This is a genomic window from Collimonas sp. GW821-FHT02H07, from assembly GCF_059421505.1.
The window spans coordinates 2,813-59,472 of sequence record NZ_JBWKVC010000004.1; the positions used below are offsets into that span (position 1 = coordinate 2,813).

Genomic DNA, 56,660 nt, shown 5'->3' on the forward strand with positions numbered 1-56,660 from the left:
TGAGCACCGCCAACAGCAGCGTGACCTCGCTGTCGACGTCGACCTCGACCGGCCTGAGCACCGCCAACAGCAGCGTGATCTCGTTGTCGACCTCGACTTCCACCGGCTTGAGCACCGCCAATAGCAGCGTGAGTTCCTTGTCGACCTCGACTTCTACCGGCTTGAGCACTGCCGACAGCAACGTAGACTCGCTGTCGACATCAACCTCGACCGGCTTGAGCACTGCCGACAGCAACGTAGACTCGCTGTCGACATCAACCTCGACCGGCCTGAGCACTGCCAACAGCAGTATCACCTCGCTGTCGACATCAACCTCGACCGGCCTGAGCACCGCCAACAGCAGCGTGACCTCGCTGTCGACGTCGACCTCGACCGGCCTGAGCACCGCCAACAGCAGCGTGACCTCGTTGTCGACCTCGACTTCCACTGGCTTGAGCACGGCCAATAGCAGCGTGAGTTCCTTGTCGACCTCGACTTCCACCGGCTTGAGCACTGCCAACAGCAGCGTGGCTTCGCTGTCGACCTCGACTTCCACCGGCCTGAGCACTGCCAACAGCAGCGTAACTTCGTTGTCGACCTCAACCTCGACCGGCCTGAGCACGACCAACAGCAACGTGAGTTCGCTGTCGACATCAACCTCGACAGGCTTGAGCACTGCCAACAGCAGCGTGACTTCGCTGTCGACCTCGACTTCCACCGGTTTGAGCACGGCCAACAGCAACGTGAATTCGCTGTCGACCTCGACTTCCACCGGCCTGAGCACCACCAACAGCAACGTGGCTTCGCTGTCGACCTCGACTTCCACCGGTTTGAGCACGGCCAACAGCAGCGTGGCCTCGTTGTCGACATCAACCTCGACCGGCCTGAGCACTGCCAACAGCAGTGTAGACTCGCTATCGACGTCGACTTCCACCGGTCTCAGCACCACCAATAGCAATGTGACTTCGCTGTCGACATCAACCTCGACCGGCCTGAGCACCACCAATAGCAATGTGAGTTCGCTGTCGACCTCGACTTCGACGAGCTTGAGCACGACCAATAGCAGCATCACATCACTGTCGACGTCGACTTCCACCGGTTTGAGCACGACCAACAGCAATGTGAATTCGCTGTCGACCTCGACTTCCACCGGCCTGAGCACAGCCAACAGCAGCATTGCATCGCTGTCGACCTCGACTTCCACTGGCCTGAGCACCGCCAACAGCAACGTAGACTCGCTGTCAACCTCGACTTCCACCGGCCTGAGCACGACCAACAGCAGTGTGACATCGCTGTCGACCTCGACGTCAACCGGCCTGAGCACGACCAACAGCAACATCTCATCCTTGTCGACGTCGACCTCAACCGGTTTGAGTACGACCAACAGCAGCGTGACCTCGCTGTCGACCTCGACTTCCACCGGTTTGAGCACGACCAACAGCAACGTGAGTTCGCTGTCGACCTCGACTTCGACCGGCCTGAGCACCACCGACAGCAGCATCACCTCGCTCTCGACCTCGACTTCGACCGGCCTGAGTACTGTGAGCAGCAGCGTAGACTCGCTCTCGACGTCGACCTCGACGGGCTTGAGTACTACTAATAGCAGCGTGACTTCGCTGTCGACCTCGACTTCCACCGGCCTGAGCACGACAAACAGTAACGTAAGCAGTTTGTCGAGTGGCTTAAGCACGACCAACAGCAGTGTGTCATCGCTGTCGACGTCAACCTCCACTGGCATCAGCAGCAACACCAGCAACATAGGTTCCTTGTCGACCGGGCTGAGCACGACGAATAGCAACGTGGCCTCGTTATCAAGCGGGGTTGCGAATGCCGTTCAATATGACAACCCGGGCCATACAAGCGTCACTTTGGGTGGCGTTGGGGCAACCACGCCGGTTATCCTCACGAACGTTGCTGCTGGCGTGAACCCAACTGACGCAGTGAATTTCAGCCAGCTATCATCGTTGTCGACTTCGACTTCGACCGGCCTGGGTTCGCTGTCGACGGGATTGAGTTCGACTAACAGCAACGTGAGCTCGTTGTCGACGTCGACCTCGACCGGTTTGTCGAGCAACACCAGCAGCATCAATTCACTGTCGACCGGCCTGTCGAGCAGCACCTCGAACGTCAATTCCCTGTCGACCGGTTTGTCGACGACGAGCAGCAATGTGGTCTCCCTGTCGGCGTCGACTTCCACCGGCATCGCCTCTTTGTCGACCGGGATCTCATCCTTGTCGACCGGCCTGAGCCAGGTATCGTCGCTGTCAAGCGGCTTGGTCAATATCGTCAATGGTGAGAATTCGCTGTCGACTTCTCTGACTTCGCTGGTGGATGCCTCGAAGAATGCAACGGCTAACGGCGCGACATTAGGCGGCACCACCATCGGCGGCGCCAATGGCGACGGTACGGTGCAGACGCGCGGCACCAGCGGCACCGCCATCAATAATGTGATGGCGGCGACCTGCACCAGCGTCAATGGCGTTGACGCCACCGGTTCCGGCTTGTGCGCGCAAGCGACCAAGGACGGCGCCACCGCGATCGGCTCCAATGCGCAGGCGACCGATACCAACACCACGGCGGTCGGCTTCCGCGCCCTGGCATCGCAAGCCGGTTCGGTGGCGATCGGCTATAACGCCCGTGCCACTGGCGATCCAACCGTGGCGATCGGCAATAACGCATTGGCTTCAGGGAATGATGCGGTGGCGCTGGGAGCTGAAGCGCAGGCGCTGGCCAACAACTCGGTCGCCCTGGGTGCCTATTCGGTCGCCAACCAGGCGAACACGGTTTCCGTGGGGTCCGCCGGCAATGAGCGTCGCCTGACCAATGTCGCGCCAGGCATCAACCTGACCGACGGCGTGAATGTCTCGCAGCTCACCAATTTGCAAAACCAGATCGGCGACGTCAAGCGTATTGCCTACTCAGGTATCGCGATGAGCATGGCGGCTACCGGCGCGGTGATGCCGACGTTGTATGGGGGCGAAAAGGGCGTCGGCATCGGTGTCGGCGCCTTCCAGGGATACGGCGCGCTGGCCTTGCAATTCAAGGCGGTCAGCAAAACCGGCAACAGCACCTGGGGCGTGGGCTTCACCTCCACCGGCAGGGATAGCGGCATCAATGTCGGTTTCGGCTACCGCTGGCAGTAAGCGGCCTGTCGTGACATCGCTGGTCATTCCGAGGCGATAGCGGCAGACGAAAAAAAGCCCGCGCTGCAACCACAGCGCGGGCTTTTGTCATTCGACGGCTGATTACCAGGCAGGGATTACCGAACTCTTGAACTGTGTTACGACGTACTGTTTGACTTCAGGGCTATGGTAGGCCTTCACCAGCTTGGCTACCCAAGGCTTGTCCTTGTCAGCAAGGCGCACAGCGATCACGTTGGCGTAAGGACCTTTGGCCGCTTCGATGGCGATGCCGTCCCGGGTCGGATCCAGTCCGGCCGATTCGGCGTAGTTGCCGTTGATTGCCGCTGCATCCAGGTCATCCAGCGAGCGTGGCAACTGGGCGGCGTCGATTTCGACGATCTTCAGCTTCTTCGGATTGTCGGCGATATCCAGCGGCGTCGCCTTCAGGCCGGCATCGGCCTTCAGCTTCAGCAAGCCTTGCGCCTGCAGCAGCAACAAGGCACGGCCGCCATTGGTCGGGTCGTTAGGGATGCCGATGCGGGCGCCGTTCTTCAGGTCCTTGAGGGATTTGACTTTCTTCGAGTACACGCCCATCGGGAAAGTGATGGTGTAGCCGACGTTCACCAGCTTGTAGCCGCGGTCCTTGATCTGCGCTTCCAGGTAGGGCAGGTGCTGGTAGCTGTTGGCATCCAGGTCGCCGGCCGCCAGCGCCGCGTTGGGCTGCACATAGTCGCTGAATTCGACGATCTGGATAGCCAGGCCATCCTTGGCTGCTACTTTCTTGACGACTTCGAGAATCTGCGCGTGCGGGCCGCCGGTAGCGCCGATCTTGATCGGCTTTTCCTGAGCGGAGGCGAGGACGGGAGCGCTCAGGCTGGCGACCACGCCCAGGCCGGCGAAGAATTGCACTAATTGACGACGGTTCATTTTCTTCCTTTCAAAAATCATGATGAATCCGCTGCCTTAAAACGGCAGCGGATGCGGGAGCGTTAGCGGTGGCTGAGGCGGCGCACCAGAATGTCGCCCAGCGTTTGCACCAGCTGTACGAAAACGATCAGGATCACCACCACCAGCAGCATCACTTCCGGCAGGAAGCGCTGGTAGCCATAGCGTATCCCCAGGTCGCCCAGGCCGCCGCCGCCGATGGCGCCCGCCATGGCCGAGTAGCCGACCAGGCTGACGAAAGTGATCGTCAGGCCGGCGACGATGCCGGCGAAGGCTTCCGGCACCAGTACCTTGTAGACGATTTGCCAGGTAGTGGCGCCCATGGCCTGCGCCGCTTCGATCAGGCCGCGGTCGACTTCGCGCAAGGCGGTTTCCACCAGCCGCGCAATGAACGGCGCCGAGGCGATCGTCAGCGGCACGATGGCGGCCGCGGTGCCGATGGAGGTGCCGACGAAAAAACGGGTAAAGGGAATCACCGCCACCAGCAGGATGATGAAGGGCGTTGAGCGCACGGCATTGACGATCAGTCCGGCGACGCGGTTGAAAATTGGTTGCGGCAGGACGCCTTCGCGGCCGGTCAGGTGCAGCGCGATACCCAGCGGCACGCCAAGCAGGGCGCCGAGTACGCCGGAGATGCCGACCATCATCAAGGTTTCGCCGAACGACGATAAAAACAGATCGAGCATTTCAGATGACATGGTTCAACTCCTCAACGGTGACGCCCTGGGCCGTCAGGTAAGCCATGGCGGCCTGGATGTTTTCAGTGGTGCCGTTGGCCAGGATCGCCAGCGAGCCGAACGCCTGCCCTTGTATTTCATCGATCTGGCCGTGCAGGATATTGAAATCCAGGTCGAACTTGCGCACCGCTTCCGACAGCAGCGGCTGATCGACGCCCGAACCGGTGAACGCGAAACGGAACAGATGGTCGGTGCCGCTGCCGGCATCGCTTTGTGCCAGGCGCGCACGCAGGCGCTGCAGGACGCCTTGCGGCAGTTCCTGAGCGATCACATCGCCGATCAGGGCGCGCGTGACTTCATGTCTGGGCGCGCGGAACAACTCCAGCACTTCGCCGTGCTCGATCACTTCGCCGGCCTCCATCACCGCCATGCGGTCGCAAATCATCTTGATCACTTCCATCTGGTGCGTGATCAGCACAATTGTCAGGCCCAGTTCGCGGTTGATCTTGCGCAGCAGTTCCAGGATGGAACGGGTAGTTTCAGGATCGAGCGCGGAGGTGGCTTCATCCGACAGCAGGACTTTCGGCTCATTGGCCAGCGCACGCGCGATGCCGACGCGCTGTTTCTGGCCACCGCTGATCTGCGCGGGATAACTGTCCTTGAGCGCGGTCAAGCCCACCAGCTCCAGCAGCGGCGTGACTTTGGCGGCAATGGCGCTTTTCGACAGGCCGGCCAGTTCCAGCGGCAGCGCGATATTGTCGTACACGGTGCGCGACGACAGCAGGTTGAAATGCTGGAAGATCATGCCGATTTCGCGCCGCGCACCGCGCAGCTGTTCGGCGTTCAGCGCCGTCATGTCCTTGCCGTCGACGACGATGTTGCCGGAAGTAGGGCGGTTCAGCAGGTTGAGGCAACGCACCAGGGTGCTTTTGCCGGCGCCGCTGCGGCCGATGATGCCGAAGATCTCGCCCTTGCGTATCGTCAGATTGACGTTACGGACCGCATCGACCGGGCCGCGCGCGCCGTTGAAGCGCTGGGTGACTGCTTTGATTTCTATCATTTCAGAATGAAAAAAGGCAGCTGATTGTCGCAATATCAACAATCTCGCCGCCATTATGTTTTTTTAGTAGGTGCTTATTTTATAAGCGTTTGTCAGGCAAGGGAAGGAACATTTAGGCATGGCTATATTACTGCCATGTCTATGCGCCCACTACTGCCAGTAGTAGTTCAATCAGGGTCAGAGTTTTTTTACGACGGCTTCATCGTCGTAAATTACTCTGACCCCGATTGAACGGGCCACGGAGTGCGGTGTGCGCGCCACAACCATTCGCTCTTCGATTGCCGTCAATAGGGGACAGAGCCGCACGGGAAGTGTAGCTCGCCGCGCTTCGGCGGCTTGCAAACTCTGTCCCCTATCGACTACTACAGGCAGCTGCATAAAAAAAAGCCCGCGACAGATAACCATCGCGGGCTTTTTGATGTTCCACAAGGGCCGGATAATTCCGGCCCTGCAAATTACATCATGCCGTCCATACCACCCATGCCGCCCATGCCACCCATGCCGCCTGGCATGCCGCCAGCCGACTTGTCTTCTGGCAGTTCAGCGATCATTGCATCGGTAGTCAGGATCAGGCCGGCAACCGAAGCAGCGTTTTGCAATGCCGAACGGGTAACCTTGGCTGGATCCAGAACGCCCAGTTCAACCAGGTCGCCGTAGGTGCCGTTGGCAGCGTTGTAACCGTAGTTGCCCTTGCCTGCCAGGACTGCGTTGATCACAACCGATGGCTCGTCGCCAGCGTTGAATACGATTTGACGCAGTGGCTCTTCGATCGCGCGCAGCACGATCTTGATGCCGGCTTCCTGGTCGGCGTTGTCGCCTTTCAGGTCCTTGACAGCAGCACGTGCGCGCAGGAATGCCACGCCGCCGCCTGGAACAACGCCTTCTTCCACTGCTGCACGGGTAGCGTGCAGAGCGTCTTCAACGCGTGCTTTCTTTTCTTTCATTTCAACTTCGGTTGCAGCACCAACGCGGATCAGGGCAACGCCGCCAGCCAGCTTGGCAACGCGCTCTTGCAGTTTTTCACGGTCGTAGTCCGAAGTCGCTTCTTCGATCTGCGCACGGATTTGCTTGACGCGTGCTTCGATAGTGATGGCTTCGCCGGCACCGTCGATGATGGTGGTGTTTTCCTTGCTGATTTCGATACGCTTGGCTTGGCCCAGTTCAGCCAGAGTGGCTTTTTCCAGGGTCAGGCCGACTTCTTCAGCGATCACCTGGCCGCCGGTCAGGATAGCGATGTCTTCCAGCATGGCTTTACGACGGTCGCCGAAACCAGGAGCCTTGACAGCTGCAGTCTTCAGGATGCCGCGGATGTTGTTCACAACCAGGGTAGCCAGCGCTTCGCCTTCGACATCTTCTGCGATGATCAGCAGAGGACGGCCGGACTTGGCGACTTGTTCCAGGATTGGCAGCAGGTCACGGATGTTCGATACTTTCTTGTCGAACAGCAGGACGAACGGGTTTTCCAGGGCAACAACTTGCTTCTCTTGGTTGTTGATGAAGTATGGCGACAGGTAGCCGCGGTCGAATTGCATGCCTTCGACGATGTCCAGTTCGTTTTCCAGCGACTTGCCATCTTCAACTGTGATCACGCCTTCTTTGCCGACTTTGTCCATTGCCTTGGCAATGATTTCACCGATGTCGGTGTCGGAGTTAGCGGAGATCGAACCAACTTGCGCGATTTCCTTGCTGGTTGTAGTCGGCTTCGACAGCGTCTTGATTTCAGCAACGATGGCGACAACAGCTTTGTCGATACCGCGCTTCAGGTCTGTCGGGTTGAAACCGGCGGCAACGTACTTGAAGCCTTCGCGAACGATAGCTTGTGCCAGCACGGTAGCGGTAGTGGTGCCGTCGCCAGCGTTGTCGGAAGTCTTGGAAGCAACTTCTTTCACGAGCTGCGCGCCCATGTTTTCCAGCTTGTCTTTCAGTTCGATTTCTTTAGCGACCGAAACACCGTCTTTAGTCACGGTAGGGGCGCCGAAGCTGCGTTCCAGAACCACGTTACGGCCCTTAGGACCCAGGGTGACCTTGACTGCGTTAGCCAGGATGTTGACGCCGTTGACGATCTTGGCGCGTGCTTCATCGCCGAAAATTACTTGTTTTGCTGCCATGTTTTATTCTCCTGAATACGTTGAATTCGATTGTGTCGTGTACGGATCTGATCGGAAGCGCCAGGCGCCGGCCAATCAGAGAATCCCGGACTGACCGGAATTACTTGCCTTCGACTACGGCAAACAGGTCTTCTTCGCGCATTACCAGCAGCTCATTGCCGTCGATCTTGACAGCCTGGCCCGAGTATTTGCCGAACAGAACGCGATCGCCAACCTTGACTGCCAGCGCACGGACGTTGCCGTTTTCCAGAATCTTGCCGTTACCGACGGCCAGCACTTCACCTTGATCCGGCTTTTCAGCAGCCGCTTCAGGCAACACGATACCGGATGCGGTCTTGGTTTCCTGGTCGAGACGCTTGACGATAACGCGATCGTGCAAAGGACGAAGATTCATATGTGACTCCTTAAGATTCAACAGGTTATTTGTATTTGCAGCAACATCGCAGCAAAGCACCACTGTTCTGCTTTGCTATATATATGCGCCGCACAGTGACTAGTGAGTTCGGGGAGATTGTTAGCACTCTCTCCTAACGAGTGCTAAGTATAGGGACGCTCTGTCCATTTTTCAAGCCCGCATCCCAGTTTGCCTTTATCTTGAATTGCATAATTCGCAATTATCGATATTCGTTTGTTGCTTAATGATCATGATTGGGATCGAAGGAAGCTCTTTTATTTCTGAAAGGAGTGCGCGCAGCTATTGGCGCTGGTGGGAAGGCCGTCGAATGGCATGGCCGGCACATTCTCCACTGCGTGGCAGGCGGTGCAGCGTATGCCCTGGAAGACCTTGGCGCCGCTGCTGACCTGTACCGGATCGACACGGTGTTCATCCAATGGCGCTACGCCCTTGGGGAAGCCGCTGGCCAGACTGCGCTGGGCCGGCACGCCCACCAGCGAAAGATAGTGGGAGATCGCTTGCAGATCGGACTCAGAGATGCCCTTTTGCACGCCGACGGACGCGCAGCCGGCAGGGTCAGTGTTGCAGGCGCGGTTGGGGTAGACCGGCGAGGTCACGGCCATGTCCAGCAGCAGCGCCGAAGCGGCCTGCTGGCGCAGCGTCGCCTTGGATGCCTTCCAGCCGAAGCGGCCCAGGCGCACGGCGCCCGTCTCGGGATCGAAGACGAAGTTAGGCAAGCCCTTGACGCCATCCTCATCCGGTGTGGCGCGAGCGCGCGCCAGGATGTCCGCTTCCGGCACGGCTTCCAGCAAGCCGGTGCCAATCATCGGCTGGGCGGCGCGCAGGGAGACGGCGTCCGGCACCGGCCCCTCGAAGGCAAGCGTCGGCTTGCGCAACTCGACTGCCGCGCCGTCGGCCAGCTTCACTGAACGGCTCTCGAAGCCGCCGACGCTGACGCCGTTGCCCCAGTTCTGCGAAGTTCCGCTTGCCGATGCGCCATTCATCTGCACGGCGGTGCCGTACTGCGGATGCGGCAGCTGCTGCCCGCTGGCGTCGATCATCGCAACCCGCACCGACATGCTGTCCAGCCGCTGGTTCAATGCGCCTGGCGCGATGCTGCGGCCGTTGTTGACGTGACAGGCGATACAGGCCGACTGATTAAAGCGTTGCCCCTGCAGCCCGACAGCCGGCGCATAGCGGTCATTGCCCGGCTCGTTGTGATCGCCGGTCGTGAAGTTGGTATGCACCAGCCGCCGGCCTTCGACGAAGCGCTGCATGTTCTGCATGCCGACATTGTTTTGCGGCTGCTGGAACATGAACAATCCATTGTTTGAGTAGTTATAGGATACCGAGCCCACGCCGCCCGACAAGGTGTCGGCCGGCAGCGGCACCGAGTTCAGGCGCGGCTGCACGCCGTACCACGGCCGCAGACCCGTGCCCACTACGTAGATCCATTCGGACGAGTAGTAGCGGATGCCGCCGTCGTCGCCTTTGGCGAGCATGGCGTCCTTGGTGGAGAAGAACGAGGGCGAGACTTCGATCGTATCGCCGACCACCAGAGGACGTCCGGGAACGTCTTTGCCATTGGGGAAGCCATCCGGGCCGAGGTCGCCGTGACCAGGGTAGCCGGTCACCGTCAGGCTGCAGCCGTTGTTGAGCAGGTTGGCGCTGGCCAGCTTGCCGTTCGGCGGGTACGGCACGGGAGGACAGATAGTGAGGCTGCGATCGGCCAGCTCGCCGGGGTTCATCCAGCCGTAGCCGGTGACGCCAGGCCGGTCGAAGGCGCGGAACCAGGCCACGCCGCCGGGCAGCTGGGCTTGCTGGAAGTACTCGTTGACTTTCAGCGTCGGCTTGGTCACACCCGCTACGCGGCTATTGTCGATGACCTCGAAGCCCCAGGTGCGGTTCTTGAAGTATTGCGGCACGAAGGTCAGGTAATTGCCCTGCTCTTTATCCACCGGCAAGCCGGTGACCGGGTCAACCGTATCGTTGGGGCCATAACCGATCTCGTTCCATTCCTCGCCGCGCTCGCGGCCGTGGCGGGCCAGGCCGCGTGCGCCGAAGCGGGTCACCAGCGTACCGTCCGCTAGCGTGAACTGCAGCGTTTCCAGCGGCTCGGCGGAGGTGGGCAATGGCATCATGCAGGCTCAAGGCGAAGACCAGTCCCTGCGTGGAAAAGCCGCGCACGGACTCCGGTGTTAACCGATGCCGATATGGCAGTTTGTTCATGATGTATACCTTTGCTTTTTTGTTGCTGCGTTCTAATCAAAAAATGAGCAGTTTGATCAACCGTCAAAACGTTTTCAGGTCTTGCTTGCAGATGAGGCGTTGGAACAGCGGACAGGTAGTCATGCGAAGCTTGCTTGCGGATTCGCCCGTGTCCGGGGTGTATACAGATCAGATAAATTTCACTTGCCGATGCGTGCGCCATGACACAGGTCAAGCGCCGCATTCCGCGAGCCGAGGTTCGCGCGAATTGATCCGCGGCGGGTCAACGCGTCCACGGTGCGGGCATTTGTGCAGGAGCAAATGCCGTACCAGCAATATTGCTGGCATTTCTTTGACATTTAGCGGCAGTAAAAAATTTATTGCCACTCCTTTGTCAATGACTGACATTTTTTGTCGTCGAGACTAATGCATGCGGCGAGCAGATGTTTTGTCTGTTTAGTGCGTCTTCGATTTGTTTAGCGCGTCTTTGATATTGGCATTGTTTTAGACGGGCGAACAGGATGCCGGGCGGCGCAGGAATACGTCGCGAATTTCAGCCGCCGCGCGCGATTTTGCTGAACGAATTCAATGCATCGTCCGATAGCCGGTAAAATATGAGTTGTTACTCGCTTTCTGCCAGGTGGCATCGTGACGACCAAAAAACGCCAGTCATTAAAGCCGCGCAAGATTCCCCAGCAATCGCGCGCCGGACAAACCGTTGCTGCGATCCTGGAGGCAGCGGCCCGCATCCTGGAGACCAAGGGAATCGAGGGGCTCAATACCAATATCGTCGCGCAGCGCGCTGGCGTCAGCATCGGCTCCCTGTATCAATATTTCCCAGGCAAGGATGCGCTCATCGTTGCCTTGTGCCAGCGTGAGCGAGCCGTGTTCTTCGCTGAGGCTGAAGGGGCGCTGAGCGAACCGAGCGGCCAGCAAGCATTGATGCGCCTGATTGCCGCCTCGGTCCATCAGCAGCTACGCCGGCCGACGCTCGCGCGGCTGCTCGATGTCGAGGAAAATCGCCCCCCCATCGCCAAGGAGCTGGCGCCATTCATTGTCGCCATGAGCGAATTGATCCGAGAGATTCTTGCGCATGAAGATATTCCGCCGCAGCCGAGCATCGAGATAGCCGCCGACGACATCATCGCCATCGTGCGCGCCATGGTGGATGCGGCGGGATACCGCGGCGAAACGGATCGCGCTGCTCTGGAGTTCCGTGTCAGCCGCGCCTTGTTCGGATACCTGGGGATCGTGGAGCGCCAGCCCGGATAGCCCTCGGACGGCTCATGAAATGTGAGCAATCGCCCGGGCCGTTGCCGCGCCTGGCGCGCAAATCCCCCGGGTTTCTATGGCCGCGCGCTTCAGGCAGGCGCCGGAGGCAATGCGAGTTTTAAAATCGAGCAATTACTCGCAAAATGGACGTTGTGGAGAGTCACACGACCGGCACAGCCGCATTGGGGGCCGATCGGCGACAACTCCCTCCATCGCGTATGCCAACCTTTTTGCGAGAGCTATCATGCAGATTCATATACAAGCAAAGCTGAACCATTTGAGTTTTCCCACTACCAATGTGGCCGAGACGGCCGCATTTTTCGAAAAATACCTGGGCTGCGAAATCGTTGCTTTCGGCGGCAGCTGCCTGCTCAAGCGGCACGATTTTGACATTGTCCTGGACCACGTCACGGAGGAGACGCCGGCCTGGCCAAAAAATTTCCACTTCGGCGTAGAGCTCGACAGCCTGGATGATGTCCATGCGCTTTATAAAGCATTCTTGGCAGACGGCGTCGATATGGAGACCGAGGTTTTCAACAACTCGCGCGGATCGCGTTTCTTTTGCCGTACGCCCGGCGGCGTCCTGCTGGAGGTCAACACCCGTGCGGATATGCAGCAACAGGAGCAATGGCAAAAGTTGTTTTCATAGCGGCTGCCAATACGCTCCAGCACAGACGCATCCTCAAGTCTTTTGGGGATACTGCGTGCATATCTCAAGGCATCCGAGGGAATCGCCACAATGACGGGTTGCCCTCAATCATTCTTGAAATAACCGCGCTGCATAAGCTGCATCACGCACGGATAGTCTTTACAGCCGATAACAATCATTGATCGCTTGAGCTGCAATCGTGGCTTCCAGCCGCCGGCGTGATTCCTTGCGCAATCTGCGCTTTCACCTGGGACATCTCGCTACGGGACAGGGGCCGCACTTCGACGCGGGCCGTGCCTTTGCCGGCGAAGCCCAGTTGCTTGGCCGCGCTGTAAGAGACATCCAGTATGCGTTTGCTGTGGAAAGGGCCGCGGTCGTTGACTTTCAGTATCGCCATCTTGCCGTTGCCGACGTTGCGCACCAGTACCCAGCTATGCAAGGGCAGGCTCGGATGCGCAGCGGTCATGGCGTGCATATTGAAACGCTCGCCGCTGGCCGACTTGCGGCCATGCAGCTTGGCGCCGTACCAGGAAGCCGTGCCGCGCTGGACTGGTTTCTTCGGCGCGTCCTCATCGGCGGCAGTCTTGCCGTCGGCAGGTGCAGCACATTCGCTCGATGGCGACGGCTTAGCCGACGGCGTAGTGATTCCATGCTGGGTAGCGGCCGCTGCAGCGTCGTCGACGGCAGCCGTCACCGTTTGCGCGGCATCGGCAGCCGGACTCGCCAGGGCAATCGGCAGCCACAGCATGCCGGCGCAAACGCCCGCGCGCAGGAACTGCGTGGAGGTACGGTGCGGCTGTCGGAGCCATTGTGGCGGCGTGCAAATCGTCATCTGGCCAAGTCTACATTTCAACTCGCATTGGTGGCCACTGATGTTGCAGAAATATACAAATTTCATGCGGCCTTGCATATTCTGTTCTTGCCGGCACCGGTCGCCCGACGCGCTTGCAGCATGATGGCAAGGCCTTCTTGATTTCATATAGAGGAATCAACAAAATAAGCGGGAAGCAGGCTATTATTGCCGCTCAGAAATTTCATCGTTCCTTTTAAGTCACTGAGAATAATTATTATTTCTGCAATTTCAATGCATATTTCATAAAACCTGGCCCGATTGCATTCCATCCCGCGTTTTAGTCGATTTATCCCATCAATTCTGCAGATTGTCGCAATCGCGTACTCAGTAGCAATTTTCCTCTTTACAGTGTCGCCACACCCTGTACATTGGAGAGCTGCACAGAATAATCAAAGATCTCGTTACACCTTGTCAGGCAGTACAAAAACAGCATAAACGATTAAAAAATCCCGCATTTGGGAGCCCCGCAAAAAAATTAAGTAAGGGAAAAAGGATGCGTTTACTAAAGATGCTCGGCAGCGTACCCCTGCTGTCCGTGATCGCCGGTTGCGTGGTCGGGCCTACCTATCAGGTACCCTCGCCAACGACATCATCACAAGCAGTACTGCCGCAATTTCAAAGCGTTTTGCCGAAGCCGTCGGCAACGGAAGGCGGCACAACGGACCTGACACGCTGGTGGTCGCAATTCGACGATCCGCTGGTGGCCGAACTGGTGGCTACCGCCGAGGCCAGCAATCCGAGCGTGGCGCAGGCGCTGGCGCGTATTGCGCAGGCGCGCGCCACGGCCGGTTCTGCCGGCAGCGCGCTCTATCCTTCGGTGGCCGCCGACGCCGGCAGCACGCGCAGCAAATCTCTCTCGGGCCTGACCTCCAACCTGGGCAGCGTCGCCACCGTCGCCACCAGCAGCACCGCGACCTTCGACGCCAGCTGGGAACTCGACCTGTTCGGCGGCAAGCGCAAGACTGCCGAAGCCGCCAAGGCGCGCGCGTTCGCCCGCAACGCCGACTGGTACGGCGCCAAGGTGTCGCTGGCAGCGGAAGTCGGCAGCACGCTGGTGAACTACCGCGCCTGCGTGGCTACCGCGGCGATGCTGGAGCAGGACCTGAAGTCGCGCGAGCAAACCGCCCAGTTGACCTCGCTCAAGGTCAAGGCGGGCTTTACCGCCCCGGCCGACGGCGCCCTGATCAACGGCTCGACCGCGGACGCAAGGCAAAAGCTGGTAGTGCAGCGCACCGAGTGCGATCTCGACGTCAAAGCGCTGGTGGCGCTGACGGATATTCCTGAACCTTCCTTGCGCGCCAAGCTCGCGCTGAACCAGCGTTTGCCGCAGCCGCGCGGTTTCGTGGTCGAGAGCGTGCCGGCGCAAGCCTTGTCGCAACGGCCAGACATCGCTGTCGCCGAGCGGGAACTGGCGGCCGCCAGCGCCGAGATCAATGTCGCCCAGGCCAACCGCTATCCCAGCATTTCGCTGCTGGGCAGCATCGGCATAGGCGGCTTGCGCTTCGATGGCGGCAGCTCCCGCTCCGACACCTGGTCGTTCGGTCCCTCGCTCAAGTTGCCGCTGTTCGATGCCGGGCTGCGCAAGTCGCAGGTCGACCTGGCGCGCGGCCGTTACGACGAGGCCTATGCGGGCTACCAGGCGCAGGTGCGCAGCGCGGCGCGCGAAATCGAAGAAGCCCTGGTGCGCCTGGATGCGGCGGCGCGGCGCGAAGACGATGCGGCGCTGGCGGCGCGCGAATACGAAAGCTATTTCCACGCCAACGACGACAAATTCAAGGCCGGCAGCGGCAGCCTGTTTGAGCTGGAGGATGCGCGCCGCACCTTCCTGGCTGCGCAGCAGAGCCAGATCAGCGTGCAGCGCGATCACGTGGCGGCCTGGATCGCTCTGTACAAGGCGTTGGGCGGCGGCTGGCGCAATCAGGCGGAACAGGCGGCCTTGCCGGCTGTATCGCCAATTGCAGCGCCAAACTCCGATCGTTCTTAATATAGACAAGTAAAGAAGAGAGTCATGAAAAAGCCATCTTTGAAACTGGTAGCAATTGCGGCGCTGGTCGTCGTTATCGGTTCCGCTGCGGTCTGGGCCACGACAGGCAAGAGCAGCAAACCCGCCGACAAGGAAGCCAGCAAGCCGAAAGCGTCCTTGACCGTCACCACCACCAAGGCGCAAAGCGCCAACTGGCCGCTGACATTGTCGGCCAACGGCAGCATCGCCGCCTGGCAGGAGGCGGTGGTCGGCAGTGAGCTGGGCGGCCTGCAGCTGGCCGAGGTGCGCGTCAACGTCGGCGATATCGTCAAGCGCGGCCAGGTGCTGGCGCGTTTCAGCAATGACAGCGTGGAGGCGCAAGTAGCGCAGCAAAAGGCTGCGGTAGAAGAAGCGAAGGCAGCGCTGTCGGAAGCGGACGCCAATGCCGAACGGGCGCGCACGCTGGTCAACAGCGGCGCCTTGAGCGGCCAGCAGACTACCCAGTATGAAGTCGCCGAGCGCAGCGCCAAGGCGCGCTTGCAGTCGGCCCAGGCCAGCCTGGAAATGCAGCAGATCCGGCTGCGCCAGACCCAGGTGCTGGCGCCCGACGACGGCGTGATTTCTTCACGCACGGCGACGGTCGGTTCGGTGGCGTCGCAAGGGCAGGAACTGTTCAAGCTGATCCGCCAGAATCGCCTCGAATGGCGGGCCGAGGTGAATGCCACCGACCTGCTGCAGATCAAGGTCGGGCAGGAGGTCAAGCTGCGCGTCACCAACGGCGTGGTGGTGGACGGCAAGGTGCGCATGGTGGCGCCGACCGTCGATCCGCTCACGCGCAACGGCCTAGTGTATGTCGATCTGCCGGCGCCCGGCAGCGCCCATGCCGGCATGTTCGGCACCGGCCAGTTTGCGCTGGGCCACGCCGAGGCGCTGACCCTGCCGCAGAGCGCGGTGGTGATGCGCGACGGCTATAGCTATGTCTATCAGCTGGGCAAGGACGACAAGGTGACCCAGACCAAGGTCACGCTGGGACGCCGCATCGGCGACCGCATCGAAGTCGCTGAGGGCCCGAACGGCATTACGATGGCGATGACGCTGGTGGAAAAGGGCGCAGGTTTCCTGGCCGACGGCGATACCGTGCGGGTAGCGCCGGCAGCGTCGGAATCGAAGCCGGCTGCACCGCTGGCAATGAAATAAGCGAGGCCCGGCCATGAATTTTTCCGCTCTCTCGATCAAGCATCCGGTTCCGGCCATCTTGCTGTTCATCCTGCTCACCATCATGGGCTTGATGAGTTTCAAGGACATGCTGGTGCAGGACCAGCCCGATATCGATTTTCCGTTCATTTCCATTTCCACCAGCCTGCCGGGCGCTTCTCCCTCGCAGCTGGAAACCGAAGTGGCGCGCAAGATTGAAAATTCGGTCGCTACCGTCACCGACATACGCCACATCTACACCACCATCAATGACGGCGTAGTGAATACCACCGTCGAGTTCCGCCTGGAAAAGGATATTTCGGAAGCGATGGACGATGTGCGCGATGCGGTCAACCGCATACGCAGCGATTTGCCTACCGACGTCCGCGATCCGGTCTACGGCAAGGCCAGCACTTCCGGCCAGCCTATCATCACCTATACCGTCAAGTCCGACCAGCTGGACGAAGAAGCCCTGTCCTGGTTCGTCGACAACGACGTTTCCAAGGCCTTGCTCTCGGTTGCCGGCGTCGGCAAGATCGCCCGCGTCGGCGGCGTCAACCGCGAAGTACTGGTGGAGCTGGATCCGGAGCGGATGGCGGCCCTGAACGTGTCGGCGGCGCAGATCTCGCGCCAGCTGCAGCGCGTGCAGCAGGAAGCGCCGGGCGGCAAGGCTGACATCAGCGGCGCGCGGCAATCGGTGCGCACCATCGGCACGGTCGGCAACGTGGCGGAAGTGGCTGCCTTGCAGATGGCTCTGCCGGACGGCCATGTGATCCGCCTGGACCAGGTCGCCAAGGTGACCGACGGCATCGGCGAGCGCACTGCGCTGACGCTGCTCGACGGCAAGCCTGTGGTCGGCTTCGAAATCACGCGCAGCAAGGGCGCCAGTGAAATCACCGTCTCCAAAGCAGTCAAGAAAGCGGTCGCCGAGCTGAACAAGAAAGCGACCCACGTCAAGATCGAGGAAGCCTTCAACAACGTCGATGTGGTCCAGGAAAACTACGAAGGTTCAATGTCCTTGCTGTATGAGGGCGCGATCCTGGCGGTGCTGGTGGTCTGGTTCTTCCTGCGCGACTGGCGCGCAACCCTGGTGGCTGCAGCGGCGCTGCCGCTGTCGATCATCCCGACTTTCATGGCGATGAAGTTCCTCGGCTTTTCGCTCAATGGCGTGACCTTGCTGTCGCTGGCGCTGGTGATCGGGATCCTGGTGGACGATGCGATCGTCGAAATCGAAAACATCGTGCGCCATCTGCGCATGGGCAAGACGCCGTACCAGGCGGCGCTGGAAGCGGCCGACGAAATCGGGCTGGCGGTGGTGGCGACCACGTTTACGCTGGTGGCGGTATTTTTGCCGACCGCGTTCATGAGCGGCATCGTCGGAAGATTCTTCAAGCAGTTCGGCTGGACCGCGGCGATCGCGGTGACCACGTCACTGGTCGTGGCGCGCTTGCTGACGCCGATGATGGCGGCCTATCTGCTCAAGCCTATCGTGCATGAGAAAAAAGAAAGCCGCCTGATGGCGAAGTACATGGCAGTCGCCTCCTGGTGCATGCACCACCGAGTCAAGACCATGGGCATGGCGGCGCTGTTCTTCATCTTGTCGCTGGCCATGATCCCGTTCCTGCCGACAGGCTTCATTCCGCCTAGCGACCGCGGCCAGACCCAGGTCACGCTGGAACTGCCGCCCGGCAGCGTCCTGGCGGAAACCCGCGCCAGCTCGGAACAGGCGCGCCGCTTGCTGATGACCAACAAGAATGTCGCTCAGGTCTACAGTGCGATCGGCGGCGACGAGACACGCCGCTCCACCTTGACGGTGTTGCTCAAGGATCCGCCTGAGCGCAAGGAAAAGCAGACCGAGGTGGACAGCGAATTGCGCAAGCTGCTGACGCAATTGCCGGGACTGCGGTTTACCGTGGGCGGCGGCGGCAACGGCGAAGAAATTCAGCTGCTGCTCTCGGGCGACGATCCGCAGGCGCTGAGCTCGGTGACGCGGGCCATCGAGCGCGAAATCCGCACGATTCCCGACCTCGGCAACATTACCTCCAGCATCAGCCTGGTGCGGCCGGAAATCATCGTCACGCCGAATTTTGCCAAAGCGGCCGACCTTGGCGTGACGTCTTCGGCCATCGGCGAAACCTTGCGTATCGCTACCTCCGGCGATTATGACCAGCTGGTCGCCAAGCTGAACCTGCCGGAGCGGCAGATCCCGATCCGGGTGCGCCTGCCGGAAGATGCGCGGCATGACCTGAGCGTGCTGGAACGTTTGTCGGTGCAGGGCAAGAGCGGCAACGTACCTTTGAGTTCGGTGGCGGACATCCGCTTTGACAGCGGTCCGGCGCGGATTGACCGCATCGACCGCAACCGCCGCGTGATCATCCACGTCGAGCTGAACGGCCATGAAATCGGCGAAGTGATGGCGAAGATCAATGAGCTGCCGAACGTGAAGAACCTGCCGCCTAACGTCAAGCGTGGCGAGTTGGGCGACGCCGAAATCATGAAGGAACTGTTCTCCGGCTTCGCGCTGGCGATGCTGACCGGCGTGCTGTGCGTGTACATGGTGCTGGTGCTGCTGTTCAAGGGTTTCCTGCAGCCGGTGACGATTCTGGCGGCATTGCCCTTGTCCATCGGCGGCGCCTTTGCGGCCTTGCTGATCACGCATAACTCGTTCTCGATGCCGTCGCTGATCGGCTTGCTGATGCTGATGGGGATCGCGGTCAAGAATTCGATCCTGCTGGTGGAGTACGCCATCGTGGCGCGCCGCGATCATGGCATGAGCCGTTTCGATGCGTTGATGGATGCCTGCCACAAGCGGGCCCAGCCTATCGTCATGACCACCATCGCGATGGGCGCCGGCATGCTGCCGATCGCCCTCGGGCTCGGCGCGGATTCCAGCTTCCGCGGACCGATGGCGATTGCCGTCATCGGCGGCCTGGTGACTTCGACTTTCCTGAGCCTGCTGGTGATTCCGGTGGTGTTCACCTATGTCGACGATCTGCTGCTCTGGGCCAGCCGCAAGTTCCGGCGCAAGCCGGGCGAAAGCGTGGCGCACATGGTGGCCAGCAAGTTGCACATGACCGAAACCTGATCGCAACATGATCCTGAAAACGCCCGCAAGGGCGTTTTTTATTGCCATGTATTTTTGATTGCTTGCTGCTCAGGCAGTTGCCGGTTTCATCCGGCGGCAGCCAGGCTGCCGGCGAGTTCGGCGAAAGCCTTGGCGGCAGCGCTTTGATAGCTGTCCTTGCGCCAAAGCAGCGAGACGGTGCGATGCGGCAGGGCAGGGCTCAGCTGGATTTCCTTCAGTCCCGGATGTTCGCGCGCAATCGCATCCGGCAGGATGGTGGCGACGCCGCCGCGGCGGACGATTTCCACGATCGCGCTGATGGTATTGGCTTCGATCGCGATCCTGGGCGAGATGCCCTGCTGCTGCAGATAGGCGTCGACAAAGGCGCGGGTGGCGAAATCGCTGCTGAGCAGCGCCAGCGATTGCTGTCCCAGCTCGCTGGCGGCCAGCGCCGTGGCGGCGGGGCGCTGCGCCAGCGGATGTGCCAGGCCGACCACCACGCACAGCTTTTCCACGAACAGGGGCCGGCTGCTGATTTCCAGGGAGCGCACCTGGCTGAAGGCGAGTCCCAGGTCGACCTGGTCCGCAGCCAGCGCCGCTTCGATCGCATCCAGCGTTTTTTCAATCACCTGCAGCGTGATGCCGGGATAGCTGGCGTTGAAGCGGGCGATCAGCGGTCCCGCCAGATAGGATGTCAGGCTGGGCGTCATGGCCAGCCGCAGCGTGCCGCGCGCCAGGTCGCGCACATCGTGGATCGCCCGCTGGCCGGCTTCCAGCTCGCGCAGCGCCCGCCGCGCGTAGGCGACATAGGCTTCGCCGGCATCGGTGGCGCGCACCACTCTGCCGCTGCGGTCCAGCAGCTGTACCCCCAGTGTTTCTTCCAGCTGGCGGATCTGCTGCGACAAGGTAGGCTGGGAAACGTATAAAGCTTCCGCCGCCCTGGTGAAGTTGCCCTGTTCGACGACGGCGAGCAGGTAGCGTATGTGGCGTAATAGCATGTTTGATAACTATAGGCGGTTCTTATGACGATGATTGTATATCGGTCTTAGACCTAATAGCTGAATGCCTTCATCATGGCGCCATTACTTCAACACCTACAAGGAGAAGCGCCATGAAGTCCATCGTCGATGGGGTCTTGAAATTCCAGAAACACACGTTCCCGGGCTTGTCCGGCCTGTTCAAGGAACTGGCCACTACCCAAAATCCGAGCGCATTGTTCATCACCTGTTCCGACAGCCGCGTCGTGCCGGAGCTGCTGACTCAGCAGGATCCGGGCGACATCTTCGTGATCCGCAATGCCGGCAATATCGTGCCTTCCTACAGTTCGGCGCCGGGCGGCGTCACCGCCACGGTCGAATACGCGGTCGCGGTGCTGGGCGTGAGCGACATCGTGGTCTGCGGGCATTCGGATTGCGGCGCCATGACGGCCATCTCCAGCTGCAAATGCCTGGATCATCTGCCCGCAGTGGCCGGCTGGCTGCGCCATGCCGACTCGGCCAAGGTAGTGAATGCGGCCCGTACCCATGCTTCGCCGGCGGCTCGGCTAAGCGCGATGGTGCGTGAAAACGTCATCGCCCAGCTGGTGAACATCAAGACCCATCCTTCCGTTGCGCTGGCGCTGGAACAAGGCAGCCTGAACCTGCATGGCTGGGTGTACGACATTGAAACCGGCACGATCGTGGCGCTGGATGGCGCCAGCAATCAGTTCGTCTCGCTCGCCGAATTTCCCCAAACCGTTGCTACGCAAGCCAAGCGTAGCGCCCTGGCCGCTTAAGGTTTAACCACAGTCAGTTCTTCACCCGTTCTTTCACTGAAAAGGAAACATCATGCAACAAGCAAACGTATATCAAGACAACCGCGTCGCCCTCACTTCCCGCGTCATCGCCGCCAAGGCGCTGAAGGACCTGTCCTGGAAACAGCTGGCCGACGGCACCGGCCTGAGCGTGGCCTATGTCACGGCCGCGCTGCTGGGACAGCATGCCCTGCCGAAGGCTGCCGCGGAAGTGGTTTGCCGGCGCCTCGGCTTCGAGCCGGAAGCGGCGGCAGAGCTGCAAATGATTCCTCTGCGCGGCAGCATCCCGGGCGGCATCCCTACCGATCCGACCATCTACCGCTTCTACGAAATGCTGCAAATCTATGGCACCACCTTGAAGATGCTGGTGCACGAAGAACTGGGCGACGGCATCATCAGCGCCATCAACTTCAAGCTGGACCTGAAGCGGGTGGAAGATCCGGATGGCGGTTCGCGCGCGGTGATTACCCTGGATGGCAAGTTCCTGCCGAACAAGCCTTACTAGGACCGGCGTTGCGGCCTGAATTGCATCGCGCCAGGCTGATCCTGGGCCGGTTGCGGCCAGGAATACCTCCCTTCAGCCGGCTCTGGTAAAGTGCGCTTATTTACAAGCCGAGCAAAGGAAGCAGCGTCATGTGGTTCAATAATCTGGTTTTTCGTACTCATCCGCGTCTGATCATCGGCATCGCGGTGGGTTTGATCGTCTGGGCCGTGGTGCCGCAGAATTCGGCGATTACCCGCGCCCTGATCGGCTGGAATGCCGGAGTCTGGACTTATCTGCTGACGCTGTGGTGGATGATGGCCCGCGCCAGTTGCGAGCTGGTCAGGAAAAGGGCGGAGATCGAGGATGAGAATGACACCATGATCCTGATCCTGATTTGCATCGCCGCCGTCTCCAGCATTGCCGCAGTGGTGTTCGGCCTGACGCAGGCCAAGGATTTCCTGCCGGGTCCGAAAGAGATCCGCTATCTGTTTACCGGCATGACGGTGCTGGGTTCGTGGTTCCTGGTCGGCACCATCTTTACCTTGCACTATGCGCGGCTGTTTTATGCGGCCGATGAGGAGACGCCGCCGCTGCGTTTCCCGGATGAGGAAAAGAATCCGAACTACTGGGATTTCCTGTATTTCTCGTTCACCATGGCGGTCGCGGTGCAAACCTCTGACGTCAGCGTCATGACGCGCTCCATGCGCAAGATCGTCTTGCTGCAATCGGTGCTGACCTTCCTGTTCAATTCGGCGATTCTCGGCTTGTCGATCAATATCGCGGCGGGGCTGGTGGGATAGCTCAACGGAGCACGGCGGCAGGCGGCGACGTTTGCCGCCGCCGAAAACAAAAAAGCCAATCGTTTCTGCGATTGGCTTTTTGTTTTGTGGATGGAGATGAATATTGTCGTCTCCATCCGCAGGACTGCGGCGGCTTTTTATTGCCAGCCGTAGCGCCTTGCGTACCAGCCCTTCATGGCCTGCGTCAGCACGGCATAAGCCACCAGGATAAGCACCAGCCACGGGAAGTAGGTCAGCGGCAGCGCCTGCAGCTTGAAGTAGTGGGCCAGCGGCGACATCGGCAGCAGGATGCCGACCAGCATGATGATGATGGTCATGCTCATCAGCGCCCAGGAAGCGCGGCTCTGGAAGAATGGAATCTTGCGGGTACGGATCATGTGCACGATCAGCGTCTGCGACAGCAAGCCTTCGATGAACCAGCCGGACTGGAACAGGGTCTGGTGCTCCGGCGTATTGGCGCCGAAGATGTACCACATCAGGGCAAAGGTGGTGATGTCGAAAATCGAGCTGATCGGGCCGAAGAACACCATGAAGCGGCCGATCTCGGCGGCATTCCAGCGCTGCGGCTTTTCCAGGAATTCCTTGTCGACGTTATCGAACGGGATAGTGATCTGCGAAATGTCGTACAGCAGGTTCTGCACCAGCAGGTGCAAAGGCAGCATCGGCAGGAACGGCAGGAAGGCGCTCGCCACTAGCACCGAGAACACGTTGCCGAAGTTGGAGCTGGCCGTCATCTTGATGTACTTCAGCATGTTGGCGAAGGTCTTGCGGCCTTCCAGCACGCCTTCTTCCAGCACCATCAGGCTCTTTTCCAGCAGGATGATGTCGGCTGCTTCCTTGGCGATATCGACTGCGGTGTCGACCGAGATGCCGATGTCGGCGGCGCGCAGGGCCGGCGCATCGTTGATGCCGTCGCCCATGAAACCGACCACGTGACCCTTGTCATGCAGGATGCGCACGATGCGCTCCTTGTGGGTCGGGCTGAGCTTGGCGAATACCGTGGTGGTGTCGACCGCGACCGCGAGTTCGGCATCGCTCATTTTCTCGACGTGGGAACCGAGCAGCATGCCATCCACGGCGAGGCCGACCTGGCGGCAGATCTTGGCGGTGACCAGTTCGTTGTCGCCGGTCAGGATCTTGACCGTGATGCCGTGTTCCTTGAGGGCGTCCAGCGCCGGCTTGGTTGATTCCTTCGGCGGGTCGAGGAAGGCGATATAGCCAATCAGCACCAGGTCGCATTCATCGGCCACGCCGTACACTTCCTTGGTCGGCGGCAGGTCTTTGGCGGCCACTGCCACCACGCGCAGGCCTTCGGCGTTCAGGCTCGAAGTGGTGTCGTAGATTTCCTGCAGCAGTTCCTTGGTGAACGGCACCACCTGGCCGTTATGGCGTGCGTGGGTACAGACGGAGACGATTTCTTCGACCGCGCCCTTGCAAATCAATTCGTGGTGATCGTCGCGTTCGCTGACCACCACCGACATGCGGCGGCGCTGGAAATCGAACGGGATTTCATCGACCTTGCGGTAGGCCGAGGCCAGCGCCATCTCGCGCTGCAGTTCGGCGTGTTCCAGCACGGCGACGTCCAGCAGGTTTTTCAGGCCGGTCTGGTAGTGGCTGTTGAGGTAGGCATATTCCAGCACCAGGTCGTCCTGTTCGCCGAGGATGTCGGTATGGCGCTCCAGGAAAATCTTGTCCTGGGTCAGGGTGCCGGTCTTGTCGGTGCACAGTACGTCCATGGCGCCGAAGTTCTGGATCGCATCCAGGCGCTTGACGATCACCTTCTTGCGCGATAGCGCAACCGCGCCCTTGGCCAGGGTCGAGGTAACGATCATCGGCAGCATTTCCGGCGTCAGGCCGACCGCGATCGACATGGCGAACAGGAAGGCTTCGACCCAGTCGCCCTTGGTGTAGCCGTTCAGCAGGAACACCACTGGTGTCATCACCATCATGAAACGGATCAGCAGCCAGCTGACCTTGTTGACGCCGGACTGGAACGCGGTCGGCGTGCGGTCGGAGGCGGTGACACGCTCGGCCAGGGCGCCGAAATAGGTACGGTTGCCTGTCGTGACGACAATGGCGGTGGCGGATCCGCTGACCACGTTGGTGCCCATGAAGCACAGGTTGTCCAGTTCCAGCGGATTGCTGGTGTCGAGGCCGCGATGGACCACGAATTTCTCTACCGGCAGCGACTCACCGGTCATGGCCGCCTGGCTGATAAACAAATCCTTGGCAGTCAGCAAGCGCAGGTCGGCCGGGATCATGTCGCCGGCGGACAGCTGGACGATATCGCCCGGCACCAGCTTCTTGATCGGCAGTTCGATGCGGCGCGCGCCCTTGGGGTGCAAGGTGACATCGAAGTAGCGCAAGGCTTCTTCCGCAATGTCTTCGGCCAGGTCATGGCGCAGTACCGTAGCAGTATTGCTGACCATCGCCTTGAGCTTGTCGGCTGCGGTGTTGGAGCGCGACTCCTGGATGAAGCGCATCAGGGTCGACAGCACTACCATCGAACCGATGACGATGGTGGCCTTCATGTCCTCAGTCAGATACGAAACGCCGGCCAGCACCGTCAGCAGCAGATTGAAGGGATTTTTGTAGCATTGCCACAAGTGGGACCATTTCGAGATCGGCTTTTCATGCTCGACTTCATTCGGACCGGCACTGACGCGGATGTCATCGGCTTCGGCGTCGGTCAAGCCATCGGCGCGGCTGTGCAGTTTCTGGAACAGTTCGCTGACGTCGATGCTGGCAGCGGTCGACAGCGCATCCGCCAGCGTAGGCGGCACTTCCTTGTTGACCGGGGTGCTGCGGAACATGTCCGGAGCCAGCCGGCGGAAATGGCGATCCATGCCATGCGTGCGGACAAAGCTAACGAATGTATCTTTGAGAATATTCAGATTCATGGAATTCTTCTTTTTTCATGCAGTGCGGTCGGCTGTCGTCGATCAGAGGAGGCTGGCTGGGCGCTTTTAGCTTTATCGCCTTTAACTTTGTCGCATTTAACCTTGTATTAACGACTTGCTATCCATATGGATGACAAGTTCTCTGCAAAAGGCAAAAAGCGCTCAGCGCGGCACAGACTGTAAATTCGATCGGTGACATCTTGATGACAATATCAAGAGCCCGGAGACGGACGCTACATTCGATTACCCGGCGCGCGGACGCGGAACACGGGATTAGCCAAGCATGCAGCCGCTATAAATCGGCTGCGTAACTTTGCATAACAAGATCAGGTGGTGGAATACTGCGTGCCGGAAAGATGCTCCGTGCACTGGGGATGCCATCATCCGCCGCTGGCGAGATGACGGCAGGGGAATCCTGCGTTATCTTGCCGAGGCGATGCCAGAACGGGTCTGGCAACAACTGTCACTCGAACAAGTGCCCATTAAAGGGGCTCCATAAAATTTAGACTGGTGGATAGTAGCCGCGCAGTTGATGGTGGTCAAGAAAATTGTGCAGGACAGCAGAGGCTTTGTTGTACTTATTTTTGTTGTCTTTTTTGAATATGTTGATCGTTGTCATTTTTTTATTCCTCCTTGCTTTCAGGCATGCAAAACCTATACTGAAATTACAAGTAAACCAAGGAGACGATCATGATCAGACTGATTATGGATAACCTGCTGTTCTTCGTGCCGATGGCAATTGCCGGGATCATCTTGTGCGGAGAAGTGCCGGTGGCGTCGAAACTTGCACGTGGCAGCCTGCGCGCCATCGGCGCCGTTTGCGGCGCCTTGCTGGCGCTGATCATCCTGGAAGCCATACCTGCACTGTTGTAAAAGCCAGGGGCATTGCTGCCGCAGCTGGCGAGACCCTGGCGTCTCGCGGTATTTCTTTTATTTTCAAATTTGCCACAACGCCAAGCTTTGCATCGCGTGAACGCGTGGGATAATCCCTCGCAATCTTTCTTTTTTCGCCGGTGCTCACTTGAAAAAAATCTTCGCGCTAAGTCTCCTGCTTTCTTCCTCTTTCCTGCTGGTCAATGTTCAGGCGCAAGAATCGTCCGTTCCCGCATCGTTTAGCAAAGCTTTGCAGCTGGCCGGCATTCCGGCCCAGAGCGTTGGCGTGTATGTGCAGGAAGTCGACGGCAGCGGCAAGGTGCTGGCTTCGTCGAATGCCGCCACGCCCTTCAATCCCGCCTCGACCATGAAACTGGTCACTACCGACGCCGCGCTGGAGCTGCTGGGGCCGGCCTATCGCTGGAAGACCCAGGCGTACGCTGACGGCAGCCAGGCAGGCAATGTATTGCAGGGCGATCTGATTTTCAAAGGCAATGGCGACCCCAAGCTGGTGCTGGAAAACTTCTGGCTGTTCCTGCGCCAGATCCGCGCCAAGGGTATCCGCGATATCCGCGGCAATATCGTGCTGGACCGCAGCACATTCGATGAGAATGCCTACGATCCTTCCGAGTTCGACGGCGATCCGATGAAGCCGTACAACGTCGGCCCGGATGCCTTGCTGCTGAACTACAAGACGCTGACCTTCCAGTTCGTGCCGGATGCCGACAAGCGCCTGGTCAATGTCGTGCTCGATCCGCCCATGAGCGGCTACCAGGTCAAGCCGCCGCGCCTGGGGCAGGGCAGCTGCGATGACTGGCAAGGCAAGCTGCAAGCGGCGGTCGACGCCGATGGCGCCAGCTTCAACGGCGTGCTGCCGGCCTCCTGCGGCGAAAAAACCTGGTACGTGAATCCCTACAAGATGAACGCCACGCAATACTTCGGCGTGGTGTTCCGGCAGATGTGGAGCGATCTCGGCGGCACTTTCAGCGGCAGCGTCAAGAACGGCGTCACGCCGCCCGACGCCCGCCTGGTCACGGAATGGAACTCGGTCACCTTGCCGGAAGTGATACGCGACATCAACAAGTACAGCAATAACGTCATGGCGCGGCAAGTGCTGCTGACGATCGCCTCGGATATCCTGAAAGTCCCGGCCACCCCCGAGCGCGGCGCCCGCGCCATCCAGAGCTGGCTGGCCGGCAAAGGCATAGACGCCAGCGGCCTGGTGATCGAAAACGGTTCCGGGCTGTCGCGCAACGAACGGATCTCCGCCAAGACCATGGGCCGCATGATGACCTCGGCATTCCAGTCGCCCACCATGCCGGAATTCGTCTCGTCGATGCCGCTGGCAGGCTACGACGGCACCATGCGCAAGCGCCTGAAAGACCAGAGCGTCGCCGGCCAGGCCCACGTCAAGACCGGCACCCTGAACGACGTCCGCGCAATCGCCGGCTATGTCCTGGCGACATCGGGGAAATACTATGCGGTGGTGTGCCTGATCAACCACCCCAACGCGCCCAGAGGGCAGGCAGCGCAAGACGGTTTGCTGCAGTGGGTATATGAAAATGGTTGAAATGCGCGGCTGAACATCGCCGGAGATAAATCGACTCTGACCCCAATTATTTAATTGGGGTCAGAGTCGATTTAATTGACGTAATTACAGGACGATCGGCTTGTCTGACAGCTCGTTCTTTTTCCGGCCCTGGTCCGGGAAATGCTGGGTCAGGTAGCCGTTCATTTGTTCCAGCGCCGCCAGGGTGCTGTCATGGAAGGCGCCGCTGGCGAACTCCTTGGTCATGGTCTTGCACACGGCTTGCCATTCCTCGCTCTTGATGGCGCGGCCTACCGCGCGGTCGACGATGATCTCGACCTTGTGGTCGGCCAGGTTCACGTACAGCAGGACGCCGACGTTTTCTTCGGTGTTCCAGATGCGATAGTGCGCGAACAGCTCATGCGCGCGATTGCGTGAGGTCATGCCGTTGAGCACGGCCGGCAGGCTGAGCGAGCCTTCCACGATCATTTTCACTTCCGCCCGGTGCGTGACTTCGCCTTCGGCGATCTTGTGCTGGATGGCTTTCAGCGTTGCCGCGGGAAAGGCGCGCCGCGCGCTGCCTTGCGTGGTCGTCAGGTGACGCCAGAGTCGTTGTAGAGTTCCCATTACCAATCCCCCGAGGCGCCGCCGCCGTCAAAGCCGCCACCGCCGCCGGAAAAGCCGCCGCCACCGCCACCGAACCCCCCGCCACCGCCGCCGCGTCCACCCTGGCTCAGGATGCTGCCGATGATGACGCCGGCGGCGTTGCCCCAGACATTGCTGTTGAGCGCGCGGCCGGAACCGGCGCTGCCGCCGCGGGAGCGGGAAATGATGGTGATCAGGATGATGAAGCCGAAGAACAGCAGCGGCGCCAGGGCGCCCAGCAGGTCAGAGGAGGGCTCTTGCGCCTGTGTGGGCTTACGGCTCGGAGGCGCAAAGTTTTCCTGGTCCAGCAGCGGCATGATGGCTGAGATGCCTGCCGTCAGGCCGCCATAGAAATCGCCCTTGGAAAAATACGGTGCGATGATTTCCTGCAGCACGCGCTTGGACTGGGCGTCGGTCAGGGTGCCCTGGACGCCGCGTCCGGTGAGTATCATCATGCGCCGCAAAGCCTTGGGATTGTCCTTGGCCACCAGCAGGATGACGCCGTCGTCGATACCCTTGCGGCCAAGCTTCCAGGCGTCGGCGACGCGCACTGCATAGTCTTCTATGCCTTCCGGCTCGGTCTTGCTGAGCAACAGGATGGCAATCTGGCTACCGGTGCGGGTTTCGTATTCGCTCAGGGTATTGTCGAGCGTGGCGCGCTGGTCCGGCTGCAGCATGCCGACCAGGTCGGTGACATGCGACTGCAGCGGCGGCACCGCCACCTGCGTCGCCATGGTCTGCGCGGCTGCAGGCAGCGCCAGCATCGCCAGCAGGCTCAGCAGCGCCAGCCATGCCGCCGGTGCGCGGGTTACGCTACGCGACATTATTTTTTGCCGCCGAAATCGACATCGGGCGAAGTCGAAATCGCTTTTTCGTTATCCACCGTGAAAGATGGCTTGACCTTGTAGCTCATCGCCATGGCAGTCAGGTTGGTCGGGAAGCTGCGCGCCAGCACGTTGTAATCCTGCACGGCGACGATGTAGCGGTTGCGCGCTACCTTGATGCGGTTCTCGATGCCTTCCAGCTGTGATTGCGCATCGCGGTACAGGCCGTCGGCCTTCAGCTGCGGATAATTTTCAGAGACTGCCATCAAGCGCGACAAGGCCGACGACAGCTGACCCTGTACTTGCTGGAATTTCTCGAACGCGGCCGGATCGTTCAGCACTTCCGGCGTGATCTGGAAGCTGGTCGCCGCGGAGCGGGCTTTGGTCACGGCCTCAAAGGTGGCTTCTTCATGGGTGGCGTAGGCTTTCACGATCTGTGCGATCTTCGGCACCAGGTCGGCGCGGCCCTGATACTGGTTGACGACTTCGCCCCAGGCGGCTTTCACGGCTTCATCCTTGGTTTGGAAATCGTTATAGCCGCAAGCGCTGAGGAAGGAGGCGAAGACGGCAATTGCCAGCCATTTGAAGAAAGTTTTCATTGGATATCCCTGATAAAAGAAACAATGGAATGCACGTTAGCAAACTATCGCAGGCTGCTCAAGTGTTAAATAGCGGAGAAAGACAGCAATTTGCTTGCATATCGGCTTGTTTGCCAGTTAATCCCGGGGTTTTTGGATTTACAATGCGGGGTTAGCATTATTGAGGCCTGATCGTGACTTTTATAGAAAAACTATCCGCCGCCTGGCGCACCAACAATTCCTTGCTGTGCGTAGGCCTGGACCCCGATATTGCCAAATTCCCCGCACATTTGCAGCATCAGCCGGACGCGATCTACACTTTCTGCAAGGAAATTATAGACGCTACCGCCGCTACCGCCTGCGCTTTCAAGCCGCAAATCGCCTATTTCTCGGCCATGCGCGCCGAAGACCAGCTGGAAGCGATCTGCGCCTACTTGCGTGAAAACCATCCCGATATCCCGATCGTGATGGACGCCAAGCGCGGCGACATCGGCGCTACCGCAGAGCAATATGCGCGTGAAGCCTTCGAGCGCTACGGCGCCGATGCCGTGACGGTCAGCCCATACATGGGCTTCGATTCGGTCGCGCCCTACCTGGAATGGAAAGACCGCGGCGCCATCGTGCTGTGCCGCACTTCCAACGCCGGCGGTTCCGACCTGCAGTTCCTGACGGTGGACGGCGTGCCGCTGTACCAGCACGTTGCCCGCCTAGTGGCGGAGAAGTGGAACACCAACGGCCAGTGCGGCCTGGTGGTGGGAGCGACCTTCCCGCAGGAGCTGGCGCAGGTGCGCAGCATCATCGGCGACATGCCGCTGCTGGTGCCGGGCGTCGGCGCCCAGGGCGGCGATATCCAGGCGACCGTGCATGCCGGCAAGACGGCGAACGGCATGGGCATGATGATCAATTCATCGCGCGCCATCCTGTACGCCAAGCCAGACCTGGCGGCGGGCGAGGATTTCGCGCAGGCAGCCAAGCGCGTAGCGCTGGAAACCCGCGACGCCATCAATCAGTATCGCGCCTGAGGCGCCTTGGAATTATTTCAGGAAGCGCAGCAAGCCCTGCAGTGCATGGATCACGGTCTGTTCACGCACTGCGCGGCGATCGCCCGCAAACACCAGCCGTTCGGTGTGAGTGTGATGACCCACTGACCAGCCGAAGCAGACCGTGCCGACCGGCTTGCCCGGAACCGCGCCGCCGGGGCCGGCGATGCCGGTGGTGGAGACAGTGACATCGGCATTGCTGTTGGCCAGCGCGCCTTCAGCCATGGCGGCGGCGATTTCCTCGCTCACCGTGCCGTGCTGGGCGATCTCGGCTTCCGGGATATCCAGCAATTCCGTCTTGGAGGCGTTCGAGTAGGTCACGAAGCCGCAATCAAACCATTCCGAAGAACCGGCGATTTCCGTGATCGCCTGCGACACGCCGCCGCCGGTACAGGATTCCGCGGTGGACAGGAACCAGCCCTTGGCTTGCAGGGCGCGGCCGACTTGTGCTGCCAGATCAATGATTTGTTCGGTGCTGTCTTCGAGTGCGGTGTTCATGTTGCAACTCCTGTATTCTGCCTGGTCGGTGCTCACATACTGCCACTTGTTGCAGGCAGATGCAATCCGTCCGGAGCATGCCGCCCACTTAAATCCGGCGCTAGATCAGGTGCTAAATCAAACGCTAAATCAAGCGCCATACCGCCAGCAACAGCAGGGTGTAGAAGGCTGCCACGATGTCATCCCACATGACGCCGAAGCCGCCCTTGAAATGGCGGTCGAAATAGGCGATCGGCGGCGGCTTGACCATGTCGAAAAAACGGAACACGACGAAGGCGCCGAACTGCGCCGACAGGCTGGCCGGCGTCACCAGCACCAGCACCAGCCAGAACGCGATGATCTCGTCCCACACCATGCTGCCGTGATCCGGCGCATGCAGATGGCGGCCGGTGGTCTGGCAAGTCCAGACGCCGACCACGAAGCCGGCGGCGATAATCACCAGCCAGTTGAGCGGCGTGAAAATTTCCGGCCAGCGCGTGGTCATCACCACATACGAGAGCCAGGCAAACAAGGTGCCGAAGGTGCCGGGCATGACGGGCGACAGTCCGCTGCCGAAACCTTGGGCGATGAAGTGGGCGGGATGCGACAACATGAAACGCGGGCCTGGCCGGATCGGTTGCTGTGAAGGGTTGCTGTCCGCTGTTGTCATGTGGTCTGAAAGTGGTCGAAAGAGCTGAGTTGCAGGTTGAGTGGCGCCAGGCTGGCGTCTTGCAGGCGCAGGCCCGGGGCGGCATCGATGCAGCCGATGCGCGTCACCGCAGTGGCGCTGGCCTGGGCCGCGGCCAGTACGGCATCGCGCTGGCTGGCGGCGGCGGTAAAGCACAGTTCATAATCGTCGCCGCCGGCCAGCGTGAAATGGCGGCGGATGGTTTGCGCCTGCTGGTTCAGTATGGGACCGGCCGGCAGGCTGTCGACCGCCAGGGTGGCGCCGACGCCGGAGCGCTTGAGGATGTGTCCGAGATCGCCGGCCAGGCCATCGGAAATGTCGATGGCGGCATGGGCGATCCCGCGCAAGGCCAGCCCCAGCGCAACGCGCGGGCTGGGCTGATGCATGCGGGCGGCGGCCAGCAGGAAATTCTCGCTGCCGAGTTGCAGGTCAGGATTCAACTGGCCGGCCAGTTCCTGGCGGTAGACCGCTAGCGCCAGCCGCGCATCGCCCAGCGTGCCGGAGACCCAGATGTCATCGCCCGCCTGCGCGGCATCGCGGCGCAAAGCCTGGCCCGGCAAGGTTTCGCCGAAGACGGTGATGCAGATATTCAGTGGCCCCTTGGTGGTGTCGCCGCCGATCAATTCGCAATGATGGGCATCGGCCAGCGCCAGCAGGCCGCTGGAAAACGGCGCCAGCCATTCCTCGCGCGCAGCGGGCAGCGCCAGCGCCAGCGTAAACGCCAGCGGCCGCGCGCCCATCGCCGCCAGGTCGGACAGGTTCACCGCCAGGCATTTATGGCCCAGCGCGAAAGCATCTGCATCAGGGAAAAAATGCCGTCCTTCCACCAGCATGTCGGTGGAAATGGCCAGCTGCATGCCGGCCGTAGGGGTCAGCAAGGCGCAGTCGTCGCCGACGCCAAGGGCAATATGCTCGATATTGCTGCGCGCGGTGCGAGTAAAGTAGCGGGAGATCAGGTCGAATTCGGACAACATAGGCAGATTGTACCGAATGGCGGGCTGCTACATGGGCATTTTGCCAAAATTGGGTATCGGCACTGGCCGGCTTGCTTCAAAACCCCGCGCCGCAGGAGGTGGTGCGCGAAATGGCGCCCTTTTGCATGATGTCTTCGCCCTTGGTGTTGCCCACCGAGATTTGCGTGACGCAGTAGGTGCCGTTCGGTCCGGTCACCTTGGTGACCCGCTGGCCGTTCGGCAGCGTGATGTCTTCCATGGTGGTTTCTTTCGGCGAGCGAGGTTCCGGCGGGGCCGCAGGCGCAAGGCCCATTTCCAGTTTCTGCTGCATGGTCGGCGTTGCGGCCGCGGCTGCCTTTTCCTTGGGCGGCGCATCCTTGCGCAGCTCACGGTCTATCTTGCCGGCATCGCGTTTCGCGGCCTCGACCATGCCTTCGGCTGACGGCCTGCTGGATGCTGTCGGCAATTGCGTCGCCGCGCCGGGAGAGGCGGGCTGATAGCGGGTGTCTTCAACCGTCACGGTTCCAGGCGGCAGCGGTGCTGCTTGCTCTCCTGCCTGCGCCGGAGAGAGATGAGACAAGGCAAGCAGCGACGCGGAGGCAGCAAGCCTGGCGAGCCGGTTGTCGATACGGGGGAAAAATCGGATCATCAGCATACTGCGGCTTCCTCTAACAATTCAGCTCAAACGCGCGTGAACACCAGGTCCCAGACGCCATGCCCAAGCCGCAAGCCGCGATTCTCGAACTTGGTCACAGGCCGATATTCCGGCCGTTCCGCATAAGTCTCCGCGGTATTCTTCAGCAGCGGCTCGGCGCTCAATACTTCCAGCATCTGTTCAGCATACTCCTGCCAGTCGGTGGCGCAATGCAGATAGCCGCCCGGCGCAATGCGAGATGCCAGCAAGCTCACCAGCGGCCCCTGGATCAGGCGCCGCTTGTTGTGCCGCGCCTTGTGCCAGGGATCCGGGAAGAACACATGCGCACCGGCCAGCGAGCCAGGCGCAATCATGTTGGTCAGCACTTCCACCGCATCGTGCTGGATCAGGCGCAGGTTGTTCAGCTGCTGCTCGCCGATCAGCTTCAGCAAGCTGCCGACGCCCGGCGTATGCACCTCGACGCCGACGAAATTCTTTTCCGGCATGCCGGCCGCAATCTTGGCCGAGGTCTCGCCCATGCCGAAACCGATCTCCAGGATAGTCGGCGCAGTGCGCCCGAAAACCTGCGCCAGATCGACTTCAGCCTTGTTATATGAGACACAGAATTGCGGCCCCAGTTCCTCGATGGCACGCGCCTGCGCCGTCGACAAGCGCCCGGCGCGCGTAACGAAACTGCGGATCCGGTGTTCGGTCGGATCATAGAAGAGGGGTTTGCCGGATTTGTTTTCTGACATGCTAATTAGACTTTAGGTGGAGCGAAGCAAGCGCTGGATTGCCCTTGCGGACAGGGCCATTGTAACGCCAGACAAATACCTGCCTCAAAAATACAAATGGCACCCTGAAATAGCGGGTGCCAACGCTGGTCTGGAGCGGGTAGAGGGGATCGAACCCTCGTCTAAAGCTTGGGAAGCTTTCGTTCTACCATTGAACTACACCCGCGATAGGCGCATTTTACGCGGGATTTGGCGGGGTTTGCAAACTTGAAAGATGTTTGAGGGGGTGGGGAATGTGATGGCTGATTTATCCGGAGTGTGATCGCATGGTCGCCATTTACCCCCACTTCTGCCATTCAATCGTCGGGCCCGAGAGAAAAACCACCGCATTGAAAGGTCACGCCTCCAGTAACTACAAAAGGCATTTGACGACCTCAAATGAGGATTAATATTTTAATAAAGCAATATTGTATTGTTCTGCTCAACAGGTACAATCGATTCGCATCATGCATTTTATCTAATTAACTATAAAACGAAAATATAAAATGAGCGATCAAAATTCAGGCCTCCCTTTCAGATTTCGTAGGAATGACACTGTAGGCACTGCCGATGCCGAATCGGATGATAACTATTTGTCAGATTGCTTCGTTGAGACGGGGGATCTCGAAGTTTTAAGGGACTGCGGAAATCCGAAGAGAATAATAGTTGGGCGGACTGGGGCAGGGAAAAGTGCATTGGTCCGAAAGCTTAAAGAAGTTGAAGAACACGTAATTGAGCTTCCTCCCCAGAACTTATCGCTCGGCTACATTGCTAACTCGGATATTCTAAATTTCTTTGAATCTGCTGGAGTAAATTTAGATCTGTTTTATCAGTTGCTATGGAAACATGTGCTTGCCGTTGAACTATTAAAATATAAATTCAAAATCCACAACGAAGATCAAAAGCAATCGTTCCTTGCTAGTCTTTTTTCGACCGTAAAACGAGATCACTCTAAAGAGCAGGCGATAAAATATCTTCGAGAATGGGGGGAGAAATTTTGGGACGAAACTGAATATCGTGTCAAAGAGTTAACGACTAAAGTTGAAACCGACTTAAAGGCATCTGTTGGTGCCGGCTTTAACGGCGTTAAATTCGATGCTGCTGGCGGGAAAAAATTGACGGAGGAGCAGAAACAAGAAGTTGTTCAGCGGGGCAGAAAGGTCGTCAATCAAATTCAAATTAAAGAACTCGCCGATGTGGTTCGTCTTCTATCCGAAGATATCTTCAATGATCCACAACAGAATTACTACATAACTATTGATGGCCTGGACGAGCACTGGGTTGAAGAATCTTTACGATATAAGTTGATTCGAGCGTTGATTGAAACAGTAAGATCGTTTCAGAAAATAAAGTACGTCAAGATTGTTATTTCCATTCGTCTAGACCTGTTGAATCGCGTAATTTCCGCAACACGAGATGCAGGCTTTCAGGAGGAAAAATATGAATCACTTTATTTGAAGCTGCGTTGGTCCAGGCAGCAGATCGAAGAACTATTGGATCGCCGCATCGGCAAGTTGGTCAGTGAACGTTACACAACGCGTCAAATCAAATTAAAGGAACTTTTTCCTCGACAAATTGGAAAAATCACATTCATCGATTATTTGGTCGAGCGAACGTTTCTTCGTCCACGAGATGCCATTTTGTTTGTGAATGCTTGTCTAGATCACTCTGAAGACCGAAACGCTGTTACATCACAGATTGTTTCGGTTTCGGAAGGTGAGTACTCAAGTAAACGTCTAATATCTCTTCAGGAGGAATGGGGCGTGGCGTATCCAAACCTTACTCGATATTCAAAATTACTTTTGCAAAAGCCACGTACGTTTAAACTGGGAGCTGTGTCAAAAGACCTAGTAGAGGAATTATTTTATAGTGATTTTTGCCATAATTTAGATGGCAGCGATCCTGTATTTGAGGCGGCAAGTGATTTCGTTTTGAATGGAAAAGGGACGCTCCATTCATTTGTGCAAATGGTGTTCAATATTTTTTATATCGTTGGTTTAGTAGGAATAAAGCCAGATGCAACCAGTGGCACCTTCTGGTCTTTTCATAGTAATGATGCACCGAGTATTGGGTCAATAAAGCCAAACTCTATCGCTTACGTGCACCCTACCTTCTGGAGAACTCTAGGTATCAAGTCTGTAGATTGAGTTGGCAATGAAAAATAAACGACGTGAATGAAAATATTGAATTCACGCTGAACTGCAACGCGGTTATTGGCGGTTTTGCTTGTCCCCTTGAAATCACTAACCAACGCCTAGTTTGTTGTGTAACGATAGGCAGGAAATTTCGTGCGTCCCTTGAACTGAGGCCCTGCATTCACGCCTGATTTGACGGTCCGTAAGATCAACTCACTTCAGCATTTCGGACATGTATTGTTGTTGGTCTTCTCTGCCACGATCTCTTTTACATGCCGGACCTGCTCGTGATTTGTTTTAAACGATGCAGGCTTTCTGCCGGTCTGAATACGTTCGATAGCGTCTGCCACCGGATTGGCATCCAGAACCTGCTGATTCATCGATTTTATGTACCCGATTGAAGTCCATCTTCACAGACTCACTACCGTTCGCGGGTAGTGAGTATGAAGGGATGCATTAGAACGTAAACGCCAGTAGCACAGCAGCGGTTGATGCTATGAAAGCGTAGATACAGTTCTTTCTGAACGAGGCAAGTTGGTTATTCTTTGCCAGCCACATGACTCCAAAAATGACAGCAGAAACTAAAGCCTGAATAACCAACACCTCCAGCAACCAAAGAAAACTAAATCCCCAATCAGGCCGTCTGTGTGTGGCAAGCACGTAGACCATGTACAGGGGAAATATATAAAACAAATATTTGAGTGCAGCCATTATCTCAGCCCCTGGTCGTATAGGTATTTCGCAAGTGCCGCACGGCGGTCCCGGCCCTCTTTGCTGTCTGGACGAAAGTAGAAATGTCCGATTCCTCGTGTAGTACCTGACGCGGCGTCTTGGTCCATTAAGGTCTTGGCACTAGAAACCAACTCAGTCTCGGACATTCCTGCGAACAGCGGGTCATCGGCATCCGTCAGATTGACTCTGATAACGCTCTTTATATTCTTGTTCGTGATGAGCGAATTTAAGAATCCAGAATCAATCGGACAGCCTATCAATACGAGGTGATCGACTACGTGTCCATGATTCGCGTAGAAGTTCGCGGTCTGGGCGGCGAGTAACGAACCGTAGGAATATCCGATGAGATTAAACTGCCCACTTGGATTATCCAGCCCACTGGCGATAGTCCATTCATCTGTGTCTTGGTAGCGCAGCGTAGTTGCCGTCCACAGCGCATCGGTCTTTTCATTGCCGGTCGTATTAACTCCACGGTACACGTGTTGAATTCCGACTTTCTGCAACGCCTGAATCTGGTCATTGATGTACGGGCCATTTAGGCCAGCTCCACCCCAATACAACGTACCTCTGGGTTTTTTGATATAGACTTTTACGGGCTTGGTATCGCTACGCAGAGTCATAGCGACGGTTACCACGACGATAGGTACTAACGGCAAAGGCATTAAGCACCCTCCCCAAAGATTTCAATTTTCACTTGTTCGGCTTCGTTGCCGATGATTTTTCTAGTAAAGCCTGATGCATCCGAGCGGCCCTCAACGACTCCGCCTGAATAGTGGATTTTGTAGAGTCGATTCGCCAGCACCTCGCCGGTTTTTTCATCGTGGAGCTGGAAGTGCTGGTCGAACTGCATTGCGTGATCTTCACTCGCAGCTAAACCAGCTGCACCTGCACCCACAGGCGGAGCAACTGTTCCTTGTGATTCCGCTTGATCGTCATACATCATCGTCTGGTGCAGACCGGCTATCAGCTTCGGAGGCACAGGACACTTACAAATGACGATATCGTTCTCCAGCGCGACTTCGCCCATGAAATTCATGCGGCGCGGGCCGCCTGCCTTAGTAATGACTCCTACGCTTTTACAGGCTAGGCACGTCGCCTGTCCCCCAATTAGTGCCGCTTTGTGTCCGGCATCACCTAAAGAAAAGCTCGAGTTCGCGTTTGGCTGAATCACGCCGTCTGTTGTCGTCTTGTCGCCAACAACGACAATCTTTCGCATCACCATGAATAGCCCCCCCCCCTGAAATTGCCATTGGGCTATCTTTGCAGAAGATTAATTATTTTGCAAATAAGTTTGGATTCAGACGTTGACATCGCCATCCCATGCATCATATTTCCATATGAAAATATCGACTATCCAATTTCCGGTTGCAACTGTTCGACCAACTCTTCAACCAGATCACAGGATGAGCGAAGCTCGCTGAGTGCGATTGACCAATCGATGTATGGCACACAATCAACGATTTGTTGACGATGTCTGAAAGAAATTGCCAAGAATACCCACAAATTTTAGATGTTGATTTCCCAGATCCGAGTCGTAAGTGCTAAACAGAATGTAATTATTTCTCACGGTGCTGTTAGCTATGAAACTGCTTGCCACCCCGCTAAATAACGTCCCCAATGCCTGAGTAAAGTCATCCCGTTTATTGGCTTCCTGATTGATTATTTGATGAATGTGCTGCTCGTAGCTGTCTAGCGTAGGATTTGTAAATGCCAACAACCCTACAATCGACACCATGACGATGGTTGATGATAGTTTCATTCTTCGCGCCTATCCGGCGTCGCTTCATTGATTAACGGGTATGCAGTGAAAGGCAAAACTAATGTGCCAATCACCCACGCAACGAATTGTTTCCACTCCATGCTATTGCGATCTTTGGGGATGAATGGAATTTAGCTTTTTGCGTAAATTTAATACTCTCTTCCAAAATGCCACATCGAACAGAATACCTATTGCAAAGAGAATTGCTGCCCCCGATTCTAAGCCAAGAATGTACATGACTACGGCACCCGCTAAGCATCCTAGAGTAATGAGGTGTTTCATTGGCAGATCCTTCCTGTTTGGTTCACGAGTTACGGCACGGCTGAATGCAGTTTATCCCACATCCTGTTGCCACTGCTCGACCAGTTCTTCGGCTAGATATTCGCGGTGCAGCGGCAATTCCTGAATTTTCGCCGCGAGACTGATCAATACCGACGGTAGTTTCTTCACACCCTTCGCAGCCGCGTCTTTTGCCTCAGGCATTAACTTCGTTGGCGCTGCTCCATAGTGCAACCAATGCTGCTCCACATATGACCATTTCGCGATTGTCGCCAGCTTGTCGTTGGTGGGAACCTGTGCATCCGTTTAATCCGACAAGAGACCCTATTTCCCGGGATATGCATTACTGCTTCACGGATGAATTCTTGCAGAATTCATTGAACGCTTCCCTCGAATTGTCGATGCTGTTCTTCTGGGCGAGCTCCCAGGGGCGTTCACACCGGTTCGTGTTGGTACACCACGAATATCCGGCCGAGGCGATGCACCCGTGTGCATCGCGATCCGATCCAGGTGCGGGGACCGATGGCGGCGCCTGGGTGGTGCATCCCCCTAGACAAGCGATCAGGCAAGCGGCCAAACCAAATTGTAATTTCATTGCAACTCCTGAATAAAAGTTTTTCATATCGACTGATTCCCCCTGCGCTGCAAAAAGTCGTCGATATAGTCTGCAATCTGTCCCGGCGCATCGTTGGTGGCGAAATGCCCGGCGTCCAGCAGGTGGAATTCGGCCGACGGCAGTTCGCGTTGAATCGCCTGCGCACCTTCCACTGCGAAAATCGGATCGTGCTTGCCCCAGACTACCAGGGTCGGCGGTTTGTGCGTACGTAAGTATTCCTGCCACTGCGGATAAGCGCGGACGTTCGATTGATAGTCGTGTACCAGATCAAGCTGGATCGCCTCCATGCCAGGCTGCTTGAGGAAGGCGATTTCATCCATCCACAGGTCGGGATTATATTGTTCGGGATGGGGGCGGCCACCTATATGTCTTGCCTCGCCAGACGATTGGGACAACATGCCATCGCGAATCTTCTGCTCGAATTCAGCGCGATGGGCCCAGTAGCTGCGTCGCACATTCCAGATCGGCGTCAGTCCCTCTTCATGGATCACCGCATTTTGAATAATCAGCGCCTGCACCCGTTCCGGCCGCGCCAGCGCCACGCGAAAACCGATTGGGCCGCCGTAGTCTTGCAGGTAGATCGCGTAGCGATTCAAGCCCAGTGCATCGGTGAAGTCCAGCATCGTCCTGGCGAGATGATCGAAAGTATATGGCCACACGGCAGGGTCGGGCGCCTGCGACAAACCGAAGCCGGGGTAGTCGGGGGCAATCAGATGATAGTGCTTGGCCAGGCGCGGCAGCAGCGGCTCAAACATGCGGGACGAGGATGGATAGCCATGCAACAGCAGCAGTACGGGCGCGCCTTGCCGTCCGGCTTCGCGATAGAAAATCCTGACCCCGTCGACCTCAATGTTCTTGTATCGGGTCGCAATCGCGTCGGCGCTTGCGGCGATATCTGTCGGTACGCTGGTTGGCATCGTTTCCTTTCCTGAAATTGGTTTGGCCTTGTCTGTCGGCATTGGCCCGCAAATGATTTAGATCAGGCAGGGCGCGACTTGGACTCAGTACGCGTCAATATTCAAAAATCCGGCCTGAACAAAAAAAACAGTGGAAGCATGTTGCCATGGGGTATTTATTAAAGCAATATTGCATAGATGAAAAACATCCTGATCCGCACCGGACTAAACATGAAGATGACAGCCCTGTTGCTGCTGTTTATCTCGCCAATCGCATGTGCCGCATCACATGCGCCATCGATCACCAGATCCTTCGATATATTTTGGGCGGCTGCGCAGGATAAGCCGTTTGCGCAGCAGGAAAAGCTTTGGGATGAATCCATTGAACAAGATCGGGAAGACCTTTACCAGGCAGTTGTCTGGGACGCTGATAATCACCCGGATTGGCGCGGCCGGAAGCATCGCATGTTGCAAGCACGATTTGCAAGTTACCCCGGATTGGCCAATCAAATCGCCGATGCCGCCGCGCGACTGGAGGTAGACATCCGTCGGCAAGGGGCCAAATTCCGGGCTTTGTTTGCGGACGCACCCGAGAGCCCCGATGTCCGGATGATTCTCGCGCCCAACTTCGATGCCAAAAGCGGCGTTCTGGCAGATGGTTCTTGCGTATTGGTTTTTGCCATTGATTCGCTCGTTCTTGAAAATGCGAATATGGACGTGGTTATTCCGCACGAGCTATTTCACCTGTATCACGCCAACCATGCGGGGATAAAAAATGACGGCGTCATGGCCGGTGCCGACCTGACGCTTCCACTATTCGAGGAGGGACTCGCCACCTACGTCAGTACGCTTTTGTCGCCAGGGTATAGGGATGAAGAATATCTGCTGCAGGAAGATCTTGGTTCTTTGCAGGACAAAAGATTGTCGGAAATCGCCAGGCGCTTTCTGGCCGATGCAGATTTCCTGGCGATAGACAGGCTGCATCCGGATGCCTTCCAGCGCTGGTTCAACTCGTCAACGACAAACGCCAATGCTGATCTGCCAAACCGCACAGGATATTGGCTGGGGCTCGCTGTCATACGGCATCTGAGACAATCATATTCCTTGAGCGACATCGCGTCCTGGCGGCCCGATCAGGCGCAGATGCATGCGCGCGCGGCATTGGCGGTATTGGCAGCGCGTTGAGCCGGGGCCGGCTGCCATGGGGTTGGGGCCCAGGTCGGCGGGATGAATCGACGTCATCCTAATTCTGCGCTAATTGTTTGCTGTTAGCGTGACGCCGGCTTATGAGAATATTGAACCTGCCATTGCCGATAAAATGCGCTGCCCGGCGCCGGAAATCCATCAACCCCTGGATCAAATACATGAAAAATTTCACCTTCAGCAGTTCGGCCATGGCTGCGGCCTGTGTCTTCGCGTTTTTGCAGATCGCCCTTGTCTCGACCGCCCACGCTGCTGCGCCGGAGAACTACAAGATCGTCTCGCGCTTTCCGGTGACCGGGGTGGAAGGATGGGATTACCTCGCCGTCGACAGCAAACGAGACCATCTGTTTGTCAGCCGCTCCGACCATGTCCAGGTCATCGATACCCGCTCGGGAGAGCTGGTTGCCAACATAGCCGATACCGCCGGCGTCCACGGCGTGGCGATCGCGCAGGACCTGAAGCTCGGTTTCACCACCAATGGCCGCGCGGACACGCTGACGGTTTTCGAGCTCGACAGCCTCAAGACGATCGATACCATCAAGGCCATCGGCGCCGGTCCCGACGCGATACTTTACTACCCACCATTGCAGCGGATCTACAGCTTCAACGGCAAAGGTCAAAGTGTGACGATCGTCGATGCTGTCACGCGCAAGGTGATCGACACGCTGCCGGTCTCCGGCCAGCCGGAGTTCGCCGTCAGCGACAGCCTTGGCCATATCTTTTTCAATGTGGAAGACAAGAACGAAATTGCCGTGATCGATGCGCAGTCTTCAAAAATCGTCAAGCGCTGGGCCATGGCTGCGTGCGACGGGCCGAGCGGCCTGGCGATCGATGACCTGCATCACAGGTTGTTTTCGGTATGCGGCAACAAGAAGATGATGGTTGTCGATGCCATATCGGGAAAAACCATCACGACGGTAGACATCGGCGACAGGCCGGATGCGGCCGCGTTTGATCCAGCTACCGGGCTGGTCTTCGTTTCCAATGGCGGCGGAACCTTGACGGTGGTGCATGAGGACACGGCGGACAAATACACGGTAACGGCCAGCCTCGCCACGCAAAAGGGCGCGCGGACCTTGGCGCTCAATCCGGAAACGCATCTTGTGTATCTGGTCAGCGGCAAATCCGGCGCGGCGCCGGCGCCAACTGCGGCCAATCCGCGCCCGCGTGCTGCGCTGTTGCCGGATACCTTCAATGTATTGGTTGCCGCGCCAAATTAAGGCTCGTTAGGAAATAAGCTGGGCATTTGGGCGGCGGTAGCCGGATGCGAAGCAAGGCGCTCCGTCAGCCCGGTACGATGTGAAATTCCAAGGCAGCAGGGCGAGCGGGGCCAGGTCCGTTCAAAAAAAATGCGCAGTGTTGAATCCAAAACGCGATCCAGCCTCATCCAAGCAGGGTAAGCCTTTCACGAACCTCTTTCAGGAGACAGCATGAATTCGGAAACCATCTCAAACCTCGGCCCCCTCATCATTCCTGTGCTGGGACTGTGCATCCCTATTGTCGCTATCGTCATGGGCGTACTGGCCAGGATGCGCCGCGCCGAACTGATGCATGAAACGGTGCGCCAGCTGGTTGCGCAAGGCCGTGAGATTCCGCCGCAGCTGCTCGACGGCAGCCTGCTGGCGGATCGTCCTGCCGGCGGCAATTCCGGCTGGCAGAACAAAAGCGTCCAGCTGATCTTCGGCGCCACCAATGCCGCGGCGGGCTTAGGGTTGATGGTCATGTTTTACGCCATGCGGCCGGACGAGTGGCTGTGGGCGATCGGCTGCATTCCCTTGTTTGTCGGCATCGCGCTGCTGGTGGTGTGGAAGATGGAATCGAAGTCCGCACCGCGTTAAATCTCCGTGAAGCTCGATGTCGCCGCGCTGGCGGAAGATCCCGACCTCGCTCTGCTGCAGCGGGTGCGGCAGCATGACGATCGCCAGGCCTTCGGGCTGCTGGTAACGCGCCATCAAGGCGTTGTGCGGGCGCTGCTGCGGCGTCTGGCCGGAGGCGATGCGGCGTGGGCGGACGAGTTGGCGCAGGAGGCATTTTTGCGCGCCTACCAGAACCTCGGCGGCTTTCGCGGCGAGGCCCGCTTCCGCACCTGGCTCATCCGCATCGCCACGAATGTGTTCCTGGAACAGCGCCGCCGCGGCGACGCCCAGCTGCAGGCGCAGACCCAGGCTTTGTGCGATGAAACGGAGCAGCAGATGGCAGCCGGCCTCATGGCCCAGGCGGACCATGTTCTGTCTTTGAGCGACACGGTGGCGCTCTCGCTGGACATGCAGCGGGCGCTGGATATGCTTAGCGAAGCCGAGCGGCAAGCGATTGTGCTGAGCTACTGGGGCGACCTCTCCCATGCGGAAGCCGCGCTTGCCTTGGGATGTCCGCTGGGCACCCTCAAAACCCATTTATTGCGTGGCCGCGCCAAGCTCGAAACGGCGCTCGCCGCCTGGGCTCCGCGCCAACCTTTGGAGCAGTGCAAATGAAGCAGATTCCCACTTCGGATTCACCCGGTTCGATGCGGCAAGATGAGCTGCAAGGAGAGCCAGTCGACCTTGCTGCGGCAGGGAGCGGCTGGCTTGCGGATATGTTGCGCGGCCAGTCTCAGCTCGATGAGCCGGCAGACGAAGGATTTGCCGCTGCAGTGATGCAAATTCTGCCTGAGCGTTCAACCGGATCTGTGATGGCTGCCCGAAGGAGTGCATCGCGTGACCGCAGCGCTTCCGTATTGCCGGGCTGGCTGGCGGCGGTGCTGCCTTTGCTTGGCGTATATGGATTGGTGGTCACGGCCGCGACGATGCTGTGGCTGGCACTGACACTGGCTGTGATCCCTGGCGCCGGGGCGGCGCCGTTGATTGGTCCTGGCGTGCTTGAAGTCTGGGAAGGGCTGGCTGATTCCCTTGTGATCAATCTGGCTCACTGGCTGGCGCCGGCGATGATCCTGGGCTGGCTCGCCTGGTGGCTGCACCAGCAGGAGTGGCTTCTGGAATAATTGGCCGGATCTCCCAAAAGATACGGCCGCTGTGAAATTTTCTGGCTTATTGCTGAATGACTTTAATACCCTTTTACGTACCCCGGCTAATACGCCAGCTATTTTCCTGGATCAATAATCCAACGCCCGCAAACAAAAAAGGCAGCGCTCCGGGGGGAGGCGCTGCCATCAATCGACTATTCAAGGAGACCCGAAGAGCCGAAGTTACCTGGTTTTTGCTGAGTCTTAAATCGCCCAGCCACCCGCATAGAAGACTGCCAGGGCAATCGCAATCGCGACGGTGCCGACGTTCAGCTTGCGGAATTCGCCAGACACCACGCGGCCGATCACCAGGGTGCAGAAGCCGAGCATGATGCCGGTGACGATGTTGCAGGTGAGGACGATGAATACTGCGCACAGCAGGCCGGACATGGCGTCGACCATGTCATCCATATGCATGCGGCTGACGCTGCCGAGCATCAGCAGGCCGACGTACATCAGTGCCGGTGCTGTCGCATAGGAAGGCACCAGGCCTGCCAGCGGCGAAAAGAAAATCACGGCCAGGAACAGCAGGCCGACCACGACGGCGGTCAGGCCGGTGCGGGCGCCGGCGGCGGTGCCGACAGTCGATTCGATATACGCGGCAGCAGGAGCGCCGCCTACCAGGCCGGCGAAAATCGAGCTCAGCGAATCTGCTGTCAGTGCTTTGCCGCCATTGTGGATGTAACCCTTTTCATTGACTTGCCCGGCCTGGCCGGCGACGGCGCGGATGGTGCCGGTTGCATCGAATACCGCAGTCATCACCAGCGCCAGCACGCTAGGCAGCACGGTCATGCTGAGCGCGCCCTTGATGTCCATCGAGCCGATCAGGCTGGCGTGCCCTGGCGAGCTGAGCGCAGGCATGGAGAAGATGCCGGTGAACTTGACTGCCGGATCGAAGATCAGGCCGATCACCGACAGCGAGACGACCACCAGCAGAATCCCGCCCGGCACGCGGCGGCGCTCAAGGCCGAAGATGGCGGCCAGGCCGACGATGCTCATGACGACCGGGAAGGCAGTGATGTGGCCGAGCGCCACCGGCAAGCCAGGACCGGCGTTCTTGACCACCAGGCCGACGTCGCTGGAGGCGATCAGCAGCAGGAACAGGCCGATGCCGACGCCGGTGCCGTGCGCTACGCCGGACGGCAGGTTTTGCAGGATCCAGGAACGGATGCCGGTCACGGAAATGGCGGTGAACACCAGGCCCATCAGGAACACGGCGCCGAGGGCGACCGAAGGCGACAGTCCTTTGCCGAGCACCAGTCCGAAGGCGGTGAAGGCGGTCAGCGAAATGGCGCAGCCGACGGCGATCGGCAGGCGCGCCCACAGGCCCATCAGCAGCGAGCCGAATGCGGTGGTCAGGCAGACTGCGACGAATACCGCGCTGACGTCGAATCCGGCCCTGCCCAGCATGCCCGGAACGACGAAAACTGAATACACCATGGCCAGGAAAGTGGTGATGCCGGCGACGACTTCACGCCGTTGGGTGCTGCCGCGCGCGGTAATCTGAAAGTACTGGTCGATTTTACCTTCGGCCACGGCAATAGGTTCACCCAGGCCCACGACAGGCTGGGGCTGGAGTTGTTGTTCCATCATGATCGAGCTGCTCCTTTGTATGTCCGCTGCAGCGGCCGGTAACCGGCGTTTTATCGACTGTTAGCCGACCGTCCACAGGGTGTCTCGTGTTATGTTTTGAATTGCCAGCAACCGCACACTGAACCCTGGTAACTAGTGCAGTGCTTCGCAAATAATGAAACTTCATAAACGGCGCCTTTTCGCGCCATGCGTCGTTGTGAATCCTCGCGATAGTCTCGCTATCGCTCCGGTCCACGCCTCGCCTGGCACGAAAATTCGCCATTTCTGAAGCTCCATTACTTACGAACCACTACACTGCTCGTCGTTTGCAAAGAAGATCAGTTCGGCGAAGACAGCTTAGGGTATGGATAGCCGCGAATCCATCATGAGGGTTCAATAGACGCCATTCGCATTTCGATATGCGGGGAAAAGGCGGGGCATTGAAAAGACGCTTCGCACAGAGTGAAAGCGGCGCGGTGGAGCGGCAATCGGCGGGGCAGCGCAACTGGAATATAAATCCGCTGGCAAAACGACAAGGCTTGCCGTGCGCCTACTTACTGGTGGATGGTGTAGGTCAGGTCGTGCCAGTTGTGCGAGGTCTTGGCGCCGCGGCTCTTGCCGGGGAAGCGCATGGCCGCGATTTCGCGCTGCGCCCGTGCATCCAGTTCCGGAACGCCGCAGCTTTTTCTGATCGCCACATCGGTCACGTGGCCGGCGCTGTCGAGATACACGCGCACCAGGACCTTGACCGCCTGTTCGGCGGCAGGCGCGGCATTGGATGGGGCGGTTTTGGCGAGCAGTTTTTCGATGAGACTCATGGCATATCCTTATCTGCGACAATTCTCCCTCACTTTGCTCGTTTAAGATATAGCAGCACTCCATGAACATCGGGTCCGATGCCAGGAGCCGTTACCGGGGGAACACCATGCGCCTCAGCTTGCTTTGTCCTTTGCTTTGCGTGCTGCTGGTCTCAGCCTGCGCGACCGTGCCGGAGGGCGCCGGCGGCGCTTTGTGCAAGCAGGCGGGCGGCAGCAGCCAGCTGCAGGCCGAACTGCTGTTTGGCCGCGACATCAATGGCCGCGGACCGGTGAGCGATGCCGAGCGCGCCGGCTTCATGGCCGACGTGGTGACGCCGCGTTTCCCGGCTGGCCTGACCACCTGGGACACCCGCGGCCAATGGCGCGATGCGGCCAGCGGCAAGACCATCCAGGAAGACAGTTTCGTGATCCGCATCGTCGCCGCCGCAACGCCGGAGACGCTGACGCGGCTGGCGCAGATACGCAGCGCCTATGTCAGCCAGTTCCACCAGGATGCGGTGGGTTTGCTGTTCACTTCCATGTGCGCCTCGTTCTGAAAGCAGCCTGATCTGCAACCGCCGCCGGCCTGGCGACGCATCAAATTATTGCTATACGGAAATATATCTGTCATTGTCGTTTTGCACACGTTTGTGTGTAATTTCTCGTGGAGATGACATGACAACGACTATTGAATCGCTACAGCTTACCCTCAAGGAAAAGCACAATCTGTTGACCAATCATGCTGTTTTTTCAGCCATCCGCAACCAGAACGATCTGCGTCTGTTCATGGAGTGGCATGTTTTTGCTGTATGGGATTTCATGTCGCTGGTGAAGCGCTTGCAGATGGATCTGACCACTACGTCGATCCCCTGGTATCCGCCGGCCAATCCGCATGCCGCGCGCCTGATCAACGAGATTGTGCTGGGCGAGGAGTCGGATATCACGCCGAAGGGAGCGATGACGCATTTCGATCTGTACCTGTCGGCGATGAAAGAGATCGGCGCCTCCACGCGGCAGATCAATCAGTTTTTAAACATGATCAGGAAAGGCGATACGGTCGCCACCGCGCTCAAGCGGGCGGAGGCGCTGGCGCCGATCCAGCGCTTTGTCGCCGCCACCATCAGCACCTGCCAGGAAGGGCCGACGCACCAGGTCGTCGGCAGCTTTTTCTACGGCCGGGAAAACGTCATCCCGGAGATGTTCCAGGCCTTGCTGAAGGCCTGGCGCATCGCGCCGGAAACCGTACCCGAACTCAACTTCTACCTGGAGCGCCACATCGAGGTCGATTCTGGCGACCACGGGCCGGCGGCGCAGCGCATGATTGACGAGATCACCGGCAACGATCCGGTGCAGATGCGCGAGGTGCTGGAGGCAGGGATCAAGGCGATCGACGAGCGTCATCGCTTGTGGGACAGCTTGCTGGCGGCCCTGCAGCATTCGCCATCCTGAAAGCGCATTGCCGGCAGCGCTTGCAAACACGCATGGCCCGGGGCGCCGAAATCGTTTTTCAGCGGCGGCGGTCGTTTTATGCGCAAGGCGTTGTATTGGCAGATGTCGTCCGCTGCTTCGGCCGGATGCCTTGGTCTGGCCGGAGCGGTTCGGGCATGAAAAAATCTTCTAAATTGCCCAAGAGAAATATATTTCCATGCGGAATTTAATGTATTATTGTTGTTGATAGGCAATCACAATAATAAGCAAGTAATACTCCGATAATTACTCCTGCACGGGGACTGGCGAGGTGAAATATGTGGCTTAAAACAATTTTCAGCAAACCCGCGACCAGTACCCACGATGAGGAGAAGCACGACGCAGCAAAAAAAACGCCCAGCCAGCAGCCAGCAACGCCAGCCAGAGGACCCGCACCGATAGCCGAGCGGGCTGCATTGCAGCCGGCGAAAAGCGCCAGTCATCAGATCGAATACGATGAAAAGCTGATCCCGCAACTGAAGGGCGACCATGCGGCGCTGCTGCTGATGTACTCGACAGTGGCCAACAGGATGAGCGCCGACAAGTGGGATGCCGTGCCTGCCGCATTGCGCGAGATGCGGATGGCGATGTACGGCCACTTGCTGACCGAGGGCGTCAAGCTGTATTCCTACATGCGGCGCAGCCTGGCTGAAGATCCTGCCCTGCACGATGTCTACCGTTCCTATAAGCGGGAAATGGATGGCATCGGCCGCGTGGCGTTTGATTTTTTCGACAAATACCAGGGCAAGGAATGGATTGTCTCGCGCGATGCGCGCATCACATTCAAGGATGAGTTTGAAAATCTCGGCAAGGTGCTGGTAGACCGCATCACGCGCGAAGAGAATATTCTTTATCCTCTGTACATCCCCTCTTAGCACAGCTGCCTTGCATTGCGGCAGCGCCTGCGGCCAGTGCCGGCTCAGGGTTGCCAGGCGCCGTTCCGATACACCACCGCATCGTCCAGGTAGACCGCCTCGGTCACCGCAAAGACGTCGATATGATATCTGGCGCTGGCGCGCTTGATGTTCGCCTTGCTGTAGACCCCATGTTTGGCGCCGAGCGAAAGGTGGATGCCGCACATCCGCTCGTAGGTGCCGATGTCGCTCACCATGCGCTCCCGCGAAAACGCCCGGTTCATGCCGAAGCCAAGCTCGCGCAGCCACACTTCGCCCTCATCGGCGCGGATGTTGGCCAGCACCTGGTCGAAATCCGGAGTGGAATCGATGACCTCGGCGACCCGGCCCTTGCTGATCACCAGGGTGATCGGCTGCGCCGGCCGGTTGACCCGGAACGCGGTGTCGCCGAACACGAAGATGCGCACCTTGCCATTGACCGCTTCCAGGTCCTGCGCCTCGGTGAATACTTCGCCGATGGGGAACTGGCCGCCGACATTGTTCATCTCGCTGTAGTCGCCGATGTTCAGCTTGGCCGCCTCGAACGGTGAATCGAACACCAGCTGCGCGCCGCCGCTGTCGACCACGCCGCGGCGGGCGCGGTCGATGCGCGCCTTGAGCGCGTAGCCGACGCCGCGGTAATAGCCAGGATCGTAAGCCAGCGCTTCGATGTAATGCAGCGCCTCAGGTCCAGGCATGCGCGACAGATGCGGATGCTCTATCACCTTGAGGCCGCGCTTGAAGAGTTCGACGCGGATGCGGAACGCTTCCAGGCGGAAGTTGGTGGACTGGACCAGAATCACCAGATCGCCCGCCTGCAGCGGCGCAAAAGCCGCCAGCACAGCGTCCGGCGTGAGCGCGTCGAAGTCGATGAAGGCGGCGTCCGGCAGGCAGCGCCGGTAAGCGGCGGTCAGCGTGACGGCCAGTGCGCAACGGGCGTCCGACACCACCACGGCGGCATGCGGCGCCGCATGCTCGACCGCCAGCGTCAGGATGTCGCGCAGGTGCTTTTCTGCGGTGTCCTGCGCTTCCTGGCTGATCACGTTGGCGGGGGCTTGGTTCTGAATCGGGGTCATCGTTGCATATCTCTCGGGGAAGGAGATGCCATGCTGCAAGCCATGCCATCCCTGTTGGATCAGCATTTTAATCGACAACCTGTACCGCAGGCGCTTTTGCCCGGAGTTACCTGGAAAACCCGTAATCGACAAGGGTTTGCTGGGCTTCCGGCGTGAGCAGGAACAAGGCGAAGCGGTAAGCCGCATCATGCGAGCCGCTGTGCGGATTCAAGACGGTCAAGCCGAAATCCGCGGTAACGGCGAGCTCTGCCGGCAGTTCGACCTTGGTGAAGCGGCTGTCAGGCATGGTTTGCCGTGAACGGCAGTAACCGATGAAGGCATCGACCTGTTTCCGTCCCAGGAAATATTTCACCGCGTCCTGGCCGGCCGGCGCCGGCGGACTGTTCTTGCCGCCGACCAGCAGCGCCAGGGGCAGCGCTCCGCAGGTGAAAAGTGAAAGTCTGGACATGGTCTGGTAGCGCGGCAGCAGAGGAGGGTGGGTTTGGATTCGCTGTATTTTAAAAGATATAGCGAGGGATTGAAAAAAGCCGTCAATCCGGCTTTTCTCATGCATCGCCGTGGGGGGCAGTTAGTCAGCCAGACCTTTCGTCAGCAGTTCGGCCACCAGCTGATTGAGATCGAGTTCGCGCTCTTTCGCCAATGTTTGCAGCTGCTGCACCAGCGTGCCGTTGAGCTTGACCGCGAACGGCACCAGGCCCAGCGCCTGATCGCGCTTGCGCTGCTCCTTGCGGTCGACCACGGCGACGTCGCTGTTGCCGAACCCTCCCGCGCCAGGCGCGGTCATTTTGCCCATGAGTTTCTTGGCGTCGCTCTTTGCCATGCCGGTCTTTTTCACAATTGCTGTCCTTCTTTATGAATGATCACGGAGTATAAGCCTGTTAGCGTCGTTTGCCGCGCAATCGGGCTATTCGCGCCGCTGCCAGCTCATGGCCCAGGAATAGAAGCCGACCAGCGCGCCGAACTGGATCAGGCTGGATCCCAGCAGGTAGATGAGGGGATGCCACAACAGCGAGTAGCGCAGCATCAGCCAGGCGGCAAAGGTGTATTGGAATGGCGTCAGCACGATCAGGTAAAGCACGGCCAGCACGGACAGCAGGATTTTGCGAGGGACGCCGAAGTCGAAAATGTTGTACAGCAGGCCATAGATCCAAGGCGTCAGCAGGATCAGTACCATGGACGCTTGCATCAGCGCCGAGATGGAGGAGGCCGACTGATAAGGGAATTCCGCCGCCCAGAAGTAAAAATACAGCTGGCTGGCCAGCTGCAACAGGCCGATCACGCGCAAGGCGTAGGAGATCGGCAGCATGCGGGCCGGCAGCAACGTGGTGGCCAGCAGCAGCGTGATGCTGATCAGCATGCCGCTCCACCATTGCAAAGGATCCGGCAGCGCCGCCTCGACGTAGGCATAGGGAACCGAGCGGATGCCGGGAAAAGCGCTGCGGCCCATTCTCAGCGTCATCTCGTCGCCCAGGCCATGGGCCCAGAATCCGATAATTGCGGCCCACAGCTCGGCAATCAAAGGCCAGGCCAGCAGCGTGCAAGAGAAGATCAGCGCCGGCAGCAGCAAGACATCGACCCAGCGGCTATGCGGAAAAGCCAGCCGGCGCAGGGCGCGGTGGGTTTGTATCATCTGGCCGCCAAAGCCGGTGAAACGCGGGTTGACCGCTGTCGGCTTGCCGCCGTCGCCGTCCCGCCGCGCTTTCATCTGAAACTCCAGCGCCAGCCGAGATTGAAGGAGAGCCGGTCGTAGAGCGGGCTCTGGTAGTACTCCAGTCCTGCCAGCAACATGTTGACGCGGTTGATCCGTTCGCGCCATTGCAGGTTGACGGTATTGCTCTTGAAGTTCACCAGTTCCGGCCCGCCCGGCAGCACCTTGTAGGTTTCCTTGGCATGCTCGTAGCGGACGATGACAGCGCGCCGGTCGTCATTGCCGAAGGTCGCGGCGATGTACTCGCTGGGGCCTAGTATCGAACCCGGATCGGCCCAGTTCAGGCGCACCCCGCCTTCTATCACCACCCCAGTCAGGTAAGCGATGCCGGTCAACAGCAAGCCTGTGTCGGAACGCGCGCTTTCATTGCCCTTGGCATAGTAGGCGCCGATGCCGGCGACGTACTGGCGCTCGCCGCCGAACTTGCGATAAGCGGTGGCGTCCGCGCGCCAGCTGGAAAACAGCGGACTGTTGCCGGCGCCGACGCTGACGGTGCTGTAGAAATCCGGCGAGAAATCGTGGGTCAGCGAGACGCTGCCATAGTTGCCGGCATAGCCGAAACGAGACTGTTGCGTCAATTCGCCTTGCACCACGCCCAGGGAGGTCACCGCCATGCCGCGCAGCGACATCAGGCGCGCATGGCCATAGCCATTGGTCATGTGGCCGTCGCCGCCGGCCAGCTCGAGAGCGCCTAGCTCGGGCCCCAGTTCCGGCGCCGCGGCGGCCGTGCTTTCGGGCGGCGCCACTGCAACCGGGGCTGCATCCACCGGGGCTGCCAGCGCCAGCGGCATGGGCGCCGGACCGGCTGCGGCAGGCGTGGGATTAGCCGAGGCCGGCGGCAATGCCGGCGCAATGGATGCGGCCGGCGCAGCCGCTGCGTGCGGCTGTACAGCTGCGACCGGTGCGGTTGCCAGTGCGGGCGGCGTGCTCATCAGCGGCATCAAGCGCGCGTGCTGCAATACGGGAACCTGTATGCCGGTGCTGTCGTCGGCCGACGCACAAGCAGGAAATGCGACACAGCCGAAGGACAGGCCCAGGGTTGCCAGTGCTATTTTCAATGCAGTGCTTCCTTTATCAACGGTGTTGAAATGCGAAGTTGCTTGCTGTCGCCGGCGACCACGGTCCAGTTGTCGCCGCGTTGCTCCACTCTAGCATTACCGGCCAGGATGCGTGGCTTTGCATACAGCGCAACCGGAAACAGCCAGCTTTGCTGCTGCAATGAGGCGGCATTGGCGGCGTCGACCACGACAGCATGCCTGTCGCCGGAAATATTCCATACCGTCTGTTCCCGGCGGTTCATGAAGCGCGCCAGGTCGGTCATGGTGCGCCAGCGGAAACGGCCGTCCTTTCCGGCTGCGTCGGCGGCCTGCATCAGTCGGTTGATGGCGTCGGGATACAGCACCGCGCCCGGCGGGTGGAAATAAATCAGCCTGATCTGTCCGGTATCCTCGGTAAATTGCACCAGCGACGTCAGCCAGTTGCTGATTTCGCTTTCCGGTACATGCTCCATATAGGCTTCTTCGATGGTGCTGATATGGCCATAGGTCTGCACCGGGAACGACCAGATATGCTTGTCGCGGCGGCCGTCGCGGTAGGCATGGGTCGGACCCTGTCCGATATTGCCGGTGAAGTAGTAGGCCAGCACATCCTGGTCGTCCAGCCAGTCGGTGACCCAGACCGGCTGGTTGCCGGTCGGCGCCGAGTATTCGGTCTGCGGGCGGCCGATCAGCTTGTTCACCGCATCGGCATTCTGTTCCAGGTAAGTGGTCATTTTTTCGGCATTGCCGGCAGCCAGGTTCTTGCCGAACCAGTCATGTATCCAGCCGCCGTGGCTGCCGATTTCATTGCCCTGGGCTAGCAAGGTTTGCAAGCGCGCTTGAAACGCGCGGTTATGGTTGAGGTCGACGCCGAGGCCGTCGCCGAAGGCGCGCTGGTCAGGCCCGGCAGTGACATGGATGCTGAACGGCCCGCGGTTGAACACGCCGGCCTTGATCAGCTGGTCCATGGCGGGAATGCAGATCTTGGCGTCGCAATGCCAGTTCAAGACCAGCCCGCCGATCGCGTCCGGCGCGGCGGACAATTGCGGCTGGCCCATGATGCGGTTGGTGAAGTAGTGCAGGAAGCCATGCAAAAGGATGCCGTCGGTGCGCAGCTTCAGGTATCCCAGCGGCAGGTTGACGAACAGTACGTGACCCTGGCCGACATCATGTTCACCCGCAATCACGGTATCGCCTTCGGCTTGCATGAGCAGGGTGCCGGCATAGGTGGCGGCGGTACGCAGGGCCGGATAACGCAAGGTGTCTTCGCCGTAGCCGGACAATACCGCCAGCTCGCCGCTTTTGATCCAGCGTCCTGGCGGGATCTCCAGCGCCTGCATGATCTGCGGGCTGCCGGAGATGGTCGGGTTGAACGACATCTTGTCATGCAGCGCGCCGTACATGGCATATTCGGTCCCCGCCAGCTTTGAGAAGCGCGAGGCCGGTTCGCTGTAGTAGCCGTTCTCGTCCAGCACGCCGGCATCGCCCACCAGCATCAGGGCGCCGCCGTTTTCCACAAAGCGGCTGATCTGGTTGACGAAAGCGGTGCTGATCTGGCGATGGATGGTGTCTGGCAGGATCACGCCGGCGAACGGCCGTTCGCCTTGCAGTCCGCGCCGTGAAAATTCAGAGGCGGTAATGGTTTGCAGGCGGATCCCTTCTTCCGCCGCGCCGTCCAGCCATGCCTCGGAAAACAAGCGGTTGGCCTCGGACAGTTCGTCCGGCAAGACCAGGACGATGGCGTCGCTTTGCCATTGCGCCGGGCTGATCTGGTTGATGCGATAGACCCAGCCGGCGCCGCCGCCGATGATGACGGCAAGCGCCAGCGTCAGCAGGATCTTGCGCAGATGAGGGGGGCGTAGGGCGCTCATGATGGCGGCTGCGGCCTCCAGGTTTTGAATGCGTTGCGCAAGCCGATGCGCACGCCTTCTTCGACGATGTTCCAGCGTCCTGCCGCGCGCCAGGCATCGGCATTGTCAAGCCAGCGTTGCGCGCTGGCCTGGTCGCCGCTGCGATAGGCTGCCCAGGCGATCAGGCCCCAGGGATAGTGATCGCTTGCACCAGCCAGCCATCGCGCACCATAGCGTTCCATCCACAGGCGCCAGTAACGCGCGCCGCTGGCGCCGCCGCGCAGGTCGTATAGCCACAGATAGACGGGCGCCACCGCATTCGGATAGAAGCCGTATGGCGTCGGCGGCATGCTGGCGCGCAATGGCTCAAGAGCGCCGTTCGGATCGTAGCCGTAAGTGAGGCGCAGGCCCCTGAGCATGCTGGCGCTGCCCGGCAGCGCCGCCAGCTGGACGGCGAAGCGCGTGCTGGCCGCGCTGCTGCCGCGCAGATGGCTCAGGGCGCCGATGACTTCGACGTTGTCGGCGAAATACGCTGCGCTGCCGGCGGCGGCGTGGAATGTCTGCTGCGCCGGATTCCACAGGGTTGCCAGGTGTTGCAGGGACCTGACGCAACTGGCGGCCAGCACTTCATCCGCTGGCAGGACCTCGGCAGCCAGCAGGCACCATAGCGCATCCAGGGAGTCGTCGGCATCCGCCGGACCGCAGGCCAGCCACTCCGCCGCGCCGCTGCGGCAGATGCGCGGGAAGGGGCCGTTGGCTTGCTGGAAGGGCAGCAGCCAGTGGCTGAAGGCGCTGGCCTGCGGAGCGACGTCGACGCCCAGCCGATGCGCCGCCAGCAAGGCCTTCAGCGCGAAGTAGGGCTCGACGTAGTCGCCTTTGGGAAAGACCGTGAGGGCGCCGTTCGGCTCAGTAAAATCGGCGAATGCCGGGACCGCCGGCAAGTCGTCGGCCGCCGCTGCGCGGCAGGCGCCGCAAAAGAGCAAGGCGAATGCGCAGAGGGCAGGCACGGCTTGCAGCTGCGTCCGACGTCGGTCAGCTGGCATGGGATTCCTCCTCCAGCGTCATCGTGGCGCCGTCATGCGTGGTAATGACGCCATGCACCGTGCAGCCGGCGGCGATGCTCAGCTTGCGGCAGATCATGGTGGTCGCCGCCTCGGGCGTACCG

At 59.1% G+C, this 56,660-nt stretch carries 52 protein-coding genes, 1 tRNA gene and 3 pseudogenes (1 of these 56 cut by a window edge); 22 read left to right on the forward strand and 34 right to left on the reverse strand.

Annotated features, from left to right (window positions below):
- Positions 1–2,867, forward strand: a pseudogene (locus AC07V8_RS07975) (YadA family autotransporter adhesin); the annotation flags it as partial.
- A gap of 99 nt (positions 2,868–2,966) precedes the next feature.
- Positions 2,967–3,122: pseudogene (locus tag AC07V8_RS07980) on the forward strand (YadA-like family protein); the annotation flags it as partial.
- Between the two features lie 102 nt (positions 3,123–3,224).
- Here the strand turns inward: AC07V8_RS07980 and AC07V8_RS07985 are convergent.
- The 6 genes and pseudogenes from AC07V8_RS07985 to AC07V8_RS08010 form a co-directional block, all read right to left on the reverse strand.
- Positions 3,225–4,028, reverse strand: coding sequence for a MetQ/NlpA family ABC transporter substrate-binding protein (locus AC07V8_RS07985; protein ID WP_494680659.1), 804 nt, complete (start codon positions 4,026–4,028; stop codon positions 3,225–3,227).
- A gap of 62 nt (positions 4,029–4,090) precedes the next feature.
- Complete coding sequence (locus AC07V8_RS07990) at positions 4,091–4,744, reverse strand: methionine ABC transporter permease (protein WP_494680660.1); 654 nt, start codon at positions 4,742–4,744, stop codon at positions 4,091–4,093.
- Positions 4,734–5,783: a methionine ABC transporter ATP-binding protein gene (locus AC07V8_RS07995; RefSeq protein ID WP_494680661.1), complete on the reverse strand. Its 1,050-nt coding sequence runs from the start codon at positions 5,781–5,783 to the stop codon at positions 4,734–4,736. Before AC07V8_RS07995 ends, AC07V8_RS07990 begins: the two co-directional genes overlap by 11 nt.
- 455 nt (positions 5,784–6,238) lie before the next feature.
- The gene (gene groL / locus AC07V8_RS08000) at positions 6,239–7,891 is read right to left on the reverse strand and encodes a chaperonin GroEL (RefSeq protein WP_494680662.1); all 1,653 of its coding nucleotides are present in this window, start codon (positions 7,889–7,891) and stop codon (positions 6,239–6,241) included.
- Positions 7,892–7,991: 100 nt separating this feature from the next.
- Positions 7,992–8,285 (reverse strand): co-chaperone GroES, encoded by a 294-nt coding sequence (gene groES, locus AC07V8_RS08005; protein ID WP_061534450.1) that lies wholly within the window; start codon positions 8,283–8,285, stop codon positions 7,992–7,994.
- A gap of 275 nt (positions 8,286–8,560) precedes the next feature.
- Positions 8,561–10,420, reverse strand: a pseudogene (locus AC07V8_RS08010) (di-heme oxidoredictase family protein); the annotation flags it as partial.
- A 718-nt stretch (positions 10,421–11,138) separates the two neighbouring features.
- On the opposite strand from AC07V8_RS08010, the gene AC07V8_RS08015 reads away from it, so the two are divergent.
- The gene (locus tag AC07V8_RS08015) at positions 11,139–11,765 is read left to right on the forward strand and encodes a TetR/AcrR family transcriptional regulator (protein ID WP_494680707.1); all 627 of its coding nucleotides are present in this window, start codon (positions 11,139–11,141) and stop codon (positions 11,763–11,765) included.
- A 244-nt stretch (positions 11,766–12,009) separates the two neighbouring features.
- Positions 12,010–12,414 (forward strand): VOC family protein, encoded by a 405-nt coding sequence (locus tag AC07V8_RS08020; protein WP_494680708.1) that lies wholly within the window; start codon positions 12,010–12,012, stop codon positions 12,412–12,414.
- Positions 12,415–12,589: 175 nt separating this feature from the next.
- Here the strand turns inward: AC07V8_RS08020 and AC07V8_RS08025 are convergent, their stop codons facing one another.
- Positions 12,590–13,246 (reverse strand): septal ring lytic transglycosylase RlpA family protein, encoded by a 657-nt coding sequence (locus AC07V8_RS08025; RefSeq protein ID WP_494721456.1) that lies wholly within the window; start codon positions 13,244–13,246, stop codon positions 12,590–12,592.
- Between the two features lie 514 nt (positions 13,247–13,760).
- Here AC07V8_RS08025 and AC07V8_RS08030 point away from each other — a divergent pair.
- From AC07V8_RS08030 to AC07V8_RS08040, 3 genes are read left to right on the forward strand one after another with little or no spacing between them, the layout of a single operon-like run.
- Positions 13,761–15,251, forward strand: coding sequence for an efflux transporter outer membrane subunit (locus AC07V8_RS08030; protein ID WP_494680664.1), 1,491 nt, complete (start codon positions 13,761–13,763; stop codon positions 15,249–15,251).
- Positions 15,252–15,275: 24 nt separating this feature from the next.
- Positions 15,276–16,427: an efflux RND transporter periplasmic adaptor subunit gene (locus tag AC07V8_RS08035; protein ID WP_494680665.1), complete on the forward strand. Its 1,152-nt coding sequence runs from the start codon at positions 15,276–15,278 to the stop codon at positions 16,425–16,427.
- Between the two features lie 13 nt (positions 16,428–16,440).
- Positions 16,441–19,509: an efflux RND transporter permease subunit gene (locus AC07V8_RS08040; RefSeq protein ID WP_494680666.1), complete on the forward strand. Its 3,069-nt coding sequence runs from the start codon at positions 16,441–16,443 to the stop codon at positions 19,507–19,509.
- A gap of 86 nt (positions 19,510–19,595) precedes the next feature.
- Here the strand turns inward: AC07V8_RS08040 and cynR are convergent, their stop codons facing one another.
- On the reverse strand, positions 19,596–20,486 hold the full coding sequence (gene cynR, locus AC07V8_RS08045) for a transcriptional regulator CynR (protein ID WP_494680667.1): 891 nt from the start codon (positions 20,484–20,486) through the stop codon (positions 19,596–19,598).
- 113 nt (positions 20,487–20,599) lie between these two features.
- On the opposite strand from cynR, the gene AC07V8_RS08050 reads away from it, so the two are divergent.
- The 3 genes from AC07V8_RS08050 to AC07V8_RS08060 all read left to right on the forward strand — a co-directional run bounded on the left by AC07V8_RS08050 (position 20,600) and on the right by AC07V8_RS08060 (position 22,564).
- The gene (locus AC07V8_RS08050; protein ID WP_211443527.1) at positions 20,600–21,262 is read left to right on the forward strand and encodes a carbonic anhydrase; all 663 of its coding nucleotides are present in this window, start codon (positions 20,600–20,602) and stop codon (positions 21,260–21,262) included.
- A 52-nt stretch (positions 21,263–21,314) separates the two neighbouring features.
- Positions 21,315–21,785: a cyanase gene (gene cynS / locus AC07V8_RS08055; RefSeq protein WP_494680668.1), complete on the forward strand. Its 471-nt coding sequence runs from the start codon at positions 21,315–21,317 to the stop codon at positions 21,783–21,785.
- Positions 21,786–21,913: 128 nt separating this feature from the next.
- A complete protein-coding gene (locus AC07V8_RS08060; protein WP_494680669.1) occupies positions 21,914–22,564 on the forward strand; it encodes a DUF1345 domain-containing protein in 651 nt (216 codons plus the stop codon).
- A 137-nt stretch (positions 22,565–22,701) separates the two neighbouring features.
- Here the strand turns inward: AC07V8_RS08060 and mgtA are convergent, their stop codons facing one another.
- On the reverse strand, positions 22,702–25,464 hold the full coding sequence (mgtA, locus tag AC07V8_RS08065; protein ID WP_494680670.1) for a magnesium-translocating P-type ATPase: 2,763 nt from the start codon (positions 25,462–25,464) through the stop codon (positions 22,702–22,704).
- Between the two features lie 690 nt (positions 25,465–26,154).
- Between mgtA and AC07V8_RS08070 the strand changes: the two genes are divergently transcribed.
- Together AC07V8_RS08070 and dacB are read left to right on the forward strand one after the other, a co-directional pair.
- Positions 26,155–26,337, forward strand: coding sequence for a hypothetical protein (locus AC07V8_RS08070; RefSeq protein ID WP_098494014.1), 183 nt, complete (start codon positions 26,155–26,157; stop codon positions 26,335–26,337).
- 148 nt (positions 26,338–26,485) lie between these two features.
- Positions 26,486–27,907, forward strand: coding sequence for a D-alanyl-D-alanine carboxypeptidase/D-alanyl-D-alanine endopeptidase (gene dacB, locus AC07V8_RS08075; RefSeq protein ID WP_494680671.1), 1,422 nt, complete (start codon positions 26,486–26,488; stop codon positions 27,905–27,907).
- 84 nt (positions 27,908–27,991) lie between these two features.
- Here the strand turns inward: dacB and AC07V8_RS08080 are convergent, their stop codons facing one another.
- Genes AC07V8_RS08080 through AC07V8_RS08090 form a run of 3 tightly spaced genes read right to left on the reverse strand, consistent with a single transcriptional unit; the run spans position 27,992 to position 29,933 of the window.
- The gene (locus AC07V8_RS08080) at positions 27,992–28,492 is read right to left on the reverse strand and encodes a TPM domain-containing protein (RefSeq protein WP_494680672.1); all 501 of its coding nucleotides are present in this window, start codon (positions 28,490–28,492) and stop codon (positions 27,992–27,994) included.
- Positions 28,492–29,334 carry a TPM domain-containing protein gene (locus tag AC07V8_RS08085; RefSeq protein ID WP_494680673.1) on the reverse strand — a complete coding sequence of 281 codons (843 nt, stop codon included), beginning with the start codon at positions 29,332–29,334 and terminating at the stop codon, positions 28,492–28,494. The genes AC07V8_RS08080 and AC07V8_RS08085 overlap by 1 nt, the downstream gene beginning before the upstream one ends.
- Complete coding sequence (locus AC07V8_RS08090; RefSeq protein ID WP_494680674.1) at positions 29,334–29,933, reverse strand: LemA family protein; 600 nt, start codon at positions 29,931–29,933, stop codon at positions 29,334–29,336. The genes AC07V8_RS08085 and AC07V8_RS08090 overlap by 1 nt, the downstream gene beginning before the upstream one ends.
- Before the next feature lie 173 nt (positions 29,934–30,106).
- Here AC07V8_RS08090 and pyrF point away from each other — a divergent pair, with 173 nt between their 5' ends.
- Entirely contained in the window at positions 30,107–30,934 is an 828-nt protein-coding gene (pyrF, locus tag AC07V8_RS08095; protein ID WP_494680675.1) for an orotidine-5'-phosphate decarboxylase, read from the forward strand.
- 12 nt (positions 30,935–30,946) lie between these two features.
- Here pyrF and AC07V8_RS08100 read toward each other — a convergent pair whose 3' ends face one another.
- The 6 genes from AC07V8_RS08100 to AC07V8_RS08125 form a co-directional block, all read right to left on the reverse strand.
- A complete protein-coding gene (locus AC07V8_RS08100; protein ID WP_494680676.1) occupies positions 30,947–31,450 on the reverse strand; it encodes a CinA family protein in 504 nt (167 codons plus the stop codon).
- Between the two features lie 124 nt (positions 31,451–31,574).
- Positions 31,575–32,099 (reverse strand): phosphatidylglycerophosphatase A family protein, encoded by a 525-nt coding sequence (locus tag AC07V8_RS08105; protein ID WP_494680677.1) that lies wholly within the window; start codon positions 32,097–32,099, stop codon positions 31,575–31,577.
- Positions 32,096–33,091 (reverse strand): thiamine-phosphate kinase, encoded by a 996-nt coding sequence (thiL, locus tag AC07V8_RS08110; RefSeq protein WP_494680678.1) that lies wholly within the window; start codon positions 33,089–33,091, stop codon positions 32,096–32,098. Before thiL ends, AC07V8_RS08105 begins: the two co-directional genes overlap by 4 nt.
- A 76-nt stretch (positions 33,092–33,167) precedes the next feature.
- Positions 33,168–33,725 (reverse strand): hypothetical protein, encoded by a 558-nt coding sequence (locus tag AC07V8_RS08115; protein ID WP_494680679.1) that lies wholly within the window; start codon positions 33,723–33,725, stop codon positions 33,168–33,170.
- A gap of 26 nt (positions 33,726–33,751) precedes the next feature.
- The gene (trmB, locus tag AC07V8_RS08120) at positions 33,752–34,459 is read right to left on the reverse strand and encodes a tRNA (guanosine(46)-N7)-methyltransferase TrmB (protein ID WP_494680680.1); all 708 of its coding nucleotides are present in this window, start codon (positions 34,457–34,459) and stop codon (positions 33,752–33,754) included.
- 131 nt (positions 34,460–34,590) lie between these two features.
- Positions 34,591–34,664: transfer RNA gene (locus tag AC07V8_RS08125), tRNA-Gly, on the reverse strand.
- Positions 34,665–34,983: 319 nt separating this feature from the next.
- Here AC07V8_RS08125 and AC07V8_RS08130 point away from each other — a divergent pair.
- On the forward strand, positions 34,984–36,624 hold the full coding sequence (locus tag AC07V8_RS08130) for a P-loop ATPase, Sll1717 family (RefSeq protein WP_494680681.1): 1,641 nt from the start codon (positions 34,984–34,986) through the stop codon (positions 36,622–36,624).
- Between the two features lie 444 nt (positions 36,625–37,068).
- On the opposite strand, the gene AC07V8_RS08135 is transcribed toward AC07V8_RS08130, so the two are convergent.
- The 6 genes from AC07V8_RS08135 to AC07V8_RS08160 form a co-directional block, all read right to left on the reverse strand.
- Positions 37,069–37,323, reverse strand: coding sequence for a hypothetical protein (locus AC07V8_RS08135; RefSeq protein ID WP_494680682.1), 255 nt, complete (start codon positions 37,321–37,323; stop codon positions 37,069–37,071).
- Positions 37,323–37,964, reverse strand: coding sequence for a thioesterase domain-containing protein (locus AC07V8_RS08140; RefSeq protein ID WP_494680683.1), 642 nt, complete (start codon positions 37,962–37,964; stop codon positions 37,323–37,325). The genes AC07V8_RS08135 and AC07V8_RS08140 overlap by 1 nt, the downstream gene beginning before the upstream one ends.
- Before the next feature lie 41 nt (positions 37,965–38,005).
- Positions 38,006–38,566, reverse strand: a complete 561-nt coding sequence (locus AC07V8_RS08145; protein ID WP_494680684.1) for a PAAR domain-containing protein — start codon at positions 38,564–38,566, stop codon at positions 38,006–38,008.
- A gap of 231 nt (positions 38,567–38,797) precedes the next feature.
- A complete protein-coding gene (locus tag AC07V8_RS08150; protein WP_494680685.1) occupies positions 38,798–39,103 on the reverse strand; it encodes a DUF4359 domain-containing protein in 306 nt (101 codons plus the stop codon).
- 333 nt (positions 39,104–39,436) lie between these two features.
- Positions 39,437–39,586 carry a hypothetical protein gene (locus tag AC07V8_RS08155; RefSeq protein ID WP_494680686.1) on the reverse strand — a complete coding sequence of 50 codons (150 nt, stop codon included), beginning with the start codon at positions 39,584–39,586 and terminating at the stop codon, positions 39,437–39,439.
- 414 nt (positions 39,587–40,000) lie between these two features.
- Entirely contained in the window at positions 40,001–40,915 is a 915-nt protein-coding gene (locus AC07V8_RS08160) for an alpha/beta fold hydrolase (protein WP_494680687.1), read from the reverse strand.
- 177 nt (positions 40,916–41,092) lie between these two features.
- On the opposite strand from AC07V8_RS08160, the gene AC07V8_RS08165 reads away from it, so the two are divergent.
- The 5 genes from AC07V8_RS08165 to AC07V8_RS08185 all read left to right on the forward strand — a co-directional run bounded on the left by AC07V8_RS08165 (position 41,093) and on the right by AC07V8_RS08185 (position 45,074).
- Positions 41,093–42,079 (forward strand): hypothetical protein, encoded by a 987-nt coding sequence (locus AC07V8_RS08165; RefSeq protein WP_494680688.1) that lies wholly within the window; start codon positions 41,093–41,095, stop codon positions 42,077–42,079.
- A 179-nt stretch (positions 42,080–42,258) separates the two neighbouring features.
- Positions 42,259–43,317, forward strand: a complete 1,059-nt coding sequence (locus AC07V8_RS08170; protein ID WP_494680689.1) for a YncE family protein — start codon at positions 42,259–42,261, stop codon at positions 43,315–43,317.
- Positions 43,318–43,527: 210 nt separating this feature from the next.
- Positions 43,528–43,935, forward strand: a complete 408-nt coding sequence (locus tag AC07V8_RS08175; RefSeq protein ID WP_494680690.1) for a DUF6249 domain-containing protein — start codon at positions 43,528–43,530, stop codon at positions 43,933–43,935.
- Between the two features lie 6 nt (positions 43,936–43,941).
- Complete coding sequence (locus AC07V8_RS08180; protein WP_494680691.1) at positions 43,942–44,568, forward strand: RNA polymerase sigma factor; 627 nt, start codon at positions 43,942–43,944, stop codon at positions 44,566–44,568.
- Positions 44,565–45,074 (forward strand): hypothetical protein, encoded by a 510-nt coding sequence (locus AC07V8_RS08185; protein WP_494680692.1) that lies wholly within the window; start codon positions 44,565–44,567, stop codon positions 45,072–45,074. The genes AC07V8_RS08180 and AC07V8_RS08185 overlap by 4 nt, the downstream gene beginning before the upstream one ends.
- Positions 45,075–45,299: 225 nt before the next feature.
- Here the strand turns inward: AC07V8_RS08185 and AC07V8_RS08190 are convergent, their stop codons facing one another.
- Together AC07V8_RS08190 and AC07V8_RS08195 are read right to left on the reverse strand one after the other, a co-directional pair.
- Positions 45,300–46,685: an NCS2 family permease gene (locus tag AC07V8_RS08190; protein ID WP_494680709.1), complete on the reverse strand. Its 1,386-nt coding sequence runs from the start codon at positions 46,683–46,685 to the stop codon at positions 45,300–45,302.
- A 536-nt stretch (positions 46,686–47,221) separates the two neighbouring features.
- On the reverse strand, positions 47,222–47,485 hold the full coding sequence (locus AC07V8_RS08195; RefSeq protein ID WP_494680693.1) for an energy transducer TonB: 264 nt from the start codon (positions 47,483–47,485) through the stop codon (positions 47,222–47,224).
- Between the two features lie 107 nt (positions 47,486–47,592).
- Between AC07V8_RS08195 and AC07V8_RS08200 the strand changes: the two genes are divergently transcribed.
- The 3 genes from AC07V8_RS08200 to AC07V8_RS08210 all read left to right on the forward strand — a co-directional run bounded on the left by AC07V8_RS08200 (position 47,593) and on the right by AC07V8_RS08210 (position 49,806).
- Complete coding sequence (locus tag AC07V8_RS08200; protein ID WP_494680710.1) at positions 47,593–48,021, forward strand: DUF3574 domain-containing protein; 429 nt, start codon at positions 47,593–47,595, stop codon at positions 48,019–48,021.
- A gap of 118 nt (positions 48,022–48,139) precedes the next feature.
- Positions 48,140–48,913, forward strand: a complete 774-nt coding sequence (locus AC07V8_RS08205) for a DUF3050 domain-containing protein (protein WP_494680694.1) — start codon at positions 48,140–48,142, stop codon at positions 48,911–48,913.
- 296 nt (positions 48,914–49,209) lie between these two features.
- A complete protein-coding gene (locus tag AC07V8_RS08210) occupies positions 49,210–49,806 on the forward strand; it encodes a hemerythrin domain-containing protein (protein WP_494680695.1) in 597 nt (198 codons plus the stop codon).
- A 44-nt stretch (positions 49,807–49,850) separates the two neighbouring features.
- Here AC07V8_RS08210 and AC07V8_RS08215 read toward each other — a convergent pair whose 3' ends face one another.
- From AC07V8_RS08215 to AC07V8_RS08250, 8 genes are all read right to left on the reverse strand, one after another.
- Positions 49,851–50,900, reverse strand: coding sequence for a M29 family metallopeptidase (locus tag AC07V8_RS08215; protein WP_494680711.1), 1,050 nt, complete (start codon positions 50,898–50,900; stop codon positions 49,851–49,853).
- A 106-nt stretch (positions 50,901–51,006) separates the two neighbouring features.
- Positions 51,007–51,348: a substrate-binding domain-containing protein gene (locus AC07V8_RS08220; protein ID WP_494680696.1), complete on the reverse strand. Its 342-nt coding sequence runs from the start codon at positions 51,346–51,348 to the stop codon at positions 51,007–51,009.
- 120 nt (positions 51,349–51,468) lie between these two features.
- Positions 51,469–51,735: a hypothetical protein gene (locus AC07V8_RS08225; RefSeq protein WP_494680697.1), complete on the reverse strand. Its 267-nt coding sequence runs from the start codon at positions 51,733–51,735 to the stop codon at positions 51,469–51,471.
- Between the two features lie 69 nt (positions 51,736–51,804).
- Positions 51,805–52,605, reverse strand: coding sequence for a hypothetical protein (locus AC07V8_RS08230; protein WP_494680698.1), 801 nt, complete (start codon positions 52,603–52,605; stop codon positions 51,805–51,807).
- A complete protein-coding gene (locus AC07V8_RS08235; protein WP_494680699.1) occupies positions 52,602–53,666 on the reverse strand; it encodes a YaiO family outer membrane beta-barrel protein in 1,065 nt (354 codons plus the stop codon). Before AC07V8_RS08235 ends, AC07V8_RS08230 begins: the two co-directional genes overlap by 4 nt.
- Entirely contained in the window at positions 53,663–55,516 is a 1,854-nt protein-coding gene (locus tag AC07V8_RS08240) for a polysaccharide deacetylase family protein (protein WP_494680700.1), read from the reverse strand. Before AC07V8_RS08240 ends, AC07V8_RS08235 begins: the two co-directional genes overlap by 4 nt.
- Positions 55,513–56,538 carry a hypothetical protein gene (locus tag AC07V8_RS08245; RefSeq protein WP_494680701.1) on the reverse strand — a complete coding sequence of 342 codons (1,026 nt, stop codon included), beginning with the start codon at positions 56,536–56,538 and terminating at the stop codon, positions 55,513–55,515. Before AC07V8_RS08245 ends, AC07V8_RS08240 begins: the two co-directional genes overlap by 4 nt.
- On the reverse strand, positions 56,528–56,660 hold the 3' portion of the coding sequence (locus tag AC07V8_RS08250; RefSeq protein WP_494680702.1) for a hypothetical protein. The gene runs 935 nt beyond the window's last position; only the last 133 of its 1,068 coding nucleotides appear in the window; its start codon lies off the right edge, out of view — the gene reads right to left on this strand; its stop codon occupies positions 56,528–56,530. Before AC07V8_RS08250 ends, AC07V8_RS08245 begins: the two co-directional genes overlap by 11 nt.

Bases quoted from the DNA above. Each gene is read 5' to 3' on its own strand.
- AC07V8_RS08080 (WP_494680672.1), bottom strand. From the start codon at position 28,492: ATGGGAACTCTACAACGACTCTGGCGTCACCTGACGACCACGCAAGGC.
- AC07V8_RS08185 (WP_494680692.1), top strand. From the start codon at position 44,565: ATGAAGCAGATTCCCACTTCGGATTCACCCGGTTCGATGCGGCAAGAT.
- AC07V8_RS08100 (WP_494680676.1), bottom strand. From the start codon at position 31,450: ATGAACACCGCACTCGAAGACAGCACCGAACAAATCATTGATCTGGCA.
- AC07V8_RS08215 (WP_494680711.1), bottom strand. From the start codon at position 50,900: ATGACCCCGATTCAGAACCAAGCCCCCGCCAACGTGATCAGCCAGGAA.
- AC07V8_RS08150 (WP_494680685.1), bottom strand. From the start codon at position 39,103: ATGAAACTATCATCAACCATCGTCATGGTGTCGATTGTAGGGTTGTTG.
- AC07V8_RS08190 (WP_494680709.1), bottom strand. From the start codon at position 46,685: ATGGAACAACAACTCCAGCCCCAGCCTGTCGTGGGCCTGGGTGAACCT.
- AC07V8_RS08175 (WP_494680690.1), top strand. From the start codon at position 43,528: ATGAATTCGGAAACCATCTCAAACCTCGGCCCCCTCATCATTCCTGTG.
- AC07V8_RS07985 (WP_494680659.1), bottom strand. From the start codon at position 4,028: ATGAACCGTCGTCAATTAGTGCAATTCTTCGCCGGCCTGGGCGTGGTC.
- AC07V8_RS08210 (WP_494680695.1), top strand. From the start codon at position 49,210: ATGTGGCTTAAAACAATTTTCAGCAAACCCGCGACCAGTACCCACGAT.
- groL (WP_494680662.1), bottom strand. From the start codon at position 7,891: ATGGCAGCAAAACAAGTAATTTTCGGCGATGAAGCACGCGCCAAGATC.
- AC07V8_RS08060 (WP_494680669.1), top strand. From the start codon at position 21,914: ATGTGGTTCAATAATCTGGTTTTTCGTACTCATCCGCGTCTGATCATC.
- AC07V8_RS08220 (WP_494680696.1), bottom strand. From the start codon at position 51,348: ATGTCCAGACTTTCACTTTTCACCTGCGGAGCGCTGCCCCTGGCGCTG.
- AC07V8_RS08090 (WP_494680674.1), bottom strand. From the start codon at position 29,933: ATGAAAACTTTCTTCAAATGGCTGGCAATTGCCGTCTTCGCCTCCTTC.
- AC07V8_RS08205 (WP_494680694.1), top strand. From the start codon at position 48,140: ATGACAACGACTATTGAATCGCTACAGCTTACCCTCAAGGAAAAGCAC.
- AC07V8_RS08105 (WP_494680677.1), bottom strand. From the start codon at position 32,099: ATGACAACAGCGGACAGCAACCCTTCACAGCAACCGATCCGGCCAGGC.
- trmB (WP_494680680.1), bottom strand. From the start codon at position 34,459: ATGTCAGAAAACAAATCCGGCAAACCCCTCTTCTATGATCCGACCGAA.
- AC07V8_RS08140 (WP_494680683.1), bottom strand. From the start codon at position 37,964: ATGACTCTGCGTAGCGATACCAAGCCCGTAAAAGTCTATATCAAAAAA.
- AC07V8_RS08200 (WP_494680710.1), top strand. From the start codon at position 47,593: ATGCGCCTCAGCTTGCTTTGTCCTTTGCTTTGCGTGCTGCTGGTCTCA.
- groES (WP_061534450.1), bottom strand. From the start codon at position 8,285: ATGAATCTTCGTCCTTTGCACGATCGCGTTATCGTCAAGCGTCTCGAC.
- cynR (WP_494680667.1), bottom strand. From the start codon at position 20,486: ATGCTATTACGCCACATACGCTACCTGCTCGCCGTCGTCGAACAGGGC.
- AC07V8_RS08195 (WP_494680693.1), bottom strand. From the start codon at position 47,485: ATGAGTCTCATCGAAAAACTGCTCGCCAAAACCGCCCCATCCAATGCC.
- AC07V8_RS08115 (WP_494680679.1), bottom strand. From the start codon at position 33,725: ATGCTGATGATCCGATTTTTCCCCCGTATCGACAACCGGCTCGCCAGG.
- AC07V8_RS08035 (WP_494680665.1), top strand. From the start codon at position 15,276: ATGAAAAAGCCATCTTTGAAACTGGTAGCAATTGCGGCGCTGGTCGTC.
- AC07V8_RS08145 (WP_494680684.1), bottom strand. From the start codon at position 38,566: ATGGTGATGCGAAAGATTGTCGTTGTTGGCGACAAGACGACAACAGAC.
- AC07V8_RS08135 (WP_494680682.1), bottom strand. From the start codon at position 37,323: ATGGCTGCACTCAAATATTTGTTTTATATATTTCCCCTGTACATGGTC.
- AC07V8_RS08230 (WP_494680698.1), bottom strand. From the start codon at position 52,605: ATGAAAGCGCGGCGGGACGGCGACGGCGGCAAGCCGACAGCGGTCAAC.
- AC07V8_RS08070 (WP_098494014.1), top strand. From the start codon at position 26,155: ATGATCAGACTGATTATGGATAACCTGCTGTTCTTCGTGCCGATGGCA.
- AC07V8_RS08040 (WP_494680666.1), top strand. From the start codon at position 16,441: ATGAATTTTTCCGCTCTCTCGATCAAGCATCCGGTTCCGGCCATCTTG.
- AC07V8_RS08130 (WP_494680681.1), top strand. From the start codon at position 34,984: ATGAGCGATCAAAATTCAGGCCTCCCTTTCAGATTTCGTAGGAATGAC.
- AC07V8_RS07990 (WP_494680660.1), bottom strand. From the start codon at position 4,744: ATGTCATCTGAAATGCTCGATCTGTTTTTATCGTCGTTCGGCGAAACC.
- AC07V8_RS08020 (WP_494680708.1), top strand. From the start codon at position 12,010: ATGCAGATTCATATACAAGCAAAGCTGAACCATTTGAGTTTTCCCACT.
- AC07V8_RS08165 (WP_494680688.1), top strand. From the start codon at position 41,093: ATGAAAAACATCCTGATCCGCACCGGACTAAACATGAAGATGACAGCC.
- AC07V8_RS08240 (WP_494680700.1), bottom strand. From the start codon at position 55,516: ATGAGCGCCCTACGCCCCCCTCATCTGCGCAAGATCCTGCTGACGCTG.
- AC07V8_RS08030 (WP_494680664.1), top strand. From the start codon at position 13,761: ATGCGTTTACTAAAGATGCTCGGCAGCGTACCCCTGCTGTCCGTGATC.
- AC07V8_RS08245 (WP_494680701.1), bottom strand. From the start codon at position 56,538: ATGCCAGCTGACCGACGTCGGACGCAGCTGCAAGCCGTGCCTGCCCTC.
- AC07V8_RS08160 (WP_494680687.1), bottom strand. From the start codon at position 40,915: ATGCCAACCAGCGTACCGACAGATATCGCCGCAAGCGCCGACGCGATT.
- AC07V8_RS08050 (WP_211443527.1), top strand. From the start codon at position 20,600: ATGAAGTCCATCGTCGATGGGGTCTTGAAATTCCAGAAACACACGTTC.
- thiL (WP_494680678.1), bottom strand. From the start codon at position 33,091: ATGTTGTCCGAATTCGACCTGATCTCCCGCTACTTTACTCGCACCGCG.
- AC07V8_RS08170 (WP_494680689.1), top strand. From the start codon at position 42,259: ATGAAAAATTTCACCTTCAGCAGTTCGGCCATGGCTGCGGCCTGTGTC.
- AC07V8_RS07995 (WP_494680661.1), bottom strand. From the start codon at position 5,783: ATGATAGAAATCAAAGCAGTCACCCAGCGCTTCAACGGCGCGCGCGGC.
- cynS (WP_494680668.1), top strand. From the start codon at position 21,315: ATGCAACAAGCAAACGTATATCAAGACAACCGCGTCGCCCTCACTTCC.
- AC07V8_RS08155 (WP_494680686.1), bottom strand. From the start codon at position 39,586: ATGCCTGAGGCAAAAGACGCGGCTGCGAAGGGTGTGAAGAAACTACCG.
- AC07V8_RS08085 (WP_494680673.1), bottom strand. From the start codon at position 29,334: ATGTCGCGTAGCGTAACCCGCGCACCGGCGGCATGGCTGGCGCTGCTG.
- AC07V8_RS08025 (WP_494721456.1), bottom strand. From the start codon at position 13,246: ATGACGATTTGCACGCCGCCACAATGGCTCCGACAGCCGCACCGTACC.
- mgtA (WP_494680670.1), bottom strand. From the start codon at position 25,464: ATGAATCTGAATATTCTCAAAGATACATTCGTTAGCTTTGTCCGCACG.